The organism is Ruegeria sp. C2 (assembly GCF_056537765.1).
In genome coordinates this window covers 1637657-1694634 of record NZ_JBQFRZ010000001.1, presented here as the reverse complement: position 1 = coordinate 1694634, position 56978 = coordinate 1637657, and the positions used below count along the sequence as shown (strand labels likewise).

54 protein-coding genes and 1 riboswitch (2 of these 55 running past the window's edge) are annotated in these 56978 nt (G+C 58.5%); of the genes, 37 read left to right on the top strand and 17 right to left on the bottom strand.

What is annotated here, in order from left to right:
- From miaB to cmk, 10 genes are all read left to right on the top strand, one after another.
- On the top strand, positions 1 to 441 hold the end of the coding sequence (miaB, locus tag ACR0IV_RS08565; RefSeq protein ID WP_480657034.1) for a tRNA (N6-isopentenyl adenosine(37)-C2)-methylthiotransferase MiaB. Its footprint begins 879 nt before the window's first position; 441 of the gene's 1320 nt are visible here — the last part of the coding sequence; the start codon falls outside the window, past its left edge; it ends in the stop codon at positions 439 to 441.
- A gap of 172 nt (positions 442 to 613) precedes the next feature.
- A complete protein-coding gene (locus tag ACR0IV_RS08560) occupies positions 614 to 1369 on the top strand; it encodes an outer membrane protein (protein ID WP_480733782.1) in 756 nt (251 codons plus the stop codon).
- Between the two features lie 147 nt (positions 1370 to 1516).
- The gene (locus ACR0IV_RS08555) at positions 1517 to 2539 is read left to right on the top strand and encodes a PhoH family protein (RefSeq protein ID WP_480469064.1); all 1023 of its coding nucleotides are present in this window, start codon (positions 1517 to 1519) and stop codon (positions 2537 to 2539) included.
- A gap of 39 nt (positions 2540 to 2578) precedes the next feature.
- On the top strand, positions 2579 to 3073 hold the full coding sequence (gene ybeY / locus ACR0IV_RS08550; protein ID WP_480657036.1) for an rRNA maturation RNase YbeY: 495 nt from the start codon (positions 2579 to 2581) through the stop codon (positions 3071 to 3073).
- Positions 3074 to 3109: 36 nt separating this feature from the next.
- Entirely contained in the window at positions 3110 to 3994 is an 885-nt protein-coding gene (locus ACR0IV_RS08545; protein WP_480657037.1) for a hemolysin family protein, read from the top strand.
- On the top strand, positions 3991 to 5517 hold the full coding sequence (lnt, locus tag ACR0IV_RS08540; protein ID WP_480657038.1) for an apolipoprotein N-acyltransferase: 1527 nt from the start codon (positions 3991 to 3993) through the stop codon (positions 5515 to 5517). Before ACR0IV_RS08545 ends, lnt begins: the two co-directional genes overlap by 4 nt.
- Before the next feature lie 21 nt (positions 5518 to 5538).
- Positions 5539 to 5587, top strand: a riboswitch (SAM-SAH riboswitch).
- A 5-nt stretch (positions 5588 to 5592) separates the two neighbouring features.
- A complete protein-coding gene (metK, locus tag ACR0IV_RS08535) occupies positions 5593 to 6774 on the top strand; it encodes a methionine adenosyltransferase (protein ID WP_480657039.1) in 1182 nt (393 codons plus the stop codon).
- A 122-nt stretch (positions 6775 to 6896) separates the two neighbouring features.
- Positions 6897 to 7607, top strand: a complete 711-nt coding sequence (trmB, locus tag ACR0IV_RS08530; protein WP_480657040.1) for a tRNA (guanosine(46)-N7)-methyltransferase TrmB — start codon at positions 6897 to 6899, stop codon at positions 7605 to 7607.
- A 68-nt stretch (positions 7608 to 7675) separates the two neighbouring features.
- Positions 7676 to 9022 carry a 3-phosphoshikimate 1-carboxyvinyltransferase gene (gene aroA, locus ACR0IV_RS08525; RefSeq protein ID WP_480657041.1) on the top strand — a complete coding sequence of 449 codons (1347 nt, stop codon included), beginning with the start codon at positions 7676 to 7678 and terminating at the stop codon, positions 9020 to 9022.
- Positions 9019 to 9633, top strand: a complete 615-nt coding sequence (gene cmk, locus ACR0IV_RS08520; protein ID WP_480657042.1) for a (d)CMP kinase — start codon at positions 9019 to 9021, stop codon at positions 9631 to 9633. The genes aroA and cmk overlap by 4 nt, the downstream gene beginning before the upstream one ends.
- A 24-nt stretch (positions 9634 to 9657) precedes the next feature.
- On the opposite strand, the gene ACR0IV_RS08515 is transcribed toward cmk, so the two are convergent.
- Entirely contained in the window at positions 9658 to 10134 is a 477-nt protein-coding gene (locus ACR0IV_RS08515) for a YHS domain-containing (seleno)protein (RefSeq protein ID WP_480469072.1), read from the bottom strand.
- A gap of 219 nt (positions 10135 to 10353) precedes the next feature.
- Between ACR0IV_RS08515 and ACR0IV_RS08510 the strand changes: the two genes are divergently transcribed.
- From ACR0IV_RS08510 to ACR0IV_RS08470, 9 genes are all read left to right on the top strand, one after another.
- The gene (locus tag ACR0IV_RS08510; protein WP_480657043.1) at positions 10354 to 10890 is read left to right on the top strand and encodes a hypothetical protein; all 537 of its coding nucleotides are present in this window, start codon (positions 10354 to 10356) and stop codon (positions 10888 to 10890) included.
- Positions 10891 to 11173: 283 nt separating this feature from the next.
- Positions 11174 to 12856: a tryptophan halogenase family protein gene (locus ACR0IV_RS08505; protein WP_480469074.1), complete on the top strand. Its 1683-nt coding sequence runs from the start codon at positions 11174 to 11176 to the stop codon at positions 12854 to 12856.
- Positions 12857 to 13057: 201 nt separating this feature from the next.
- Positions 13058 to 13348: a DUF6525 family protein gene (locus tag ACR0IV_RS08500; RefSeq protein ID WP_480469075.1), complete on the top strand. Its 291-nt coding sequence runs from the start codon at positions 13058 to 13060 to the stop codon at positions 13346 to 13348.
- A 266-nt stretch (positions 13349 to 13614) separates the two neighbouring features.
- Entirely contained in the window at positions 13615 to 15291 is a 1677-nt protein-coding gene (gene rpsA, locus ACR0IV_RS08495; RefSeq protein WP_039532111.1) for a 30S ribosomal protein S1, read from the top strand.
- A gap of 271 nt (positions 15292 to 15562) precedes the next feature.
- Positions 15563 to 15847, top strand: coding sequence for an integration host factor subunit beta (gene ihfB, locus ACR0IV_RS08490; protein ID WP_008758048.1), 285 nt, complete (start codon positions 15563 to 15565; stop codon positions 15845 to 15847).
- A 6-nt stretch (positions 15848 to 15853) separates the two neighbouring features.
- The gene (locus ACR0IV_RS08485) at positions 15854 to 16204 is read left to right on the top strand and encodes a lipopolysaccharide assembly protein LapA domain-containing protein (protein WP_480658539.1); all 351 of its coding nucleotides are present in this window, start codon (positions 15854 to 15856) and stop codon (positions 16202 to 16204) included.
- A gap of 9 nt (positions 16205 to 16213) precedes the next feature.
- On the top strand, positions 16214 to 16858 hold the full coding sequence (locus tag ACR0IV_RS08480; protein WP_480657044.1) for a phosphoribosylanthranilate isomerase: 645 nt from the start codon (positions 16214 to 16216) through the stop codon (positions 16856 to 16858).
- 89 nt (positions 16859 to 16947) lie between these two features.
- On the top strand, positions 16948 to 18195 hold the full coding sequence (gene trpB / locus ACR0IV_RS08475) for a tryptophan synthase subunit beta (RefSeq protein WP_480657045.1): 1248 nt from the start codon (positions 16948 to 16950) through the stop codon (positions 18193 to 18195).
- A gap of 44 nt (positions 18196 to 18239) precedes the next feature.
- Entirely contained in the window at positions 18240 to 18872 is a 633-nt protein-coding gene (locus tag ACR0IV_RS08470) for a class I SAM-dependent methyltransferase (protein WP_480657046.1), read from the top strand.
- Here ACR0IV_RS08470 and ACR0IV_RS08465 read toward each other — a convergent pair.
- From ACR0IV_RS08465 to ACR0IV_RS08435, 7 genes are all read right to left on the bottom strand, one after another.
- Complete coding sequence (locus ACR0IV_RS08465; protein ID WP_480469079.1) at positions 18869 to 19243, bottom strand: DUF2237 family protein; 375 nt, start codon at positions 19241 to 19243, stop codon at positions 18869 to 18871. The genes ACR0IV_RS08470 and ACR0IV_RS08465 overlap by 4 nt on opposite strands.
- Positions 19244 to 19252: 9 nt before the next feature.
- Positions 19253 to 20416 carry a serine hydrolase domain-containing protein gene (locus ACR0IV_RS08460; protein ID WP_480657047.1) on the bottom strand — a complete coding sequence of 388 codons (1164 nt, stop codon included), beginning with the start codon at positions 20414 to 20416 and terminating at the stop codon, positions 19253 to 19255.
- A gap of 82 nt (positions 20417 to 20498) precedes the next feature.
- Positions 20499 to 21179, bottom strand: coding sequence for an aminoacyl-tRNA hydrolase (pth, locus tag ACR0IV_RS08455; RefSeq protein WP_480657048.1), 681 nt, complete (start codon positions 21177 to 21179; stop codon positions 20499 to 20501).
- 136 nt (positions 21180 to 21315) lie between these two features.
- Entirely contained in the window at positions 21316 to 21969 is a 654-nt protein-coding gene (locus ACR0IV_RS08450) for a 50S ribosomal protein L25/general stress protein Ctc (protein ID WP_480657049.1), read from the bottom strand.
- 255 nt (positions 21970 to 22224) lie between these two features.
- The gene (locus ACR0IV_RS08445) at positions 22225 to 23391 is read right to left on the bottom strand and encodes an alpha-hydroxy acid oxidase (protein ID WP_480469083.1); all 1167 of its coding nucleotides are present in this window, start codon (positions 23389 to 23391) and stop codon (positions 22225 to 22227) included.
- 172 nt (positions 23392 to 23563) lie between these two features.
- Positions 23564 to 24355, bottom strand: coding sequence for a tryptophan synthase subunit alpha (gene trpA / locus ACR0IV_RS08440; RefSeq protein WP_480657050.1), 792 nt, complete (start codon positions 24353 to 24355; stop codon positions 23564 to 23566).
- Positions 24356 to 24425: 70 nt separating this feature from the next.
- Positions 24426 to 24911 carry an acyloxyacyl hydrolase gene (locus ACR0IV_RS08435; RefSeq protein ID WP_480657051.1) on the bottom strand — a complete coding sequence of 162 codons (486 nt, stop codon included), beginning with the start codon at positions 24909 to 24911 and terminating at the stop codon, positions 24426 to 24428.
- 199 nt (positions 24912 to 25110) lie between these two features.
- Here ACR0IV_RS08435 and ychF point away from each other — a divergent pair, with 199 nt between their 5' ends.
- The 6 genes from ychF to ACR0IV_RS08405 all read left to right on the top strand — a co-directional run bounded on the left by ychF (position 25111) and on the right by ACR0IV_RS08405 (position 33889).
- Positions 25111 to 26208, top strand: coding sequence for a redox-regulated ATPase YchF (gene ychF / locus ACR0IV_RS08430; protein WP_480657052.1), 1098 nt, complete (start codon positions 25111 to 25113; stop codon positions 26206 to 26208).
- Positions 26209 to 26276: 68 nt separating this feature from the next.
- The gene (locus tag ACR0IV_RS08425; protein ID WP_480469087.1) at positions 26277 to 26711 is read left to right on the top strand and encodes an ester cyclase; all 435 of its coding nucleotides are present in this window, start codon (positions 26277 to 26279) and stop codon (positions 26709 to 26711) included.
- 163 nt (positions 26712 to 26874) lie between these two features.
- Positions 26875 to 27756, top strand: coding sequence for a LysR family transcriptional regulator (locus tag ACR0IV_RS08420; RefSeq protein ID WP_480657053.1), 882 nt, complete (start codon positions 26875 to 26877; stop codon positions 27754 to 27756).
- Between the two features lie 85 nt (positions 27757 to 27841).
- Positions 27842 to 29545 carry an NAD(P)H-dependent oxidoreductase subunit E gene (locus tag ACR0IV_RS08415; protein ID WP_480657054.1) on the top strand — a complete coding sequence of 568 codons (1704 nt, stop codon included), beginning with the start codon at positions 27842 to 27844 and terminating at the stop codon, positions 29543 to 29545.
- 14 nt (positions 29546 to 29559) lie between these two features.
- Complete coding sequence (gene fdhF, locus ACR0IV_RS08410; RefSeq protein ID WP_480657055.1) at positions 29560 to 32343, top strand: formate dehydrogenase subunit alpha; 2784 nt, start codon at positions 29560 to 29562, stop codon at positions 32341 to 32343.
- Between the two features lie 583 nt (positions 32344 to 32926).
- Complete coding sequence (locus ACR0IV_RS08405) at positions 32927 to 33889, top strand: porin (RefSeq protein ID WP_480657056.1); 963 nt, start codon at positions 32927 to 32929, stop codon at positions 33887 to 33889.
- Between the two features lie 51 nt (positions 33890 to 33940).
- On the opposite strand, the gene ACR0IV_RS08400 is transcribed toward ACR0IV_RS08405, so the two are convergent.
- The 3 genes from ACR0IV_RS08400 to ACR0IV_RS08390 all read right to left on the bottom strand — a co-directional run bounded on the left by ACR0IV_RS08400 (position 33941) and on the right by ACR0IV_RS08390 (position 41186).
- On the bottom strand, positions 33941 to 38023 hold the full coding sequence (locus ACR0IV_RS08400; protein WP_480657057.1) for a translocation/assembly module TamB domain-containing protein: 4083 nt from the start codon (positions 38021 to 38023) through the stop codon (positions 33941 to 33943).
- Positions 38023 to 39828, bottom strand: coding sequence for an autotransporter assembly complex protein TamA (locus ACR0IV_RS08395; RefSeq protein ID WP_480657058.1), 1806 nt, complete (start codon positions 39826 to 39828; stop codon positions 38023 to 38025). The genes ACR0IV_RS08400 and ACR0IV_RS08395 overlap by 1 nt, the downstream gene beginning before the upstream one ends.
- A gap of 134 nt (positions 39829 to 39962) precedes the next feature.
- A complete protein-coding gene (locus tag ACR0IV_RS08390; protein WP_480657059.1) occupies positions 39963 to 41186 on the bottom strand; it encodes a urate hydroxylase PuuD in 1224 nt (407 codons plus the stop codon).
- 96 nt (positions 41187 to 41282) lie between these two features.
- On the opposite strand from ACR0IV_RS08390, the gene ACR0IV_RS08385 reads away from it, so the two are divergent.
- The gene (locus ACR0IV_RS08385) at positions 41283 to 42203 is read left to right on the top strand and encodes a LysR family transcriptional regulator (RefSeq protein WP_480657060.1); all 921 of its coding nucleotides are present in this window, start codon (positions 41283 to 41285) and stop codon (positions 42201 to 42203) included.
- Positions 42204 to 42409: 206 nt separating this feature from the next.
- On the opposite strand, the gene uraH is transcribed toward ACR0IV_RS08385, so the two are convergent.
- Complete coding sequence (uraH, locus tag ACR0IV_RS08380; RefSeq protein WP_480657061.1) at positions 42410 to 42766, bottom strand: hydroxyisourate hydrolase; 357 nt, start codon at positions 42764 to 42766, stop codon at positions 42410 to 42412.
- Positions 42767 to 42932: 166 nt separating this feature from the next.
- Between uraH and puuE the strand changes: the two genes are divergently transcribed.
- The gene (gene puuE, locus ACR0IV_RS08375; protein ID WP_480657062.1) at positions 42933 to 44351 is read left to right on the top strand and encodes an allantoinase PuuE; all 1419 of its coding nucleotides are present in this window, start codon (positions 42933 to 42935) and stop codon (positions 44349 to 44351) included.
- Entirely contained in the window at positions 44348 to 44833 is a 486-nt protein-coding gene (locus ACR0IV_RS08370; RefSeq protein WP_480657063.1) for an ureidoglycolate lyase, read from the top strand. The genes puuE and ACR0IV_RS08370 overlap by 4 nt, the downstream gene beginning before the upstream one ends.
- Positions 44834 to 44923: 90 nt before the next feature.
- Here the strand turns inward: ACR0IV_RS08370 and ACR0IV_RS08365 are convergent, their stop codons facing one another.
- The 3 genes from ACR0IV_RS08365 to ACR0IV_RS08355 all read right to left on the bottom strand — a co-directional run bounded on the left by ACR0IV_RS08365 (position 44924) and on the right by ACR0IV_RS08355 (position 47224).
- Positions 44924 to 45910: a type I glyceraldehyde-3-phosphate dehydrogenase gene (locus tag ACR0IV_RS08365; protein WP_480657064.1), complete on the bottom strand. Its 987-nt coding sequence runs from the start codon at positions 45908 to 45910 to the stop codon at positions 44924 to 44926.
- A 55-nt stretch (positions 45911 to 45965) separates the two neighbouring features.
- Entirely contained in the window at positions 45966 to 46289 is a 324-nt protein-coding gene (locus ACR0IV_RS08360) for a hypothetical protein (protein WP_480657065.1), read from the bottom strand.
- A gap of 101 nt (positions 46290 to 46390) precedes the next feature.
- Entirely contained in the window at positions 46391 to 47224 is an 834-nt protein-coding gene (locus ACR0IV_RS08355; protein WP_480469100.1) for a bifunctional allantoicase/(S)-ureidoglycine aminohydrolase, read from the bottom strand.
- Between the two features lie 174 nt (positions 47225 to 47398).
- On the opposite strand from ACR0IV_RS08355, the gene ACR0IV_RS08350 reads away from it, so the two are divergent.
- Entirely contained in the window at positions 47399 to 47755 is a 357-nt protein-coding gene (locus ACR0IV_RS08350) for a hypothetical protein (protein ID WP_480469101.1), read from the top strand.
- Positions 47756 to 47758: 3 nt separating this feature from the next.
- Here ACR0IV_RS08350 and ACR0IV_RS08345 read toward each other — a convergent pair whose 3' ends face one another.
- On the bottom strand, positions 47759 to 48694 hold the full coding sequence (locus ACR0IV_RS08345) for a 2-hydroxyacid dehydrogenase (protein WP_480657066.1): 936 nt from the start codon (positions 48692 to 48694) through the stop codon (positions 47759 to 47761).
- Between the two features lie 126 nt (positions 48695 to 48820).
- Here ACR0IV_RS08345 and ACR0IV_RS08340 point away from each other — a divergent pair, with 126 nt between their 5' ends.
- From ACR0IV_RS08340 to ACR0IV_RS08325, 4 genes are all read left to right on the top strand, one after another.
- Complete coding sequence (locus tag ACR0IV_RS08340) at positions 48821 to 50056, top strand: acyl-CoA dehydrogenase family protein (RefSeq protein WP_480657067.1); 1236 nt, start codon at positions 48821 to 48823, stop codon at positions 50054 to 50056.
- Positions 50057 to 50071: 15 nt separating this feature from the next.
- Positions 50072 to 50872, top strand: a complete 801-nt coding sequence (locus ACR0IV_RS08335) for a thioesterase family protein (protein WP_480657069.1) — start codon at positions 50072 to 50074, stop codon at positions 50870 to 50872.
- A 70-nt stretch (positions 50873 to 50942) separates the two neighbouring features.
- Positions 50943 to 51590 (top strand): DUF1007 family protein, encoded by a 648-nt coding sequence (locus ACR0IV_RS08330; RefSeq protein WP_480657070.1) that lies wholly within the window; start codon positions 50943 to 50945, stop codon positions 51588 to 51590.
- Entirely contained in the window at positions 51575 to 52513 is a 939-nt protein-coding gene (locus ACR0IV_RS08325) for a nickel/cobalt transporter (protein ID WP_480657071.1), read from the top strand. The genes ACR0IV_RS08330 and ACR0IV_RS08325 overlap by 16 nt, the downstream gene beginning before the upstream one ends.
- A 2-nt stretch (positions 52514 to 52515) precedes the next feature.
- Here ACR0IV_RS08325 and truA read toward each other — a convergent pair whose 3' ends face one another.
- Entirely contained in the window at positions 52516 to 53283 is a 768-nt protein-coding gene (truA, locus tag ACR0IV_RS08320; protein WP_480657072.1) for a tRNA pseudouridine(38-40) synthase TruA, read from the bottom strand.
- Between the two features lie 107 nt (positions 53284 to 53390).
- Here truA and ACR0IV_RS08315 point away from each other — a divergent pair, with 107 nt between their 5' ends.
- The 4 genes in view from ACR0IV_RS08315 to ACR0IV_RS08300 are tightly spaced (at most 54 nt apart) and all read left to right on the top strand, a layout consistent with a single transcriptional unit that may run on beyond the window.
- On the top strand, positions 53391 to 54806 hold the full coding sequence (locus tag ACR0IV_RS08315) for a YcjX family GTP-binding protein (protein WP_480657073.1): 1416 nt from the start codon (positions 53391 to 53393) through the stop codon (positions 54804 to 54806).
- The gene (locus ACR0IV_RS08310; RefSeq protein ID WP_480657074.1) at positions 54803 to 55258 is read left to right on the top strand and encodes an N-acetyltransferase family protein; all 456 of its coding nucleotides are present in this window, start codon (positions 54803 to 54805) and stop codon (positions 55256 to 55258) included. The genes ACR0IV_RS08315 and ACR0IV_RS08310 overlap by 4 nt, the downstream gene beginning before the upstream one ends.
- Positions 55251 to 56240 (top strand): YcjF family protein, encoded by a 990-nt coding sequence (locus tag ACR0IV_RS08305; protein ID WP_480657075.1) that lies wholly within the window; start codon positions 55251 to 55253, stop codon positions 56238 to 56240. Before ACR0IV_RS08310 ends, ACR0IV_RS08305 begins: the two co-directional genes overlap by 8 nt.
- 54 nt (positions 56241 to 56294) lie before the next feature.
- Positions 56295 to 56978: the 5' portion of a VIT1/CCC1 transporter family protein gene (locus ACR0IV_RS08300; RefSeq protein WP_480469111.1), read on the top strand. The gene runs 27 nt beyond the window's last position; the window shows 684 of its 711 coding nt (coding positions 1–684); it begins with the start codon at positions 56295 to 56297; its stop codon lies off the right edge, out of view.

Here is a 56978-nt window from a genome sequence, read left to right as displayed (position 1 = left end):
ATCCGCGAGGCGCGCCCCGATATTCTGATGTCGGGTGACTTTATTGTTGGTTTCCCCGAAGAGACTGAGGAGGATTTTCAGGCGACGCTGGATTTGGTGGAAGCGGTTAAATACGGTTATGCCTATTCGTTCAAGTATTCGACTCGGCCCGGTACACCTGCGGCAGAACGGCCACAGGTCGATGCTGAACTGGCCGACGACCGCCTGCAACGTCTGCAGGCAATGATCACACGTCATCAACGCGAGATTCAGGACGCGATGGTAGGTCGTAGTGTCAGCGTTCTGTTTGAGAAGCCGGGACGCCAACCGGGCCAGATGGTTGGGAAATCCGAATATCTACACGCGGTCCACGTCGCGAATGCAGATGTGGAAAGTGGCGATTTGCGTCGGGTAAGAATCACCGCTTCTGGCGCGAATTCACTGGCCGGAGAGCTGGTTTAGGCCGTCGTATCTGCGTCATAGGGGAAAAATTCAGTGGAATTTAACCCTTGATTTATTAATCGCAGTCATGTTCCGAGAAAGACCAGATTTCACAGGGATAGGACTCTGGGTGTTTTAATCTGTGCGGGTTGAATGAAACCCTGTCGCGGTGGAGGTATGAGTGGTGAGCCGGATGCGTTTCCCAAGATCAGGACCATTTCGGATTTTGATGTCGGTCGCCGTGATGTTCGGCTGTGCCGCGCCTTCGTTGGCGGGTGATGCGACTGGGGGCGTGGAAGAACCGGAAGTGGTTTCGGCAAACCGTTTTGCACGGGACGTCAGCGCGTTCTATTTGGGTGTGAGCGGTGGTCGAGCCTCCGGCGGCTCAGACGAATTCGGCCTGAGGGTCAATGGCGCAACCCTGTTTGGCCTCGGAGAGTTGAACCCCAGTGGAAATTTCGGCGGCTTCCGCGGCGGTTGGCGTGGTGTTCTGCCTGCCTGGGGTGGGCGAGATTACGTCTATGGTATCGAGCTTGGATACGACTACGGAACGCTGGATGACAGCACAACAGCCACGATCGGAGGGGCGGTCGTCTCGGGCAGGTCGGCAATCTCGGATGTATTTTCGGTGCGGTTGAAAAACGGCCTGACCAATCGCAGCGGCAGTGTCTTATATTTTGCGACACTGGGGTACGTGCGGGGCGACATAACCACATCGACCTCTATATCCGATCCCGGCGGGTCATCGCGGTTTGAAGATGTCGACCGGCGTCAGGGGTTTTCGGCAAGTCTGGGCGCGGAGCACAAGCTGAACGAAAACTGGTCGATCACGGGTGAGATCGAATACCTTCAGTTCGATTCGAAAACCGTCGATCTTGGCCCGACGTTCTCCACCAAATCCACACCCAGCTATCGCGGTTTGCGGTTTGGGTTGAACTACACCTTCTGATCAGTCGGAAAGATCAGTTGCAGCGCTTAGGCTTGCCGTACAAATCGACGGTTTTACCATCGGTCCTGCAAAAATTGAATCTGCGGCTTGCGTCTACCTCAGAATGTTGTCTACGCTCAGGTTGAAACGCCAAGACAGGAGAACGGATTGGCCATCGGTGCCCTGACCCCACCGCAAGATGACATGCCCCAGCGTGAGGCGCTTGTTGAATTTCCAGATAACAGATTACTGATCGATCTTTGTGGTGAATATGACCGCAACCTGACTGATATCGAACAAAAGCTCTCGGTCCAGATCGTTCGGCGCGGCAATCAACTGGTCGTGCTTGGTGACGAAGATTCGCAAAAGCAGGCGATCGAAGTTTTGCAATCGCTCTATACGCGCCTCGAAGGCGGGCGCGATGTCGAAGCCGCAGATGTAGATCGCGAGCTGCGCATGGGTAACTCTGAGGCCGGAACTGGCACCCGGGATGGCGATCAGCTTGAGATGTTCAAGGGCGGCACCGTCGAGATCAAGACCCGCAAGAAACTGGTTGAGCCACGCACCGACGCCCAGAAAGCCTATGTGCAGTCGCTGTTCAACAATGAGCTGGCCTTTGGCATTGGCCCAGCCGGAACCGGCAAGACCTATTTGGCCGTAGCTGTTGGTGTTTCTATGTTCATCGGCGGCCATGTGGACCGGATCATCCTCAGCCGACCGGCGGTCGAGGCGGGGGAAAAGCTGGGTTATCTGCCAGGCGACATGAAGGATAAGGTCGATCCTTATATGCAGCCGCTTTATGATGCGCTGAACGACTTCCTTCCGGGTAAGCAGCTGGCCAAACTGATCGAGGAAAAACGGATCGAGATTGCGCCGCTGGCCTTCATGCGCGGGCGCACGTTGGCGAATGCCTTTGTTGTCCTGGATGAGGCGCAGAACGCTACCACGATGCAGATGAAGATGTTCCTGACCCGTTTGGGTGAGGGCAGTCGGATGGTGATCACTGGCGACCGGTCTCAGGTTGATCTGCCGCGCGGGGTGCAGTCGGGTTTGGCGGATGCCGAGCGGCTGTTGAAGACGATCCCGAATATCAGCTTCAACTATTTCACCTCGAAGGATGTCGTACGCCACCCGCTTGTCGCCGCCATCATCGAAGCGTATGAGGCCGACGCGGGCCGCGAAACCGGATAACCTTCGGGCCCAACGATGTCTGGGCCCGGGATCACTGGTATGAATCTGGAAATCACTCTCGAAGATGGGCGTTGGCTCGGTCTGGACGAGCTGGCGATGCGTGCAATCGTGGCCACCTTGGATCATTGCGATTTGGATGCCGACCTGTGTGAGGTCAGCTTGTTGGGCTGTGACGATCAACGAATCTCGGAACTGAATGCTGAGTTTCGGGAAAAGCCCACGCCGACCAATGTACTCAGCTGGCCTGCGGAAGATCTGGCCGCCGACCGGGCCGGTGATCCGCCGCCGCCGCCGCAACCGGATTTCACCGGTGAAATAGCGCTGGGCGACATAGCGATCTCATACGATACCTGCGCGTGCGAGGCTGCAGAAGCAGGTAAAGATATGGACGATCACGTCGTCCATTTGATCGTTCACGGAACATTGCATTTGCTGGGTTACGACCACATTCGTGACCTCGACGCCACTTTGATGGAGGCGGTCGAGGTCGAGATACTTGGCAAACTGGGTATAGATAACCCATATAATGTATGACAGGGGCAGCTTTGCCCAATCATTTGGAACAGGATAATGGGCGATACAGACGGCAGTTCTAGGGCGGCGCAGAGCGCGCAATCTCAGAACAGCGGCAATGATAGCGACGAAAAAGGCGGACTGTTGTCACGCATCTTCGACGCTTTTTCTTCACAGGGTGATGAGGCGGATCAGGCAAACGGTGCCGAGGTCAGCATCCAACAACCCAGGGGCATGATCAACCTGCGCAGGATGCGGGTGGAAGATGTTGCAATCCCGACCGCTGAGATTATCTCGGTCCCCTCGACAACCCCAAAGGATGAGTTGGCGCAGATATTCCGCGACAGCGGCTTGTCCCGAATCCCGGTCTATGAGGGAACGCTCGATACGCCGCTGGGATTTGTTCATCTGAAGGATTTCGCACTGACGCATGGGTTCAACGGCAATTCAACCGAGTTCGATCTGAAGTCGATGCTCAGGACATTGCTGTTTGTGCCCCCATCGATGCCGATTGGTGTACTTCTGACCAAAATGCAGACCGAAAGGCGTCACATGGCGTTGGTCATTGATGAATACGGAGGGGTCGACGGTCTGCTGACCATCGAAGATCTGATCGAGCAGGTCGTAGGTGAGATCGCCGACGAACATGATGCTGATGAAGATCAGTTGTGGATCCAGGAAAAACCGGGTTGCTACGTGGTGCAGGCCCGTGTCCCGCTCGAAGACTTCGAGGCCGAGATCGGTCGCTCTCTGACCAGCCACGAAGACGTGGATGAGGAGGAGATCGATACGCTGGGCGGCCTGGTCTTCATGCTGTCTGGTCGGGTGCCTACGCGCGGCGAAGTTGTATGCCATCCCGAAGGCCCCGAGTTCGAAGTGCTTGACGCAGACCCGCGCCGTATCAAGCGTTTGCGGGTCATGCTGCCGGATAGTGCTGTATGAATCCTGCTCGCCGGTGGCCTATGTGGTTGCGGACTGCGTTGGCAGCCGTGCTTGGGGCTATCGGGGCCTTGGGTCTTGCTCCGTTGGGGTACTGGTTGGCTACGCTTCTGGCTTTGCTGCTGATCGCACCGCTTTATCTAACCTGCGAGACACCCCGCCGCGCCGCCGCGCTGGGGTGGGCTTTTGGGACCGGGTATTTTGCTCATGCCCTCAGCTGGATTGTCGAGCCGTTTCAGGTTGATGCAGAACGACACGCCTGGATGGCGCCGTTTGCTCTGTTGTTGATGTCCGCCGGTCTCGCCCTGTTCTGGGGTGCGGCTTTCGGCGTTGCAAAGCGGATCGGAGGACGACCCGCCGCGCAAGCAGCCCTATTGGCCGTAGCACTATCCCTCGCCGAGTTTGGGCGTGGGTATTTGCTGACGGGGTTTCCGTGGGCGGGCATTGCCCAGATTTGGGTGGATACACCGGTTGCCCAGCTGCTTTCGCTTATGGGGCCTTATGGCGTTGGTGCATTGACACTGCTGGCGACGCTTCTGTTGGGTGCTGCGCTGTTCAACGATCGCTCGCCGCGCGGGCTGATGATACCCGTCGTCATAATCACTGGATTTGTTGCAGTGACTATCGCTTATGCTTCGACGCGACCCTCTGTCGAACAATCCGGATATATTGTCCGATTGGTCCAGCCCAACGCGCCGCAGCATCAGAAGTGGGACCCGGCATACGCCCCGTTGTTCTTCGCGCGTCAGCTCGAATTTACGGTAGCGGAGCCCAGGCCTGATCTGATCGTCTGGCCTGAAACTTCAGTACCCGCCTGGCTGGGCAGCGCGCAGCCTCATCTGTCCGCGATTGCCGATGCCGCCCAAGGCACGCCGGTCTTTTTGGGTATCCAAAGGGCTGAAGGGCAGCGGATCTACAATTCGATGATCTACCTGAACGCCGAGGGTCAGCAGCAAGGGCTTTATGACAAGCACCATCTCGCTCCGTTTGGCGAATATGTCCCGTTCGGCAATCTGATGGCTCGCTTTGGTATACACGGGATGGCTGCAACTACGGGCAACGGGTTCAGTGCTGGACCGGGTGCTGCGTTGATGGAGGCTGGCCCTCTGGGCAAGGCGTTGCCGTTGATATGCTACGAGGCAGTGTTTACACAGGATGTCTTGTCCGCACCGGGACGCGCGGATTTTCTGCTCCAGATCACCAATGATGCTTGGTTCGGGACGTGGTCCGGCCCCTATCAGCATCTGGCTCAGGCGCGGATGCGCGCGATAGAGCAGGGGCTGCCGATGATGCGCGCCGCCAATACCGGAATATCGGCGATGATCGACCCATTAGGGAGGATCACCGCATCTCTGCCTTTGGAGCAGGCGGGTTTCATTGATGCTGAATTGCCGCTGCCCCATCGCGCCACCGTCTATTCCTGGATCGGAGACAATCCGATCCTTTTGGCATTACTGGCGCTGTTCGTGCTGCTCTGGCACCACAACCGTCGCGGTCGTGACCAATTACCGATTGACCCTGCCTGACAGTGCGCGTATTCGGTCGGTCGCTCGTCACAACGGCTTCCTGGCGTGACGGAGAAATCTTAATGGAGCACTTTCATGTCCCGACAAAACTACACTTTTACTTCGGAGTCTGTATCCGAAGGGCATCCGGACAAGGTCTGTGACCGTATCTCGGACGCCGTACTTGACGCGTTTCTGCGTGAAGAACCCGAAGCCCGCGTCGCGTGCGAGACCTTTGCCACGACCGACCGCGTGGTCATCGGTGGTGAGGTTGGCCTGTCGGATCAGGAAAAACTCCACGATTATATGGCGCATATTGATGACATCGCGCGCGCCTGCATCAAGGATATCGGATACGAGCAGGACAAGTTTCACCACGAAACCGTCGAGGTGACAAACCTGTTGCACGAACAATCCGCCCATATCGCGCAGGGCGTGGACGCGTCGGATAACAAGGACGAGGGCGCTGGCGATCAAGGCATCATGTTTGGCTATGCCACAACTGAAACGCCCGCATTGATGCCTGCGCCGATCCAGTATTCGCACGCGATCCTGCGCCGTCTGGCTGAGGTACGTAAGAACGGTACCGAACCAGCGCTGGGCCCTGATGCCAAATCGCAGCTCTCGGTGGTCTATCGTGATGGCAAGCCGGTCGGCGTCAGCTCGATCGTGTTGTCGACACAGCATCTTGATGCTGCGCTGACCTCGGATGACATCCGCGCCATTGTTGAGCCCTATATCCGCGAAACCCTGCCCGAAGGCTGGCTGAGCAACGAAACCGATTGGCACGTCAACCCTACGGGAAAATTCGTTATTGGTGGTCCTGATGGGGATGCTGGTCTGACCGGACGTAAGATTATCGTCGACACCTACGGCGGGGCAGCTCCGCACGGTGGTGGTGCGTTCTCGGGGAAAGATCCAACCAAGGTCGATCGCTCAGCCGCTTATGCCGCGCGCTATCTGGCCAAGAATGTCGTGGCCGCTGGCATGGCCGAACGCTGCACGATCCAGCTGAGCTATGCGATCGGCGTCTCCAAACCGCTGTCGATCTATGCGGACACACATGGCACCGGTCAGATCGCTGACGCCGTGATCGAAAAGGCAGTGGGCCAGGTCATGGACCTGACACCGCGCGGGATTCGCGAACATCTGCAGCTGAACAAACCGATCTATCAGCGCACCGCAGCTTATGGTCATTTCGGTCGTGAGCCGGATGCTGACGGTGGCTTCAGCTGGGAACGCACTGATCTGACTGCAGCGCTGAAGTCTGCTGTCTGATCGACTGCTAAATTGTGCGCCCTGACGGGCGCGCTTTGCATTCTCTTCGAAATTACCGCACGAGCGTGGAGGTTGCCCTCCACCTCTTGCCACATCGCGCGCACCACAGTATGGCGACCGCCATGAGCACGCAGACCCCACAACGCCCGCGCAGAAACTTTTACGGTCGCTTCAAGGGCAAAACCCTGAAGCCCAGCCAAAAGACCTATCTGAACGAGGATCTTGCTGCGCTGTCCCCCGGTGCTATCGACTGGGATAGCAATCCCGAACGAAACCCGCTGGATCTTGACGCGCTGTTTGGTGGCAAACCGGTCTGGCTTGAAGTCGGCTTTGGCGGCGGCGAGCATCTTGTTCATCAGGCGCAAAGCAACCCCGATATCGGGATCATCGGGGCCGAGCCCTATATCAACGGCGTTGCCATGCTGCTGGGCAAGATCCGTCAGGCGGGTGTCGAAAACCTGGCCGTGCATCCTGGCGATGCGCGTGACCTGTTCGACGTGCTGCCTGAGGCCAGTATCTCGCGTGCGTTTCTACTCTACCCTGATCCCTGGCCCAAGAAGCGACATCACCGACGCCGTTTCGTAACCCCAGAACATCTCGAACCTCTGGCGTGGGTTCTGAAGCCCGGCTCGATCTTTCGCGTTGCAACCGATATTCCGGATTACGTCCGCCAGACCTTGGAAGAGGTGCCGCGCGCCGGGTTCGAATGGCTGGCCGAGCGCCCGGCGGATTGGCGTGAGCCGTGGGATGACTGGATTTCTACCCGCTATGAACAGAAAGCCCTGCGTGAGGGGCGCACGCCTCATTACCTGACCTTCCGCCGCAAAGGCTGATTGCTGCTGGACCATCGGCCCTCAATTCGCTAATCCGCCTTGAACTGATAGCGAAAACAGGAGCCCCCATGTCCGGACACGGCACGCCCATCCCGATGACGTCGCACCCCTGCGGCCCGCTGACCGGCACGGCAGAGGTGCCCGGGGACAAGTCGATCTCGCACCGGTCGCTGATCCTGGGCGCGATGGCCGTGGGTGAGACCCGGATTTCGGGCCTGCTAGAAGGTGAGGATGTTCTGGACACCGCCAAAGCCATGCGCGCCTTTGGGGCCGAGGTGACGGATCACGGCGGTGGTGAATGGACGGTGCACGGCGTGGGTGTCGGTGGGTTTGCCGAGCCGGATCAGGTCATTGATTGCGGCAACTCCGGCACCGGTGTGCGGTTGATCATGGGCGCGATGGCGACGTGCCCGATCACGGCAACGTTCACCGGTGATGCCAGCCTGAACAAACGCCCGATGGCGCGGGTCACCGATCCGCTTGCGTTGTTTGGGACGCAGTCCGTTGGCCGGTCTGGTGGGCGCTTGCCGATGACGCTCGTTGGCGCGGCGGATCCCACTCCGGTACGATATGAAGTTCCAGTTCCATCGGCGCAGGTGAAATCGGCGGTGTTACTGGCTGGTCTTAATGCGCCCGGCAAGACCGTGGTAGTTGAGAAAGAGGCGACCCGCGATCACTCGGAACGCATGCTGGCCGGGTTTGGTGCTGAGATCACTGTCGAAGATACGGACGAGGGGCGGGTTATCACTCTAACAGGCCGGCCAGAGCTGAAACCCCAGGTCATCGCCGTGCCGCGCGATCCGTCCAGTGCGGCATTTCCAGTTTGCGCCGCGCTGATCACACCGGGCTCGGATGTGCTAGTTCCCGGCATCGGCCTGAACCCGACGCGCGCGGGCCTGTTCACCACGTTGCGCGAAATGGGTGCCGACCTGACCTATGAAAACGAGCGGGAAGAGGGTGGCGAACCTGTTGCCGACCTACGGGCGAAATACTCTCCGAACATGAAGGGGATTGAGGTGCCGCCGGAACGTGCGGCCTCGATGATCGACGAATATCCGGTGTTGTCTGTCGTGGCCGCGAATGCCACCGGAACCACCATGATGGGTGGCGTCAAAGAGCTGCGCGTAAAGGAAAGCGACCGGATCGACGCCATGGCCAAAGGTCTGCGCGCCAATGGTGTAACCGTGGAAGAGGGCGAAGACTGGTGGTCGGTCGAAGGCCTGGGCATCGGCAACGTTCCCGGCGGCGGCACCTGCGAAAGCTTTCTGGATCACCGCATCGCCATGTCCTTCATGGTGATGGGTATGGGTGCCAAAGCTCCGGTTTCGGTAGATGATGGCGGCCCCATCGCGACCTCTTTCCCGATCTTCGAGCCATTGATGGCTGCGCTGGGGGGCAGGGTCGAACGCACATGAGCTTTACCGTCGCAATCGACGGCCCGGCGGCGGCGGGGAAAGGGACCATCTCGAAAGGTGTGGCCGCGCATTTCGGTTTCGCACATCTGGATACGGGTCTTTTGTACCGTGCTGTTGGTCGGCGCACTCTCGAAGGTACAGACCCGGTCGAAGCAGCGCAGGCCCTGACGGCGGAAGAACTTGGGCAGGGTGATCTGCGCACGGCCGAGATCGCGCAGGCTGCGTCCAAAGTGGCTGTGATCCCCGAGGTCCGTGCTGCATTGGTGGACTTCCAACGCAGCTTTGCACGTCGCGCCGGAGGCGCTGTGCTGGATGGGCGCGATATCGGCACGGTGATTTGCTCCGAAGCCGAGGTGAAGCTGTTCGTTACCGCCAGCGCCGAAGTTCGGGCCGAGCGCCGGTATCGTGAGCTCATCGCCAAGGGATCGGATGTGAAGCCAGAGCAAGTTCTGGCCGATGTGCGCGAACGCGATGCGCGGGATGCCGAGCGCAGCACTGCGCCGATGAAACCAGCCGAAGATGCCATTCTACTGGATACTTCTGAGCTAAGCATTGACGAAGCGTTGGCGCAGGCCATTTCGCTCATCGCAGAAAAAATGCCCGCGGCGTAGCTTCGCCACGGGCACCAACAAGGTTTACAGTTCGCCGACCGCGATGCTCTTGATGTTGGCCCACTGGTCGTCCGCGGTTTTTGCGGTGCCAGTGACGTCCTTCAGGAACGCGGTGCGGGTTTCGGCATTCAGGAACAGGTACAGCTTGCCGTCCGCAACCAGGTATTGATCCGGGTCACCATCGAACTTCTTGCCTACGGACACACCGAACGAGCAGTAGCCGCCATGCTGAGGCAGATAGGCCGCGGGATTGGCCTCGAACGCTTCGCGGTTTTCCGAGCTGGTGAAATAGTAGGACGCGCCGTCATAGGTGGCAGAGTGGGTGGCAAAACCTTCAACCGGGTTGCCGTTGGTGACGAGCGCAACCAGATCGACACCATGTGCGGCCAGGGGGGCGCCAGCCGCTGAGATGCCTTTTGAGACGTTGATTTCATCCGCCGCAAAAACCGGAGCCGTCAAGGCCAGTGTTACAGCAAGTGCAGTGAGAAACTGAGATTTCATGGCAGTAGTCCTTTCTGTTTTCAGATCGGGGTCAGTGTGCGCCTCGACCGATGTGACAAGGTTAGGAGGATCTGATCGGACGTTTAATCGCAGATAGGCCGCGAAACATTGCAGATCATTCGAATGGCTGGATTTTCCGTAAATACTGTTCACACAGCTTTGTTTAGCCAGTCGTCGTCTTGCCGCCTAAAGTCAGAGGGCAATCGCAGGAGTGGCCTCATGATCCGACTAGCATTGATTTTGTTCTTCGTCGCGGGCGGGCTTGCCGCACAAGAGGCTGAGGCCCCGACGCCAGAGGCTGAACCTCCGATGACTTACGAGCGTCTGGGCAAGATCATCTTCGCGCTCGATCCTGAGGCGCGACCGGTTGGACCAGGGTTTGAGATGACGGTCTCGGACGTAACAGTGCTTGTCGTCACGGATACCAATGCGGATCGGATGCGGGCGATGGTTGCGATTGGCCGGGCCGCGGATTTATCGCCTAAAGATCTGCAACGCGTGATGCAGGCGAATTTCGACAGTACGCTGGATGCACGGTACGCCATTGCCAACGGCACCTTATGGGCTGCGTATATCCACCCATTGTCTCCATTGCAAAGGGATCAACTGATCTCAGGGTTGGCCCAGACTGTGAATATCGCCAAGACATACGGCACCCTGTATTCCGGGGGAGCGGCGGAGTTCGGCGGGGGCGACAGTCATGATTTGCAGCGCGATCTGATCGAAGACCTTCTGAAGAAGGGCGAGGAGATCTGAGATCGGCAGAGTTCTGCATATGCGCCGATATCATAAGGGCTTGTTGATGTGGGAGCGCGGCGCGGCAGGCTTTGATGCTTCTCGCTCTGGCACCGCCTCGGTCTTGCGGCTGTTTCAGCACGGATCAAAGAAGCCACAGTGGCACTCTCACCAAAAGTCTTAACCCTAGCTGGATGCGGGAAAGCTGTTATAGTTTCCGATACGCCAAGAGGGAAAGCTGCAAAAAAGCTCAAAAAAAGGGCAGCAGCTAAATAATCCCTCAAGCCAACAGGGACAGAATAATATGAATAATCGTTTGCGTAAGATCACCATAGTAGGTGGTGGCACGGCTGGTTGGATGACCGCGCTGATACTTGAGATGGTGCTTTCCCGCACGTCGGGACCCAAAGATCGCCCGCGCATATGCCTGATCGAAAGCCCCAATATCTCTACAGTCGGAGTCGGCGAGGCCACGGTGCCACGAATGCCGGTCACTCTGCGCCAGGCCGGCATTTCCGAGCGGGACTTTTTCCGCGAAACCAACGCGTCGTTCAAGCTGGGAGTGAAGTTTTGCAACTGGAACAACGATGCCAAGGGCAATCGCATCGATTATGTGAACCCGTTTGCGCATGGCCAGATGATAGAGGGGTTAGAGGCCGCTGAGTATTTCCTGCGCTTTGGAAATGGCGATCGGGATTTTACACAGTCCATCGCGCCGCATGATGATCTGGCACGTCTGTGCAAGGGCGCGCGGCCTTTGGGTGCCCCGGAGTTCGAGCAGCGGTTCGGCTATGCCTATCATCTGGACGCTGTGAAGTTTGCGGGCATGCTGACCAAGGTCTGTACCAATCGCGGCGTTGAGCACATTCAGGATGAGGTGCAAGCGGTTGAGCTGGATGAGCAGGGTAACGTCAGCCATCTGATGCTGGAGCGGAAGGGCCGTCACGATATCGAGATGGTGGTCGATTGCACCGGATTCCGGGGGTTGATCATCAACCAAGCTCTGGGCGAGCCGTTTATGGATTATTCGGAATATCTGCCGAATGATCGCGCCATGGCCTTGCAGGTCGAGCATCCTGATCCGGAAAAGATCGAAAGCGTCACACGGTCTACGGCACTTGGCGCAGGCTGGACATGGCGGGTGCCGCTCTACAACCGTGTCGGCACGGGCTATGTGTTTTCATCCGCGCATCGCACGGACGATCAGGCGGCAGATGAGTATCTTGAATGGCTGGGGGACAGTGGTAAGGGCCTGACGCCGCGTGTAATCCCGATGCGTGTCGGGCGTGTGCGCAATGCATGGGTCAAGAACTGTGTGGCGATCGGTCTGTCCGGAGGTTTCATCGAGCCATTGGAGAGCACCGCGATCCATATGATTGACCATGCAATTCGCTGGTTCGCCGAGCATTTGCCCACTCAGGACATAGAGCCGTCGCTCAGAGACAGATACAACCGCCAGATGGATAAGCTCTATAATGAAGTTCTGGAGTTCATTTGTCTGCATTATCGGTTGGGCAATCGTACGGATGACCAATATTGGATCGACGCGCGTACCGAGATGAAGTTGCCGGATCGTTTGGCCGAGAATCTTGATTTGTGGCAGTACCGTTTGCCGATGGAACACGATATCGAGTTCGCGACCCTGTTTGACCATCGCGTCTATCAAACGGTTCTTTTGGGCAAGCGGGTCTATGATACAGGCTATGGACCCGACATTCGTGATCGTCTGCGACCGCTGAAAAAGCCGATCTGGTTCCAGGGAATGAAAACCGCAAAGGCGCATCTTGCGCAGGTTCTAAAAAGGATGCCAGATCACAAGACTCTGCTGCGCGACATCCGGGGAGAGCTGGATCGACCGGCCTTTAAAAAGGCAGCAGCAAAGCCGACGGTGGCGATGCCGGGTGCGAAACCTGCACCTTTGGTGGTCCAGAACATGCCGAACCTCGCCGAAATCCAAAGCGGTCAGAAAGATCTGCAACTGTTCTAAAGACCTTTGCTCTTGGTACAGAGCGTATCTTGAGAAACGCTTCGAGGCCGTGAGTTGAGCCCCTGCCTTCGCGATGACCGTCGCGGAGGCGTTAGTTTTTGCGCGTATGATGACTATCAGTAAAAGTGGGGGACTATTTTGCCCTGGCGACTGTTCAATCTACATTGTGCTTGATGGATGAATATGTAATATCATTACAATATGAGAAAATCGAGAATTGAACAGCGTCCATCTGCTAAGACTCGTAACCTTCGTAGTGATCTGAAGCGCCGTCGGCGTCGGGGTTCGCCGATGCAGACCTATGATGTTCTGCCGCAAGCGCTGCGACAGTGGTTGGCGCAGGCTTGTCTGCCATGGAGCCCGACCTCGGCCCTGAAAATCTGGCGGCAGACAGGTGGCGACAGTGACCCCGCGACCGCGATTGCTCGACTGAACGCAGTCGAGCTTGCAATGCTGCAACGGGATACGAGGGTCTGGGTTCAAAAAGGCTAAGTGCACAACGGTGGCGATATCTGGCCGGGCCTTGGAAATATGGGCTTTGCCCTTGCGCTGGTAGTGAAATCCGCCTATACGCGCGCTGTCGATACAAGGGCGGTCAACGTCCGGATGACGTTTCTGAGCAGGGCCGGGAAACCTCGGCCCTTTGTGTTTGTTTGCTCAGGGGCGCACCGGGTCACGCCTGAAGGCACCATGAAACAAGACCGGCGGAGACAACCGCTCGGCCAGCAAAAACGTACTGTAAAGGAAAATGACGCCACATGGCTAACGCATCCATGGAGGAATTCGAAGCCCTCCTGAATGAAAGCTTCGAAATGGACACACCCGAAGAGGGTTCTGTTGTCAAAGGCAAGGTTCTGGCGATCGAAGCCGGCCAAGCCATCATCGACGTAGGCTACAAAATGGAAGGCCGCGTTGATCTGAAAGAATTCGCAAATCCCGGCGAAGCCCCTGAAATCGCTGTTGGTGACGAGGTCGAAGTATACCTGCGCGCTGCAGAAAACGCCCGTGGCGAAGCTGTCATCTCGCGCGAGATGGCCCGCCGTGAAGAGGCATGGGACCGTCTGGAAAAAGCATATGCCGACGACCAGCGCGTCGAAGGTGCAATCTTTGGTCGTGTCAAAGGTGGCTTCACCGTCGATCTGGGTGGCGCAGTTGCGTTCCTGCCCGGCTCGCAGGTTGACGTGCGCCCCGTGCGCGATGCTGGCCCGCTGATGGGTCTGAAGCAGCCGTTCCAGATTCTGAAAATGGACCGCCGTCGTGGCAACATCGTTGTGTCGCGTCGCGCAATCCTGGAAGAATCGCGTGCCGAACAGCGTGCCGAAGTCATCGGCAACCTGTCCGAAGGTCAGACCGTCGAGGGTGTTGTCAAGAACATCACCGAATACGGCGCGTTTGTTGATCTGGGCGGCGTTGACGGCCTGCTGCACGTCACCGACATGGCATGGCGCCGTGTGAACCACCCGTCCGAGATCCTGACGATCGGCGAAACCATCAAGGTTCAGGTCATCAAGATCAACAAAGAGACCCACCGCATCAGCCTGGGCATGAAGCAGCTGCAGGAAGATCCGTGGGATCTGGTTGCTGCCAAGTACCCGCTGGGCTCGGTTCATCAGGGTCGCGTCACCAACATCACCGACTACGGCGCATTCGTCGAGCTGGAAGCCGGTGTCGAAGGTCTGGTGCACGTGTCCGAGATGTCCTGGACCAAGAAAAACGTCCACCCCGGCAAGATCGTTTCGACCAGCCAGGAAGTCGACGTCATGGTTCTGGAAATCGACGGCGCCAAGCGTCGCGTGTCTCTGGGCCTGAAGCAGACTCAGCGCAACCCGTGGGAAGTGTTTGCAGAAACGCACCCCGAGGGCACCGAGGTCGAAGGCGAAGTCAAAAACATCACCGAATTCGGTCTGTTCATTGGCCTCGAAGGCGACATCGACGGCATGGTTCACCTGTCAGACCTGTCCTGGGACGAGCGTGGCGAGGATGCGATCCAGAACTACCGCAAAGGCGACATGGTTTCGGCCGTTGTCTCGGAAGTTGACGTCGAAAAAGAGCGCATCTCGCTGTCGATCAAAGCCTTGGGCGGTGACAAGTTCGCCGAAGCCGTGGGCGGCGTGAAGCGTGGCTCGGTCATCACTGTCGAAGTCACCGCGATCGAAGATGGCGGCATTGAGGTCGAGTACGAAGGCATGAAGTCGTTCATCCGTCGTTCGGACCTGAGCCGTGACCGTGCCGAACAGCGCCCCGAGCGTTTCTCGGTCGGTGATAAGGTCGACGTTCGCGTCACCAACGTTGACAGCAAGACCCGTCGTCTGGGCCTGTCGATCAAGGCACGCGAGATCGCCGAAGAGAAAGAGGCCGTGGAACAGTATGGTTCTTCCGACTCGGGTGCATCGCTGGGCGATATCCTGGGTGCGGCGCTGAAGTCCGGCGACTAAACCTCAGGCTTCAACCCAAGCCGATATTCCGGCCCCGCATGCCAGTGCGGGGCCGTTTTTGTTGCGAATCAACATCTTCCAAATAACCGGCATAATTCGCCAATCATTCGCGCTTGAAGTGTAGAAATCAGCCCCACGGGCAAAATTTCGCGTGAGTTTGCCGCAAAATGCCGCCTTTGCTGGCAGAGTATCCGTTCCCCCGATCCGGGTTTTTTCCTATACTGTCAGAACAGTAGGCTTGTCACATCGTCCGCCTGGGAGGGTATTGCGAATGATCCGTTCAGAATTGATTCAGAAAATTGCCGACGAAAACCCGCATCTCTATCAACGCGACGTCGAGCGGATCGTGAACACCGTCTTTGAAGAAGTCACCGACGCGATGTCGCGTGGTGACCGTGTCGAGCTGCGCGGCTTTGGCGCGTTTTCGGTGAAGAAGCGTGATGCGCGCGTAGGTCGTAACCCGCGCACCGGCGAGACCGTACAGGTCGAAGAAAAATGTGTTCCGTTTTTTAAAACGGGCAAGTTGCTAAGGGACCGTTTGAACGGTAAAGCCTAAGCCATGATGCGCTACATTCGTTACGCCTTTTTGGCTGCCTTGGGAATTATTCTGGTTTCTGTCTCGCTGGCCAACCGCCAGATTGTTGAACTGAAACTGATGCCGGACGCTCTGTCCGAATTGCTGGGGTTCAACCTGACCACATCCCTGCCGCTGTTTCTGGTGGTGCTGGGCGGCGTTGTGGCCGGTCTGGTTATTGGCTTCCTCTGGGAATGGCTGCGCGAGCACAAGCACCGCAAAGACGCGACCGTCAAGAAAGGCGAAGTGCGCAAGCTTGAGCGCGAGGTCAAAAAGCTCAAGAAAAAGCAGAATGAAGGTCAGGATGACGTTCTGGCTCTGCTGGATGAGGCAAGCTGAGGCCCCACCATGCCTTCTGATATTCGTGTCAAAATATGCGGCCTGACCGCCCCTGATCACGTGCGCGCCGCTGTAGATGCCGGTGCGGGCTATTTGGGGTTTAACTTTTTCCCGAAATCACCCCGGTATGTCGCACCTACCGAGGTTGCCGCTTTGACGTCTGAAGTTCCCGCAGGGGTGGCGAGTGTGGCGCTGGTGGTGAACGCATCGGATGAACTTTTGGATAGCATTACGCAATCTGCGCCGTTCGATATGCTCCAATTACACGGCAGTGAGAGCCTTGAGCGTGTTCAGGAGATCAAGCAGCGCTATGGATTGCCGGTGATGAAGGTCATCGGTGTGGCCGAGGCCGAGGATCTGGCCAAAATCGATACCTATAGCGAAGTGGCCGATCAGCTCTTGATCGATGCCAAAGCTCCAAAAACCGCTGTGTTGCCGGGCGGAAACGGTTTGGCGTTTGATTGGCGCCTGTTGGCAGGGCGAAAATACTGGCGCAAGCCGTGGATGCTTGCCGGTGGGTTGACCCCTGACAATGTGGCCGAAGCGATTCGAATGACCGGAGCGCGTCAGGTAGACGTAGCGTCTGGGGTTGAAAGTGCTCCGGGGGTCAAGGACGCGGGGCTGATCCGCGCCTTCATCGAAGCGGCCAGCTGATCCCATTGCCGCACCACGTGCTTACGTTTTGCGATGGCAAATCCTAGCGCTACCTCCTATGAACATCAGGTACGACGAGGGAGATATCCATGGCTAACGATCTATTTAATTCCTTCATGTCCGGCCCGGATGAGCAGGGTCGCTTCGGCATCTTTGGCGGGCGCTTTGTCAGCGAAACGCTGATGCCGCTGATCCTGTCGCTGGAAGAGGAATACGACAAAGCCAAGGACGACCCAACTTTCTGGGCCGAAATGGATGATCTGTGGGCCAACTACGTCGGTCGCCCCTCGCCGCTGTATTTCGCAGAACGCCTGACCGAACATCTGGGTGGCGCGAAAATCTATCTGAAGCGGGATGAGCTGAACCACACCGGTGCGCATAAGATCAATAACGTGTTGGGCCAGATCATTCTGGCACGCCGTATGGGCAAGACCCGGATCATTGCGGAAACCGGGGCAGGGCAGCACGGCGTTGCCACTGCAACGGTCTGCGCCAAATTCGGTCTGAAATGCATCGTTTATATGGGTGCCCATGACGTACAGCGTCAGGCCCCGAATGTGTTCCGCATGCGTCTGCTGGGGGCTGAAGTGATACCAGTGACCTCGGGCCGTGGCACGCTGAAAGATGCCATGAACGATGCGCTGCGCGATTGGGTGACCAATGTGCGCGACACCTTCTATTGCATCGGTACCGTGGCTGGCCCGCACCCGTACCCGGCTATGGTTCGCGATTTCCAGTCAATCATCGGCAAGGAAGCCAAAGAGCAGATGATGAAAGCCGAGGGCCGTCTGCCCGATACCATCATCGCCGCCATCGGTGGTGGCTCGAACGCGATGGGGCTGTTCTACCCGTTCCTTGACGACAAGGATGTGAACATCATCGGCGTCGAGGCCGGTGGTAAGGGCGTGAACGAGAAGATGGAGCACTGCGCCTCGCTGACCGGCGGTCGACCGGGCGTGCTGCACGGCAACCGTACCTATCTGCTGCAGGACGATGACGGGCAGATTTTGGAAGGCTATTCGATTTCGGCTGGCCTCGATTATCCTGGTATTGGACCGGAACATTCCTGGTTGCATGAAATTGGCCGCGCGAACTATGTCTCGATCACCGACAAAGAGGCGCTTGAGGCGTTCCAGCTGTGCTGCGCGACTGAGGGCATCATCCCAGCGCTGGAACCCTGCCATGCGCTGGCGCATGTGATGAAGATCGCGCCCGAGCTGCCAAAGGATCACCTGATCTGCATGAACATGTGCGGGCGCGGTGACAAGGATGTGCAGACCGTGGCGAAATATCTGAACTTCGATATGTCGGATACTGAGGGGCGTACAGCTGACTGACCCTAGGGCTATGCGTTCCGATTGAATTGTGTCAGGTTGCGCCCATGCGCAACCCGTCCCATTCCATAAGGTCTGAGCAGCTCGATCAGAAATACGATGCTGCTGCGCCCGGATGGGCGGACAAGATGCGGTTGCTTGGCTATTTCGACGCCTACCTCGGATTTCTTTCGTCTGATCCCTCGGCGTACTACGGGCATAATGTCCTCGACGTTGGGTGTGGAACGGGTGCCTTTGCTGAGGCGCGCGCGGTGGTTCAGACGAACGGTTTGGTGACCCTGCTGGAACCGTCAGAGAAAATGCTGGGTCAGGCCAAAAGCGCGTTGGCCAGACGCGGTATAGATGCGGCGATAGACAACTCTCGGCTGGAAGATTTCAAAGCGACGCAGCCCTTTGACTGCATCATGGCTGCACATGTATTGGAGCATTGTCCGAACCCGATCGATGCCTTGCGCCGTATGCGTGATCTGGCTGCCGCGGGCGCGGAGTTGTGGTTGGTCGTAAGCAAACCGCATTGGTGCAATGCAATCATATGGTTGCAGTGGCGACATCGGACATATCGACCAGAGGCGGTGGCAGATATGCTGGCGCGCTCAGGCTGGGAATTGTTGGCTGAACACAGTTTCCCCACCGGACCCCCATCGCGCACGTCCCGCGGGTATCGGGCAAGAGCGATCTAGTCTTCGACCCGTTTGGTTTTCAGAACGTCCAGCGGCACGATATCCAAGGCACTTTGGTGCGTCGCCTCAAGATGTACCATCGGGGCGCAACCCTCATCGTAGGCCTGAAGAAAACGGCCCGCACAGAGGCACCAGCTGTCCCCCGGCTTGAGGCCCGGGAAATCGAACTCAGGGCGTGGGGTGCTCAGGTCATTGCCGACATATTTGGAGAAGGCCAGAAACTCGGCCGTCATCACCGCGCAGACCGTATGGCTGCCCTGATCTTCGGGGCAGGTGTTGCAGGCCCCATCGCGGAAGAACCCGGTCAGAGGGTCGCGCGAACAGAGTGCCAGCACGCCACCCAGGACATTAATGCTGTCTTGCTTTTGCATGCCGCCACCTTACAGGCTTTCCGCGAGCTTGCGGAACATTTCGACATTCTGCGCGCTGACGCCCGGTTCGCGGAATTTGCGATCGGCACCAGTTGTGACGATCAGCACGCCGCGCGGTTGGTCGAAATACAGGTATTGCCCATAGACACCGCGCGCCATGAACTCTCCTTCATGCGCACCAACAGGTATCCACCATTGGTAGCCGTATCCGATCTTGCCCGGTTCAGTGGGGGCGCTGGGCCATGTTGAATCACTGATCCATCCGGCTGGAATCACCTGTTGCCCATCGCGCGCGCCGTTCTGCAAAATCAGCTGCCCGAAACGTGCAAAGTCCTTTGTCGTGAAGTTCAGCCCGCCCAGCACAAAGGCCACACCCGCGCCGTCGGTGATGTAATACCCATCCCGTTCAAGCCCAAGCGGTTGGATGATTTTCTCGGTCAACAGGTCCGCCACGCTGCGCCCGGTTGCGCCGCGAATGACCATCCCGATGACATGGGTGTCGATCGATACATATTGCCAGGTCTCGCCTGGTGTGGCGAAGCTGTCTTGCAAAGAGGCGGCGAAATCATCCAGCTCTCCGCCCAGTGCCACAACGCGGCCCATCCTGTTAATGTCTGAATTGTAGTCCAGATAATCCTCGTCAAAGGTCACGCCGCTGGCCATGTTCAATACATTGCGGATCGTGGCGGCCTCATAGGCGCTGCCCTTTAGCTCGGGGGCATATTGCACAACGGGATCATCCAGCGATGTAATCGCGCCTTCCTCCATCAGGATACCGAACAAGGCCGACAGATAGCTCTTTGCGACCGACCATGAGATCCTGCGGTCCTCAGGCCCAGTATCCAGATAGTACTCCTCAAACCTGATCTCACTATTCTGCATCACGAGCAGCGAGGTCACGGCGCGTTCCTCAATCCACTGATCTGTGCCTGCGGGCAGGTCGAAGCCGGGACCATAGGGCAGCTCCCATGTCGGACCGGTGCCGCGTGGCAGGTCGACGGTCAGGAAGGCCTTATCCATATTTGAGAAGTTGTGGATGATTTTGTCTTCGGAAAACAAAGAGTTCACCGCCATTAACCGCTGAATCTCTTCGCGTTTCCAGACCCCGACAACAACCGCTGCCAGCACCAGCATCAAAACGATGCGCAGTACCCACTTCAACAGTGTTCTCATATGTCCTCTCCCAAACGGCTGCCGTATTGGAGCGTGCCGAATGTCGATCCGCAATTACGACGTTGCGGCAACAGCCAAAGATCTATCTGAATTTATCAAGCAGCTTTTGCATGGCCGAGCGGTCATCAACCTCGGGTTCTGGCGCAGGTTTGGAGGCTGCTTTCGCCTTCTCGGCAGGGGTTTTTGAAGACCTCGGCGGGGCGGTGCGTAGCGCGACCGCGTTCATGAACTTTCCGCCATCTCCATCGGCTAAGTATCCCGCACCATCCGATACTCCACGCAACACGTCGTCCAGCCAGTCTGCATCGGCCTTGGCGAAGTCCCCCAGAACGTAGGGCGAGACCATCTCTTTCCGCCCCGGATGCCCAATCCCCAGCCGAACCCGGTCGTAGGCCGGGCTGATGTGTTCGTGGATTGAGCGCAATCCGTTGTGACCGGCATGGCCTCCGCCCGCCTTGACGCGCACCTTTCCGGGCGCAAGATCCAGCTCGTCGTGAAAGACGGTCACGTCGGTCGAATCTAGCTTGTAGAACCGCATCGCCACGCCCACGGACTGGCCGGAACGATTCATAAATGTCTGGGGTTTGATCAACAGAACCTTTTCGTGACCGAGCCGCCCCTCGGCAATCTCGGCCTGGAACTTGGATTTCCACGGGCCGAAACCGTGATCTTCAGCGATCCGATCCACGGCCATAAAGCCGATATTGTGCCGGTTCCGGGCATATTTTGATCCGGGGTTTCCCAATCCGACAAACAGTTTCATGGGCTCGTCCTTGTTCGCTGAAACCAGTGCAGCAGGTTGATGGCACGGAATGCCCCCGGTTTTCCAGCCCGGGCGACAAAAGAAAACGGGGCCCGATAGAGGCCCCGTTTCAAACTCCGGTATGTTCCGACCGGGTTTATTCCTCGGCTTCTTCCTGGCCGACGACTTCAACCTCGTCTGCGGCCACTTCTTCGCCTTCCTCTTCATCGTCGGTCGACAGGCCTGTCGGTGCCGAGATGTTGGCGATCACGAAGTCACGGTCGATGGTCGGCTTGGTGCCCGTGGGCAGGTCAACCGATGAGATGGTGACAACATCATTAATGTTCAGACCGGTCAGATCAACGGTGATCTTCTCGGGAATGTCACCAGCGGTGCACATCAGTTCGACTTCCGGACGGACAACGGTCAGAACGCCGCCCTTCTTGATGCCGGGGGCTGCTTCTTCGTTGACGAACTCAACAGGAATGAACAGCGCGATCTTGGTGGTCCGACGCAGGCGCATCAGGTCCAGGTGGGTCGGCAGATCTTTGACGACGTCACGCTGAACGTCGCGGCAGATGACGCGAACGTCTTCGTGGCCTTCAACCTTCAGGTTCCACAGGGTCGACTTGAACCGGCCCGCTTTCAGGCGCTTGAACAGGACGTTGAACGGGATTTGGATCGGCAGCGGCTCTTTGTCGCCACCAAAAACAATGCCCGGAACCATGCCGTCGCGGCGTGCCTGACGAGCGGCGCCCTTGCCTGTCCCCGTCCGTTCCAGAGCTACGAGATCAGGAATCTCTCCAGCCATGATAATTCTCCAATGTTAGGGCGGGCATCCTCCAAGGCTGTATGCCCGCGTGAAGCCGCGTCCTTAGCTTGATTCACCCAGTTTGGAAAGGGCTTTTTGGTCAGCAGGGAATTTTGCGAGGCTCTGCCTCGCGCTCCGGGATATTTATAGCCAGATGAAGAACGGATCCCCTGCTTCATCTGGCTATAAATATCTCGGGGGAGACGCCCGAAGGGCGGCGGGGGCAGAGCCCCCATCCTTGATTGCGGCTGCAAATCAATCCTGCCAGCGACCGCCAAAATCCTCGGGTATCAGAAGATTATGACGCCCCAGATCAGCCACGTTGCGTTCGCCGCAGAGCGCCATTGTCGTGTCCAGCTCTTTCTGGATCACTTCCAGAGCGGTCGTCACGCCTTTCTGGCCCATCGCCCCCAGACCGTAGACAAAGGCGCGGCCAATGAAAGTGCCCTTGGCGCCAAGCGCCAGCGCTTTCAGCACATCCTGACCCGAGCGGATGCCGCTGTCGAGATGCACCTCGACGTCGCCGCCGACCGCGTCCATGATCTCAGGCAAAACTCGGATCGAGCTGAGTGCGCCATCCAGCTGTCGCCCCCCGTGGTTCGAAACCACGATTGCATCCGCACCCAGCTTGGCGGCCATTTTGGCATCTTCCGCATCCAGAATGCCTTTGAGGATCACTTTGCCGCCCCATTGCTCCATCAACTTCTCGACCTTACCCCAGTCGAGGCTGGGGTCGAACTGCTCTGCCGTCCACGTGCCCAGTGATCTGGTGTCGGTTACGTTGTCGACATGACCGACGATGTTGCCGAATTCTCGCCGCTTGGCGCCGAGCATCTCGATACCCCAAGCCCATTTTGTCATCAGGTTGGCAATGGTTTTGGGGGTTAGCTTCGGCGGGGCGGAGAGGCCGTTTTTCAGGTCTTTGTGCCGTTGACCCAGGATCTGCAGGTCGAGCGTGATGACAAGGGCTGAACATTTTGCGTCTTTGGCCCGCTGGATCAGTCGACCGACATAGTCCTGATCCTTCATGGTATAGAGCTGGAACCAGAATGGTGCCGAGGTGTTTTCGGCGACATCCTCGATCGAGTTGATCGACATTGTCGAAAGCGTAAACGGAACACCAAAAGCTTCGGCAGCTTTGGCCGCTTTGATCTCACCATCGGCGTGCTGCATCCCGGTCAGGCCCACAGGTGCCAACGCGACCGGCATCGACACATCCTGCCCAATCATCTGCGATGCTGTCGAGCGTCCGGTCATGTCGACTGCAACCCGCTGCCGCAGGCGAATGTCTTCGAAATCCGAGCTGTTCTCGCGGAAAGTCTGCTCAGTCCAGCTGCCGCTTTCGGCATAATCATAAAACATACGTGGAACGCGACGTTCGTAGATTCGTTTGAGGTCTTCGATATTGGTGATCACGGGCATGACATCAGGCCTTTGCAGGATTGGTTAAGTTTCTTTACCAATTCTTGAAGCCCTGTGCAACATCGCGTGAATGCGGTGGGTTGCCGCGCTGATCACGAGGTCCAATGACAAAGCCCCAGCCGACAGGATGTCCGCTGGGGCTTGTAGAAAAAGTTGTAACTCAGAAGGTCAGTCAGGCTGAATGCGCGCCGTCTGCCAGAGACTTGACGAAATCAAGGACCTCAGCCGCCGGTTTGCCCGCGCCAATCTGGCTGACAATGGCCGAACCAACCACTGCTCCATCGGCGACACTGGCGATTGCGCGCGACTTTTCGGGCGTGTTGATGCCAAAGCCGACAATGACGGGCAGGTCGGTCTTGGCCTTGATCCGTGACACTTCGGGGCCGACATCGGTCGCCTGAGCCTCGGCAGCGCCGGTGATGCCCGTGATCGAGACGTAGTAGACGAAACCAGATGTGTTCTGCAAAACGCGTGGCAAACGTTTGTCGTCTGTGGTTGGCGTTGCCAGTCGAATGAAGTTCAGACCCGCGGCCTGTGCTGGGAGGCACAGTTCCTCGTCTTCCTCAGGCGGCAGATCGACTACGATCAGTCCATCTATTCCAGCGGCTTTGGCGTCTTCCAAAAAGGCGTCGACGCCCCGGCTGTAGATCGGGTTGTAATACCCCATCAGCACGATCGGGGTTGTATCATCCGTTTCGCGAAATGCACGCGCGAGATCCAGCGTACGCTGCAGGGTCATACCACCATCGAGCGCGCGCTGACCCGCGGCCTGAATGGTTGGCCCATCTGCCATCGGGTCGGTAAACGGCAACCCCAGCTCGATCACATCAACTCCTGCACCGGGCAAACCCTTGACCACCTCAAGCGACGTTTCATAGTCCGGATCACCGGCCATGATATAGGCAACAAAGGCCTTCTTCCCTTCGGCTTTCAAAGCGGCGAATTTGGCGTCGATACGGGTCATCGGAATTCCTTGCACACGAGGTTTGGACCTGATGTGCAGAAACTTGATCCGAAAATCAATCCCGGTTGCCTCAGAACGCGTAATGATATCTCAGGAACACCGAGTTCACGCCCGGGTTATCTTCCTGGGTGCTGGCGTTCGAGATATGCGTGATTGCCAGGGACACCTTGTTGCCGCTGTCGAGCGTATACCCCAAACCCAGCAGGCTGCGGATCTGGAAGCTACCACCCAGATCGTTTGCTGCGTTTGATTCATTATAGTAGCCTGGGAAGACGCTTCCTTCGACGAACCAGCGATCTGCAAAACTATAGAGCCCGACCAAACCGGCACCCAGATGCGTGTCACCATCGGTATCGACTGTCAGGGCAGCCCCCCATGTGGCGCTGAACCGGGTTGCCTCGTGAAATGGGCGGTGCTGATATTCCAGCGAGAATATTGCCTGATCGTCACCCGAGCCAGCCGAGTAATCCGCATATCCTGCGCCAAAGATAACAGATTGTGCCTGAGCTGCACCTGCTGCAGCCAGTGTAAATGCCAATACAAGAAGGGATTTCATCTTCACCACTATGTCCGTCGTTTTCTGATTACTTTTATTGGTGACTGTAAGTGCGTGATTTCAATACGCGCAAGAACACAATGCGATCTCGGTTTCGTGATGTGGCAGAATGGACTCGGCGCAAGACAGGCGCCCATGCCTTGCGCATTGTCGCTGACCTGCATAGAAGCAGCGCGCAACCGGTATGCAGGAGGCCGTGATGGGCTTTAAAATGGGAATTGTGGGTCTGCCAAATGTGGGCAAGTCGACCTTGTTCAACGCGTTGACCAAAACCGCAGCCGCGCAGGCGGCGAATTTCCCCTTCTGCACCATTGAACCCAATGTGGGCGATGTAGCCGTTCCTGATGACCGGCTGGACAAATTGGCGGCGATTGCATCATCCAAGCAGATCATTCCCACGCGGATGACATTTGTGGATATCGCCGGTCTGGTGAAGGGGGCCTCGAAAGGCGAGGGTCTGGGCAACCAGTTTCTGGCGAATATCCGTGAGACTGACGCCATTGCCCATGTGCTGCGTTGTTTCGAAGATGGCGACGTGACTCATGTCGATGGCCGCGTCGATCCGGTGGCCGATGCCGACACGATTGAGACCGAGCTGATGCTGGCCGATCTGGAAAGCATCGAAAAGCGCCGCGCCAATCTGGTGCGCAAGCTGAAAGGCAACGACAAAGAGGCGCAGCAGCAGGACCGCCTGTTGGCCGAGGCACAGGAAATGCTGGAAAGCGGCAAGCCTGCGCGTCTGGTCGAGGTGTCAGACGAAGACGTCAAGGCGTGGAAGACGCTGCAACTGCTGACCACAAAACCGGTGCTCTACGTCTGCAACGTGTCCGAGGAAGAAGCCGCCGAGGGCAACGAATATTCGGCTAAGGTTGCCGAGATGGCAGCGGAGCAGGGCAACTCTCATGTCATCATCAGTGCCAAGATCGAAGAAGAGATCAGCCTGCTGGAAGACGACGAAGCGCAGATGTTCCTTGAGGAGATGGGTCTGGAAGAACCCGGTCTCGACCGCCTGATCCGCGCGGGCTACGACCTGCTGAAACTGGAAACCTATTTCACCGTCGGCCCGAAAGAGGCCCGTGCCTGGACCATCCGCACCGGAACCGCCGCGCCGCAGGCGGCAGGTGTGATCCATGGCGATTTCGAAAAGGGTTTCATCCGCGCCGAGACCATCGCCTATGACGACTACATCGCCGCGAATGGTGAGCAGGGAGCGAAAGAAGCGGGCAAGATGCGGGCCGAGGGCAAGGGCTACATCGTCAAGGACGGTGATGTGATGCACTTCCTCTTCAATACCTGAAGCGGTGCAATTGCTTCGAGAAATGTGCTATCTGCAACGGAGTTTTTTCTAAACTTGGTTGGGTTGGGATGGAAAACGCAACTCTCGAAGCAAACAAGGCCGTTGTGAAGAGATATATCGACGAAATACAAAACGGTCATTCGCTCGACGCTATTTACGACATTTTCGCGGAAGACTTCGTCGATCACACATCGAGCGGGGGAGGTGCGTTTGTCGGCGGCATTGAAGGTCTAAAAAATGGATATGCAACTTTCTTGCAGGCGTTCCCCGATTTACATGCAACTGTAGAAATGATGATCGCCGAGGGCGATAACGTTGTCGCGTACAAGACGCTTACGGGAACGCATACGGCTGAGTGGTTGGGCGTTCCTGCGACCGGGCACCCGGTAAAGTTCAAGATTATCAGTATCTATAAAATCAAAGACGGAAAGCTCTCCGAATTTTGGGGATTGCAGGACGAGAATACGCTCAGGCAGCAATTGGCAAACACTCCAACTGGTTAGTCAAAGCACGCGCACTATAGCCCTAAAATGCTATCTGTGTTTGAAATCCAAGCGCCGGGTTTCAGTAACATAATCAGGACGCTAAGAAGAATAGATGCGGGCTTACTTTTTTCCGTCCGATACGCTGTAGTGTTGGGCCGACCCGTAACCCGAGAAAAGATAGATGATTGAAATCCGTGACCTACAACTCCTCAGCGCCTTGGCGCGGCATCGGCATTTTGCCAAGGCGGCGGAAGAATGCGGAATTTCTCAGCCTGCGTTTTCAATGCGCATCCGCAATCTTGAGGATCGTCTGGGCGTCTCCATCGTCCGTCGCGCCAACCGGTTTCAGGGCCTGACTGAAGAGGGCGAGATGATCGTGCAGCGTGCGCGGCGTATCCTTGACGATACCAAGGCCCTGGAGCAGCAGGTGCTTGCCTCGAAGGGTGAAATTACAGGTACATTGATCTTGGGCGTGATTCCGACGGCGATCGCCTTCACTGGCCGGTTGATAAAGCGCCTGCAGTTGGCGCATCCGCGTATTCTCTCTCGAATCGAAACCATGTCCGCGACAGCGATCCAGCACCGGTTAGATGAAGGCAGTCTGGATGCGGGCATTACATATGGCGACAGTATCGGCACAGATTTGAGGCAGGTGCAGCCGCTCTATGAGGAAACTTATGTTTTGTTGGTTCCATCGCATATGACGGATGAAACCGACCCGATCCCGTGGGCGCGGGTTGCCGAGTTTCCCATCAGCCTGTTGGAGCCGCAGATGCAGAACCGACGTATTCTGGATCGCATTTTTGCCGAGCAGGGCCTGCATCCCCATGTGGTTGCGGAAACCAGCGGTTTTACCGCCTCGATGGTGATGGCGCGCGAGGGGTTGGCGGCTACCGTGGTTCCTCGGGTGTTGGTCCGCGCGCTGGGCGATTTGAAGGGGACAAAAGTGCTGCCTTTGGTCGATCCTGTTGTCAGCAAACCGATTTGTCTCGCGACCCTGACCCGTGACCCTGAACTGCCAACGGTCGAGGCTTTGCGTGCCGTGGTGACGTCTTTGCGGTGATAAGCTGTCGTTATCGTGCGATTACGATAAGCGATTTGACGATATGCTATTCTGATGAGACACGGAGCCCCAATCGGAGGGCATCATGGCACCATTAGATACCAAGCCATCAGGCGCACCCAAGGGCGTCTGGAAGTCAGGTAAAGGCAAGGGGCGGCACACGCCCAAAGGCCGTCAATTCTCGGACGAGGCACAGGCAGAAATCCATCGCCTGCTGGGCGACCGCCCGCGACGTCGCGACCTGCTGATCGAATTCCTGCATTTGATTCAGGACGAACACGGCCACATCAGCGCCGACCACATCGCAGCACTTGCGGTTGAGATGCGCATCGGTCAGGCCGAGATCTATGAGACCGCCACCTTCTATGCCCATTTCGACGTCGTGAAAGAAGGCGAGACGCCTCCTCCTGCGCTGACGATCCGCGTCTGTGATTCTCTGTCCTGTGAGATGGCTGGTGCCCAACAGTTGCAGAAAGCTCTGGAAGACGGTCTGGACCCGGCTGAGGTGCGCATTGTCCGCGCGCCCTGCATGGGCCGATGCGACACGGCTCCGGTGCTTGAGATCGGTCACAACCATATCGATCATGCGACCCCCGAAAAGGTGCAGGCCGCAATTGCTGCCGATGACACCCACGCTCATCTGCCCGACTACGAAACCTTCGCGGCCTATGAGGCCGAAGGCGGCTACGCCAAACTGAAAGAGCTGCGCGAGGGCGGCGATTGGGAGAAGGTGCAGGAAGACGTCCTGTCCTCGGGCCTGCGCGGTCTGGGCGGTGCGGGCTTCCCGTCCGGCAAGAAATGGGGCTTTGTTCGCATGAATGAAGGTCCGCGCTATCTGGCCGTGAACGGCGATGAGGGCGAGCCCGGCACGTTCAAGGACCGTTACTATCTGGAGCGCACACCGCACGTTTTCCTTGAAGGCATGCTGATCGCGGCTTGGGCGGTCGAGGCCGAGACCTGCTTTATCTACATGCGTGACGAATATCCGGCGGTTCTGGAGATTCTGCGTCGGGAGATTGCTGCGCTGGAGCAGGCCGGGATTGTTGAGCCCGGTCACATCGATCTACGCCGGGGTGCTGGTGCTTACATCTGTGGTGAAGAGTCCGCGATGATCGAGTCGATCGAAGGCAAGAAGGGCCTGCCGCGCCATCGTCCTCCGTTCGTGGCGCAGGTTGGGGTCTTTAACCGCCCGACCTTGGTGCACAATGTTGAGACGCTCTATTGGGTCACCAAAGTGTGCCGCGAGGGGCCGGAATGCCTCAACAGCACCGAAAAGAATGGCCGCAAAGGTCTGCGCAGTTATTCGGTCTCGGGCCGAGTGGCCAAGCCGGGGGTCTACCTGCTGCCTGCGGGGTCAACCATTCTGGATGTGATCGAAGCTGCTGGAGGCATGGCCGAAGGTCATGTGTTCAAAGCGTATCAGCCGGGCGGCCCGTCCTCGGGCCTGCTGCCCGCATCGATTGACGATGTGCCGCTGGACTTCGACACCTTGCAGCCGCTGGGCACCTTCATCGGCTCAGCCGCCGTGGTGGTTCTGTCCGATCAGGACACCGCGCGGGATGCGGCGCTGAACATGCTACGGTTTTTCGAGGATGAAAGCTGCGGCCAGTGCACGCCCTGCCGTGCTGGCTGCGAGAAGGCGGTTAAGCTGATGCAAGCCGATAAGTGGGACACCGATCTGCTGGAAGATCTGTGCCAGGTCATGGGCGACGCCTCGATCTGTGGTCTGGGGCAGGCTGCTCCGAATCCGATCCGCCTTGTCATGAAACATTTCGCTGACGAAATCTGAAGGGAGACAGAGCCATGCTAGATGCAAGCCCAACCAAGACCGTCACCTTCAACCTGAACGGCGAAGATGTCACCGTGCCCGAAGGCTGGACCATCTGGGAAGCCGCCAAAGGGCAGGGATTCACCATCCCGCACCTGTGTCACAAGCCGCAACCGGGCTATAAACCCGACGGCAACTGCCGCGCCTGTATGGTCGAGGTGGAAGGTGAACGTACTCTGGTCGCCTCGTGCATCCGGCCTGCGGCCGAGGGGATGGTCGTTAAGACCGACACCGACCGCGCCGAAAAATCGCGCGCCATGGTCATGGAACTGCTGGTTGCTGACCAGCCCGAGGAAGCGCACGACACCTCCAGCCACTTCTGGGACATGGCCAAGCTGAACGATGTCAGTGAAAGCCGTTTCCCGGCGAAAGAGGCCGAGAAAATCCCGCTTCTGGATGACAGCCACGTTGCGATGCGTGTCAATCTGGATGCCTGCATCAACTGCAACCTCTGCGTCCGCGCCTGCCGTGACGTGCAGGTGAATGACGTAATCGGTATGGCCGGTCGCGGTCACACTGCGCAGGTGGTGTTCGACCAGAACGATCCGATGGGCGCCTCGACCTGCGTGGCCTGTGGTGAATGCGTTCAGGCCTGTCCGACAGGAGCGCTGATGCCCGCTACGGTGTTGGATGACCAGCAACAGGGCGACAGCAAAGACTACGATTCCGAGACCGAAAGCGTCTGCCCGTTCTGCGGGGTTGGCTGCAAGGTCTCGCTGAAGGTCAAAGACGGTAAAGTCAAATATGTCGAGGGCATCAACGGTCCCGCCAACGAAGGCCGCCTCTGCGTCAAAGGTCGCTTCGGCTTTGACTATATCCACCACCCGCACCGTCTGACCAAACCACTGATCCGGCGCGAAGACGCGCCTGAAAAGGGACTGAACGTCGACCCATCGAACCTGTCGACCCATTTCCGCGAAGCGACATGGGAAGAGGCGATGGATCTGGCCGCCTCCAAGCTGAAAGCCCTGCGCGACGAAGATCCGCGCAACGTTGCAGGCTTTGGCTCGGCCAAGTGTACCAACGAAGAGGCCTATCTGTTCCAGAAGTTCATCCGTCAGGGCTTCAAACACAACAATGTCGACCACTGCACCCGTCTGTGCCACGCGTCGTCTGTGGCGGCTCTGATCGAGAACGTTGGATCGGGTGCCGTGACCGCGACTTTCAACGAGATCGAAAACGCGGATGTGGCGATCATCATCGGGGCCAACCCGATTGAAAACCACCCCGTTGCGGCCACCTACTTCAAGCAGTTCACCAAACGCGGCGGCAAGCTGATCGTTATGGACCCGCGCGGTGTTGGGATGCGCAAGTTTGCAGATGAAATGCTGCAATTCCGCCCGGGAGCGGATGTCTCGATGCTCAACGCGATCATGAATGTGATCGTCGAAGAGGAGCTGTATGACAGCCAGTATATCCATCGCTGGACCGAAAACTGGGAGGCAGAGAAAGAGCACCTGCGCCAGTTCACGCCCGAGGCGATGGCGCCGATCTGCGGTATCGAACCGGATCAGCTGCGCCGTGTTGCGCGCACCTTTGCGCAGGCCAAGGCTGGTCTGATTTTCTGGGGTATGGGCGTCAGCCAGCATATTCATGGCACGGATAACTCGCGCTGCCTGATCAGCCTTGCGTTGATGACCGGTAACGTCGGCAAACCCGGTGCGGGTCTGCACCCGCTGCGTGGTCAGAATAACGTGCAAGGTGCGTCAGACGCGGGCCTGATCCCGATGTTCCTGCCGGATTACAAAACGGTCACGGACGACAGCATCCGGGCGCAGTTTACGGATGTCTGGGGCTCGGACGATTTCTCGAACGAGAAGGGACTGACCGTTACCGAGATCATCGACCAGGCCTATGCAGGCAACATCAAGGGCATGTACGTCATGGGTGAAAACCCGGCGATGTCCGACCCTGATGTGGGCCACGCGCGCGAGGCTCTGGCCAAGCTGGAGCTGATGATCGTGCAGGATATCTTCCTGACGGAAACGGCGAACTATGCCGACATCATCCTGCCCGCCTCGGCGTTGTATGAGAAGAACGGCACCGTATCGAACACCAACCGTCAGGTCCAGCGTGTGCGCCCGGCCGTCGCACCTCCGGGTGAGGCGCGCGAGGATTGGCGGATCACCGTCGAGCTGGCGCAGCGCATCGGATTGAACTGGGATTACACCGATGTGTCTCAGGTCTTTGCCGAGATGAAGCTGACCATGGAGTCGCTGAACAACATCACCTGGGAACGGCTTGAGAGCGAGACGATCACATACCCGTCTCTCAGCGAAACCGATCCAGGGCAATCCATCGTGTTTGGCGACGGGTTCCCCCGCGCGGATGGTAAGGCCAGATTCACACCGGCCAGCATCATCCCGCCGGATGAGGCCCCGGATGAAGACTATCCGATGATCGCCACCACCGGACGTCAGCTGGAGCATTGGCACACAGGTTCGATGACTCGACGTGCAACCGTTCTAGACGCGGTGGAACCCGAGGCGAACTGCTCGATGAACCCGCGCACGCTCAAACTGATGGGGATTGAGCCGGGTGAAACGATCCGCCTGACTACCCGTCGCGGTTCGATTGAGATCATGGTGCGCGCGGACCGGGCGATTGCCGAGGATATGGTGTTCATCCCGTTTGCATATGTCGAGGCGGCGGCGAATATCCTGACCAACTCGGCCATCGATCCTTATGGCAAGATCCCCGAGTTCAAGTTCTCGGCAGTCCGGATTGAAAAGATCGAAGACGCCATCGCCGCGGAATAGCGGAAGCAGGGATTTGACATAATTTTGGGGCGGCTCTGAACAAGGCCGCCCTTTTTTTGTTTCACCATCGAAACCCGCGATAAAGATGTTGAATTTGCTGGCTGCCGACGTTCGATTGCCCAGTGCAATCGCTCATGAGAACGGACGGGTTCATCGGAAAAAACGGGCCATTAATCACTCAATGTAACGTTTCAATGGTTGGTAAGACACACGATAATGTTATGCCGAAATCTGTGACTTTCAGGCCGCGTCGAAGGCTGAGAAACAAAAGGTATTTTGCGATTATGACGCAATCGAAAGAATGGGATTTGATAAGTGATATCGTGCGAACCCTAAAGTAATTACTAAATCTATTCAAAGTGTTAAAACTGTTCTGCGGTCGGGTTTTTGGACCCGTCTTGCGACCTGATTGCCAACTTTTTTGTGGGTTGATCTTCGTCGGACTCCTCCGATCCAGAGGAGCAGGTATCGTGCGGTCTTTCCAGAAATGATCCGGGCGTATTGCAGGTCAATCGGTTTTGACCGATGAGGACCCGTGCCAGCTTTTGCAGCAAGCTCATTCATTCAAATTACGGAACACGACATGAAACATGTTCTCTTCGCTTCTGCGGCGCTGTTTGCGACCGCAAACGTCGCCGTGGCTGACGTAAAGTTCAGTGGTTTTGCCCGCTTTGGTATCGGCTATCAGGAAGATCGCTCAGCTGATGAAAATGTTGACGACACCATTTTGGTTTCGCGCTTCCGCCTGAATCTCGATGGGGATGCGGAAACCGACACAGGCATCAGATTCTCGGCACGAGTTCGTCTTCAGGCGGACGAAAGCAGCAGCACTGGTGAGGCTAATCAGGCCGGGCTGAACGGCGCGCGGTTCTCTGTCATCTATGGCGGCCTGCGCATTGATGCTGGCAACGTTGCAGGCTCCTTTGACAACTCGGACCTCTATTTCGGGAATGAGCCGGGTCTGGAAGAATTTTTGGGTCAGTATTCGGGGGTCGATTATGAGTTCCTTGAATATTCATCGACCGGAGCAGGTTCGAACGCCGTATTCTTCCAGTACCATATTGATGATTTTTCCTTCACCGGGTCCTATGATTCCGATAGCGAAGAAGGTGCAGATCGTTGGGATGTCAGCGGTATTTACGCCATAGACAACATTTCAGCCACGCTGATCTACGGTAAGACCGATGGTGTAAACGGAGAGAGCAGCCAGAACCTTGTCGTTCTGGCTTTGGGTGCCGATTTTGGCGATTTCAGCGGCACCCTGCTTGTCGGTCGTGACGGTGATACGCCTGACAATGATTTTGGCGAAGAAACTGATGGTACGACCTATGGTCTGTCACTGGCCTATAACATTGGCGCAGCGACCACTTTGACTGCGGCATATGGCGATGGTTCTGCCGAAGGCGATACGCAGCAGTATGGCGTTGGTATTATCCATGATCTGGGTGGTGGTGCCTCGCTGCGCGGCGCTGTTGGGCGCGAAAAAGTTGGCCGTGAAGGTGACGGCCAGGTGCTTGCCGATTTTGGTGTTCGCTTCAATTTCTGAGCCGTTTCGAAGCCAAGGAGGGGGTTGCCCATAGGGTAACTCCCTTTTTTCCTAGTAGTCGCGTTCGAAAAAGATACCCAGTCCGGTCTCGCCACGCCCGTCTACTGTGCCCCGAACCGTGAAGCTGTCGGTGACATCCAGATTCAGATTCACTTCGGTATCACCCTCGGTGTTGACGGTGAAATCGGTATAAAGGTTATCGCTGAGATAGGCACCGGCGCCCAGACGACCGGCGCCGCCTTCGGTCGCGCCAATATCGATCGTATCTACCCCGGTTGCATCGCGCACGCCTTTGGTGGCATCCCCGCCCGCGCCGCTGAGTTGTGCCAGAGAGGCCGCCATCTGCGCAATCACGAACGGCGAAAGCTCTGAGAAACGGTTGCCGAACAGCAGCATCGCCAACGCCTCTTCAGTGGGACGTTCAGGGTCCGAGAATACATCGATTTCTGGTGCATCCAACGGACCTTCTATCTCGATGGTCGCGGTGCCATCGGATGTGCTGGTTGAGGATTCGAATTCGATATAGGGCGTCAGGTCACCCTGCAGCGTGACCACACCCTTGGTTAATGCCAGACGGCGGCCCAGTATGTCGATGTTGCCCCGGATCAGCTCGATCTGACCGGAGGGAACGACCGCTGTCGTCGTGCCGCCGATCTGAATGCGCCCGCCCAGTTCCGCGTTAACGCCACGGCCCCGCACAAAGACCGCCTTCGGGGCGAGCAGAGCGATATCCAGCGCGATGCGGGAGTTGCTCTTTTCAGCATCCTCGCGTTCTACCAGATTGGCGCGCTCTCGGGTAACGAAGCTAGCCTGGCTTTCGTTGAGATGTTCGATTGACGGGATCGGGGCGGCACCAACCGCGCCGGACGCCGCGGCAAGGTTGATGTTTGTCTCGCCGAAATTGATCTGTCCGGCGACCGAGCTGTTGCCCGCTAGTGCCCCTGTCATCGCAATCTGGCCGTTCAGCGTGGTTTCGAACAGCAGCTTGTCGGTCAGAACCAGATTGTTGATTGCCGTGGTGATCTGCGCGTTGAACGGTGGCGTCAGGTCGACCGGGCCTCTGACCGTAAAGCCGCCTCCGGCGCGCACGCCGCCTTGCAGGTCGATTGCGGCACGGCTCTGCCCGAGCGTGACTGCGCCGCTGATACCGGTGATTGTCTGACCAACTTCCGGCAGCGCCATTGATGTGCCCGATGTTGAGATCGTTCCACTGAGCGCGCCAAGCGATGGCGCTCCGTTCAGGGCGAGGTCGAATTGCGCAGTGCCCTGCAAACTGTTCGGGGTGATAAAGGTATTGGCGATGCCAATATTGACGCCGCCCCGCATTTTCAGATCGGCGGTACCGCTGGTTTCATCAAACGTGCCGGTGACCGTGCTGTTGATCTGTGCCGGACCTTCTGCCCTGGCATCGATAACCCATTTGCCCGCATCGCGTTGGGCCTTGCCCGTCGCAGAGATGGTGCCGGGGAAATCCGGTGCAAACCGTTCAATCCGATTGAGTCGGGCATCAAAATCCAGATCGGCCGAGCCATTGGTATCGAAATCTCCCGACAGGCTGGCATATGAACTCTCTGGCCCCAAAAGCCGCGCGGTCCCTTCCAGCCCAGACGCCGTGGGGGCAACATTACCTTCTAACCGCAACGGACCCGACAGGGTGGGCGAGAGACGGGCCATATCGTCCAGCGCTGCTGAAAAGGTCAAGCCGCCAGCCGAGCGATCCAGTTGACCCGAGGCGTTTGCGGTCAGCGCTGTGCCATTCAGGCGGAAGGTGCGAATGTTCAGCCCTTGATCGTCATTCACGGCATCCACGTTGAGCGTGGTCCGACCCTGAACAAGGTTGTCAACCACATCCATCCCGGTGCCGATGTCATCGGCCGTTACGTTGCCTTTCACGTCGAAGGTCCTGGATCCTTGAGCACCCTTTCCTGAGAGGTCGGCATTGACCGATCCAGCCAATTCACGCCCCGCGAGGCCGGAAAACAGTGACAGATCAGGCACATCTACCTTGGCTGAGCCATCTACAGCGAAGTCTCCCGTGGGGTCGTCAATCGTTGCTGAGACCTGCGCTGTCAGAGCTTTGCCGTTCACTGTGGCATCGCGAATGACGATCTGGTCCCCCGAACGCGCACCATCTAAGCTGATCGTGATGCGGCCCGTTAGCAAGGGATCGATATCGCTCATCCCGGTCTGGATATCGGTGCCGATCACGCTGGCCTGGCCGTCAAACTCAAGCGTCTGAACGGTACCTTTGCCGTCCAGCCGTGCCTGAACAGTTCCGGCCAATTCGCGTTTGGCCAGACCAGAGAAGACCGAAAGATCAGGCGCATTTACGCTGGCCTGACCGTCGATAGTGACATTGCCATCAGGTGTTGTGACAGTGCCGCTAGCCTGAGCGGTCAGTGCGTCGCCGTCGATGCTGAACGCTCGGATGGTGACGCCATCGGACCCACGCTTGGCATCCAGTGTGATCTCGGTCTCGCCCGTGATCACCGGATCGATATCATCACGACCTGTCGACAGATCACGTCCGTTGACGACCACCGTGCCGTCAAAGCTGCGTTCGAGCGGTGAGCCCTTGCCCTGCACCCGAACCGAAGCCTCGCCACCCAGCTGAAGCTGTGCCAGATCGGAAAACCGTGACAGATCGGCGGCCTGCAGCGTTGCAGCGCCGTCGACCTGCAATCCTGTTGCAAGCCCGCTGATCAACGCATCTGCGCCGAGCGTATAGTCGCTGCCTACCAGCTCGAACCCGGAAAGCTGCAGGGACTGATCGCTGCCGTAGTCAAATTGTCCGTCCAGTGTGACCTGATCCCCAACGGCTTTGTTGAGCGCCGGATCGGCGAGGTCGATACCGTTCAGGGCCGCCTGCAGATCGCCCTCGACCGACAGCCCGTCGGTCTGATCCAGCGTGCCTTGGCCAGAGATCCGAGCATCGTCCAGTTTCAGATTAGGCGTTGTGACCGCGTTCGTGGTCAGGCTCAAATCCCAGAGGTTGCCGTTCTCGGCGTTAAACAGGGCCGAGATCTGTGCCGCTCCGATTGAGGTGTCGCCACCACTGATCGGCAGCACGACACTGTCTCCTTCCGGCGGCGTTATCCGGCCTTGCAACGCGGCCAGTTCCAGTGTGCCTCCTGCCCCAAGGCTGAGCTGGCTTTTCAATTCCAGTGCCTGCGACGTGATTTCGATATCCGAGATATCCAGCGCGCCGTCCGGATGTGTCCGCCCATCCACGAACAGCTTGGTATCGGTGCCAAAGAATGTGTCCATCTCTTCGGCCAGAAACGGGGTCAGATCGCCGCCCAGATCGGCAGTGAAGGCGATGCCGTCCGCCGCCGTGCCGCCCTCGACAGCGCTACGCAGCCGAACCTGTCCGGTGACCCGCAACTGCTGATCGCTGCTGAGACCGATATCAGCGGTGAAGTCACTGACAGGGCCTGACCCTTTCGCGGTCAACTCGATTGGCGGCGTGTCGGGAACTCCTAGCGCGGTGGCAATCAACCCGCCCGATGCCTCGGCAACGGTCAGGTCAAGGTCTATCTGGCGGCTTGAGTTATCGAACCCGGCAGTCAGATCGATAGTGTCACCTGCTCGGTCCAGCCGGTCGATGTCGAGCGTAGTATCCAGGGCACCATCGGCCAGCGAAAGGTTCCCGTTGACCTGCAATTCGGCGGCAACACCGATCAGCGGTTCACCCAGCGACAGATCATCGATACGAAGCTCTCCGATCTCTATCGAGACGGGCAGTTCGGGCAATTGGAACGGCTGTGTTTCGGCAGAGGGAGGGGGCGCATCCTTGGTCGTCGTTCCAGGCGCGCGCGCGATGTCAATCTCTTGCGCTGTCAGCGCATTGACTGAAAAACGGCCCCGCAGCAGCCCCAGCCGGTTCCAGTCCAACTCGGCATTTTTGATGGTCAGCCAGACGCCTTGATCATCGGCAACCGTGATCTCCTGGATGGTCGCGCGCGAACTCAGCGCGCCTTGCAACCCGATCACGCGGACATTCTGATCGTCGCCGGACAGGGTGTCCTGCAGGAAGCGTTCGATCATGCTGCCACCTTCGTCCTGCGCGGCCACAGGGGCAGGCACAGTGAAAGCCACCGAGCAGAGCAGCAGGGGATATGTCACACGACGCATCAAAAGGCCTGTCCGATCCCGAGGTAGAATTGCAGCCCGCTGCCGGTATCGCCCTGAACCGGTACTGCAAGGTCAAAACGCAGGGGACCAAAACCACCCAGATCATAGCGGATGCCAATCCCCGCGCCAGAGTGTTCCTGTGACCCGTTACCCACGAAGGATGAAGTGTCGACAACGCCATAGTCATAAAATCCGACCAGAGAGATGGCGTCGGTCACGCGTCCCCGTACCTCGGCAGACAGACCCAGAAAGGATCTGCCGCCCGCGACTTCATCGCCGATGGGGATGCCGAGGCTTTCAAACGGTTGCCCGCGTACGGTCCCCGCACCACCCGAGAAGAACAGGAAGTCCGGGGTCACGCCATCGGCAGGCGGCCCCAGAACCGAGCCCAGCTGGACACGCCCGGCCAGCACCAATCGCCCACCTGTGCCCAGATCATTATAGGCGCGCCCGTCAAAGAACATTCGCAGGCCCGAGTCCGAGCCCGAAAAGCCGACAAATGGCATGATCTGCGAATCCAGATAATAGCCGCGCGTAGCGCTGACCTTGCTGTCGCGCTCATCCCATTCCGACCGGAACGGGATGATGAAATACCTGAACTTTCGTCCATCCCCATAGGCGTCATCCGCATCCGACCATTGGAAGCCAGCTGATGCTTCGGCATAGAGCCGGTCCGAGAACGTGCGTCGCGCACCATAGGCAAGCGAAGCGACCGAGACGTTGTAGTTCTCGGTATTGCGACGCTCCAGCAGTGCGCTCCAGAAGGTATTGTCGTCGGGGCCCAGCCGGTCGGGCTGATCCAGACGCAGGCCAATACGTCCGTCGATATCCTCGGCCCCGCCGATATTGCGGATGGCGGCCTCGAACCGCAGACGCTCGGCCCGGCGAAACACGTTGCGATGGGTCCATGTGGCTGTCACATCGACCCCATCGCGCGAGGCGATCTCAGCCCCGAAGGTCAACCGGCGCGGCGGCAGGTCTTCGAATGTGGCATCGAAATCCAGGGTGCCATCGGGGTTTGGTGTCTCGCGTTCCTGTATCGATACAGTGCTGAACGTGCCTGTGCGGCGCAGCCGGGTCCCCACCTTTTGCACCTGTTGCGGAGAATACACCTCACCCGATGGGAAACCTGCGATATCTCTGATCGATTTGTGCCGGACTCGCGTATCGCCCTGAATGATCATCTTGCCGAATGTCAGACGCCGCCCCGGATCCAGATCAATTGTTGCATCCAGCCGGGCCTGCGCATGACGGGCAATCACTTTCTGATCTGCAACTTCTGCTTTGGCATGGCCTGCATCGCGCCAGCCTTGAACCCCCGCCGAGGCCGCCTGCTGAATAGCGCCGGTCGTTGCCAGTTTGCCGGTCGAAAAATCCTCGGGCAGAACCGTTTCGGGGGCCAGAGGTTGCACGACCGCTGTGCCGAACTTGAATTTCGGTCCAGATTGAACGGATATCGTGGCGCGGCCAAATTGCGTCGGCACGTTCAGCGAGTTGATCTTGGTTGCTTCTTGCCCGTCCAGTTTGATGCTGACCACAGGACTGAAATATCCTTCGTCATACATGATCTGCACGATGGTGCGATAATCCGATAGTGCCGCCGATAGAATCTCAAGCGAGGTATCCAGATCTCGTGAGTCTGCGTTGAAGACCGAAGACGTCTCCTCCAGTCGTTCAACAAGAGCTTTCGATGCGCCTGGTGCGGACAACGTTGTTTCCAGCGCAGAAGCAAGGGTGGGGGACAGGGCTACAAGCGTACTAAAAAACCAGCTTTTCAGAGCGCTGCGCGGTCTGCTCCCTGTCATTCTATGGCTCCAACTGCCCCAAGTCGAAATCACTACAGCCGCGAAATACATTACCGCAGCTTGTTGAGTTCTTGTTAGAGCATCTGAAGGCGCGCAGGGGAAGCACTAAACGCCAGAACCACAGGATTAATGGCTTATAGATCGGCGTTGCGGAACCAGCGAATGATCGCTTCGCGGTCCTCGGGTTCCATATAGGTCACATTGGCCGGAGGCATGGCATGGGTCACGCCCGATTGCAGATAGATCTGTTGTGCATTTCTGGCAATGTCCGCCTCGGTTTCCAGCAGAACGCCTTTCGGGGCCCATAGGATGCCTTCCCAAACCGGTTCGCGCGCGTGGCACATCGAGCAGCGGCCCAGCACAACGTCATGCGCCTCTTCAAACCCGTCCGCAGCAGCAAATTTCTGTTCATAGGGTGTGAGCGTTGCGGCCTCGGCCTCTTCCAGAGTTTGGTGCATCGGCGCGGTCGACAGCCACATGATGGCGATGAACAGCAGCGCGGTGACGGCCCAGGTCCAGGTGGGATTTCCGGCGCGGGCGTGGCGGGTGTTGAAGTAATGCCGGATGGTGACCCCCATCAGGAAAACCAGCGCAGCGATGATCCAGTTATATTCCGTCGCAAAGGCCAGCGGATAATGGTTCGACAGCATCAGGAACACGACTGGCAGGGTCAGATAGTTGTTATGGGTCGAACGCAGTTTGGCGATCTTACCGTATTTCGGATCCGGCGTGCGGCCATTCTTGAGATCATCCACCACGATGCGCTGGTTTGGCATGATGATAAAGAACACGTTGGCGGTCATGATCGTCGCAGTGAACGCGCCCAGATGCAGCATCATCGCGCGACCGGTGAAAATCTGGTTATACCCCCAGCCCATGGCAACCAGCAGGACGAACAGCAGAACCATCAGCAGCGTCGGTCGCTCACCCAGCCCGGATTTGCAAAGGAAATCATAGACCAGCCAACCAATAGTCAGTGACGCAGCCGAGATCAGAATACCTTGCCACAACGCCAGATCGGCCTTTTGGGCGTCGATCAGATAGAGCTCTCCACCCATCCAATAGACGATCATCAACAGCGCCGCACCGCTGAGCCAGGTCGCATAGCTTTCCCATTTGAACCACGTCAGATGCTCTGGCATCCGTTCCGGGGCCACTAGGTACTTCTGGATGTGATAGAAGCCGCCGCCATGTACCTGCCATTCTTCGCCATCCGCCGGGCCGGGGATGTTACGGTTCAGACCAAGGTCCAGCGCAATGAAGTAAAAGGATGATCCGATCCAGGCGATGGCGGTGATGACATGCAGCCAGCGCACACCAAAACCCATCCAATCCCAGAAAACGGCGAAGTCGTACATCGATTAGATCTCCGATAAGTTACCGCCACACTAGGCAAACGGGCTTTTCTTCGGTATTCCCGTATATTGTCAAACTGTATCAAAAAAAACGATAAGATGTCCTATCTCGACAATATTCGCACCTTCGTCAGAGTTTACGATCTGGGTAGCATGTCTGCCGCTGGGCGTGACCTACGGATTTCGCCAGCTGTGACCTCGGCGCGAATTTCTCAGTTGGAAGATCATCTCGGCGTGCGCCTGTTTCAGCGCACAACGCGCAACCTGTCTCCGACCGAGCAGGGCAAGGCTTTTTACCCCGGTGCCGTGGCGGTGCTGGATGCGGTGGACGAGGCCGAGGCGCAGGTTACCCATCTGACCGAAGCGCCACGCGGTTCGCTGTTCGTTGCCGCGCCTTTGGGTGTAGGGCGACGGTTGTTGGCACCCTATGTGCCTGATTTTCTGTCGGAATACCCGGAGATCGATGTCCGCTTGCGATTGACGGACCGATCGGTTGATCTGACGACCGAGGGGCTGGATCTGGCTTTTTTCATTGGTCAGCCCGAGGATAGCACCTTGCGCATTCGTAAGATCGCCGATTGCCAGCGCGTGCTCTGCGCGGCCCCCGAATATGTTGCACGACGAGGCATGCCAGCGACCGGTGCCGATTTGATCGCAGATAAGCATGAATGCCTGAATCTTCGCTTTCCCGGCGCGACAGAATTTCAGTGGATGCTGGAAACGCCTGACGGTCCGAAGCGGTTTGCAGTGTCCGGGCGTTTTGAATGCGATGACGGAGACGTCCTGACTGATTGGGCGCTGTCTGGACAGGGCATCGCCATGAAACCAGTGTTTGAAGTATCAGACCACCTGAAAGCGGGTAGTCTGGTGCCAGTAGCTGCCGAGACGCCGCCAGTCTCGGTTCAGATGGCGTGCCTTTATACCCATCGGCGCCATCAAGACCCCAAGGCCCGCCTTTTTATGGACTTCATGATCGAACGGATCGGCAAGGTGGTCCGTGCTGCGGAATATTCATCCTAGGAATGCTCCCGCCCCTGTTTGTGCCGTTCCGGCACCGCACAGCGTTGGGCCGGGCGCCACGGCAAAGCCGCGGCGCAGTTGCGCTTTGAATTGACGCGCGTACGTGCGGACACGTGCGAAGCCGCAGCGCGCCAGCATGGCGCGCTGCCTCGCCCAACGGGAGGCGACCCCGCAAGGGGGCGTCCGACGGGCGGGAGTGTTTGGGATTAGCTGCCGCGATAGGTGGAGTAGCCGTAAGGCGATAACAGCAGCGGCACATGGTAATGTGCGTCGGGGTCGGACATACCGAAGCGGATTGGCACCTGATCCAGAAACAGCGGATCATCGCCATCCTGACTGGTTGCACGCAAGTAGTCCCCGGCAAAGAAGATTAACTCGTAGGTGCCGGTTTCGAACACATCCTGTGGCAGGATCGGGCTGTTGGTGCGTCCGTCCTCGTTCGTTTCTGTCTCGGCGAGTTTGTGGCGCTCTTCGCCGGAAATCCGATAGAGCGTAATGCGCAGTCCCTCAGCCGGACAGCCGCGCGCCGTATCAAGAACATGGGTCGTCAGATAGCCTGCCACTCGCCTTCTCCTATGATTTGTCTTTCGGTTTGCCACAGTCTGGCGCAAAGTTCCAAACAGTGGAAATGCCGAAAGAACCGGAAACAGCGTTCGGATTGATTTGATAATCCCGCAAGACTTTCTGGGCTATGGCTGTTGGGAACAGAAAATGAAACTGGAATAGACCATGCAGCCGCCTCGATACCCAAGGGACATGATCGGATACGGAGCCACCCCGCCGGATGCCAAATGGCCGGGCGGAGCAAAGCTGGCGGTGCAGATTGTGCTGAATTATGAAGAAGGCGGCGAGAATTGTGTGCTGCACGGCGATGCCGCGTCCGAGGCCTTTCTGTCCGAGATTGTGGGTGCCGCGCAATGGCCGGGGCAGCGGCATTGGAATATGGAATCGATCTATGAATACGGTGCACGCGCCGGGTTCTGGCGGTTGCATCGGTTGATGCAGGACCTACCGATTACCGTTTATGGCGTCGCGACAGCTCTGGCGCGTTCGCCCGATCAGGTCGCCGCAATGAAATCCGCCGGGTGGGAGATCGCCAGCCATGGGCTGAAATGGGTCGAACATAAAGATATGCTCGAAGAAGACGAGCGGGCACAGATCGCTGAGGCCATCCGTCTGCACACCGAAGTGGTCGGAGAACGGCCGCGCGGTTGGTACACCGGGCGCTGTTCCGACAATACGGTCCGTCTGGTGGCGGAAGAGGGCGGCTTCGCTTATGTCGCAGACACTTATGCCGATGATTTGCCGTACTGGATGCAGACAGGTGGGCGTGATCAATTGATTGTGCCCTACACGCTGGATTGCAACGACATGCGCTTTGCCACGCCGCAGGGGTTCAACGCGGGCGAACAGTTCTACTCCTATCTCAAGGACAGCTTTGATGCTCTTTATGAAGAGGGTGAGGCCGGTGCGCCGAAGATGCTCTCGATTGGTTTGCACTGCCGCCTGATCGGACGCCCCGGACGGGTCGTGGCGCTGAAACGTTTTCTGGATTATGCGCACAGTTTCACGGATGTCTGGTTTGCCACGCGGCTGCAAATTGCCGAACACTGGGCCGAGACGCATCCACCCGTGCAGCACCCCAAACCGTCGCAGATGGATCGTGCCGCGTTTGTAACCGCTTTTGGGGGTATCTTTGAGCATTCGGCATGGATCGCCGAACGGGCCTATGATCTGGAGTTGGGACCAGCGCACGATACGGCTGGCGGGCTGCATAATGTGTTGGCGCGGATGTTTCGTTCAGCTTCCGAGGCGGAGCGCTTAGGCGTGCTAACCGCCCATCCGGATCTTGCAGGCAAGCTGGCGCAGGCCAAACGGCTGACACAGGAGAGCACATCCGAGCAGGCCTCGGCAGGGCTGGATGCGTTGACGGATGCCGAGCGTGCGCGCTTTACCGAACTGAACCAGCGCTACACCGGAAGGTTTGGGTTTCCGTTCATCATTGCGGTGCGGGATCATGACAAGGCCTCGATCCTGCAGGCCTTTGAACGGCGGATTGATCAGGATCGGGGCACGGAGTTTGCCGAAGCCTGCCGTCAGGTCGAACGTATCGCCGAGTTCCGCCTGCAAGACCTGTTGCCCTCATGACGCGCATCGTGGTTGAGCCGATCTCGGTTGAGGAATTTGCACCCTTTGGGGACCTCATTGAAGTGGCGGGGGAGCCGGACAAGATCATCAATCAAGGGCAATGCGGGCGGTATCATGACCGGGCATCGTTGGATTTTGCCGAGGGGCGCGCGGGCCTCAGTTTGTTTAATGCCAACCCGCGAGCGCTGCCCTATCGGCTGGAGATGGTTGAGCGGCATCCAAAGGGTAGTCAGGCCTTTATCCCGATGACGCATCAACCGTTTCTGGTGATTGTCGCCCCGGATGCGGGCGGACGACCGGGGCGTCCTCGGGCCTTTGTCACGCAGCCGGGGCAGGCGGTGAACTATCACCGCGGTGTCTGGCATGGTGTGCTGACGCCGCTGCATGGTCCGGGCCTGTTTGCGGTGGTGGACCGGATCGGTGATGGTGACAATCTGGAAGAGTTCTGGTTCGAGACACCTTACGACGTGGCCCAAGGCTGAGCCGGGATGCTCCCGCCCGGTCGGGGTGCATCGAAGATGCCCCAAGACCGGTTGGGCCGGGCAGCGCGCGGGCAAGCCCACCCGCTGCGGTCAGGCGCTGGTCATCAGGCAGGCCACATCCAGCATCCGCGCCGAGAATCCCCATTCATTGTCGTACCACCCGAACACGCGGACCTGATGCTCTCCGATCTGACGGGTTTCGGGACCTGCGAGGATCAGGGATTCGGCGCGCGCGCGCAGGTCGGATGAAACGAGGGGATGATCCGTCCAGCCAAGAACATCGGTCGCAGCAACCGCGTCTCGCAGCGCGTCGTTGAACTGCTTGGCGGTCATGCCGCGTTCGAGCGTTGCCACGAGATCAACGGCCGAGACGCTGGCAGTGGGAACCCGAACCGCGGCACCCGAGATGCGACCGGCCAGATGGGGCAGGACCACATCGATCAGATGCGTGGCACTGGAGGTCGTCGGGACCATCGACAGCGCGCCTGCGCGGGATCGCGCAAGGTCGCCGCGCGGGGCATCGACCATGGGCTGGCTGTTGGTATAGCAGTGGATCGTGGTCATATGGGCCGAGACCAACCCGCCCAGCGTATCAAGCAGTTTGACCAGCGGTGCGAGGCCGTTTGTGGTGCACGAGGCATTGGACACGATCCGCGCGTTACCAAGCTGATCCTCGTTCGCACCCAGAACCACCGTCACTTCGGCGGCGGGAGAGGGGCCGGAAATCAAGACTTTGCCAGCACCCGCGCTCAGCCCTCGACTGGCGACATCAGAGGTCCGTGCGATGCCGGTGCAATCCAGCATGACGTCTACGCCGGACAGATCTACGCGCGCCAGATCGGTGCTATGCGACATGGGAATGGCGCGCCCATCGACGATCAGCGTGGCGTCCTGATGTGTGACGGAGCCGGGGTAGGGTCCGAAGGTGCTGTCGTATTGAAACAGATAAGCGCAGGTCTCGATCGGCGCGATGTCGTTGATCAACACCAGCTCAATATCCGAATACTGCGGCAGGCTGAGGACCTGACGCAGAAGCGTGCGGCCAATGCGGCCGAATCCATTGATCGCTATTCTCATGGCCAAGCTATGGCAGGCGGATTATGCGACCTCAATGATTGGATTGTACCAATTTTCAGCTGCAGCTGACCTGCGAGAAGAACTGGCCAGAGATGTTCTGATACATGCTGGAAACAATAACCTTACAGCCCGTTGCCTGCTGAATGGCGGCAATCGCCTGGATCGTGCGCAAACGAGGTGGAGGGCCGAACGGGTTCAGATTGTTGTTGTCGCGCGTTGCGCGATAGACCACCGGCGCGTCCGCGACCTGCGTAACCGCCCAGGTGCGGCTCATGACGAAGACGGACTTGGTTTCTTCCTTGGCCACGACCGGAGCCGCGTTAAATGCCGTAAGACCAAGGGTGGCCGCCAATGCAATCATCGTTCCGCGCAGTAACATCGAACTATCTCCAGTGCTGAAAACTCATGTGATTTCATCAGATTCCAGCGATTCTGGGAACCCCTGTACGGCAATTTGACCATGAGGCGGTCAATCGCGGATCAGCGGGCAGGCATCGAAAGCGGCATGTGGCGGTTTACGTCCTTATAGAGCAGATAGCGGAACCGGCCCGGACCGCCAGCGTAACACGCTTGCGGGCAGAAGGCGCGCAGCCACATGTAATCGCCGGCCTCAACCTCAACCCAATCCTGATTCAACCGGTAGACGGCCTTGCCTTCAAGCACATAAAGCCCGTGTTCCATCACGTGGGTTTCGGCAAAGGGAATCACGCCGCCGGGCTCAAAGGTGACGATGTTGACATGCATGTCGTGGCGCAGGTCTTCGGGGTCGGCAAAGCGGGTGGTGGCCCAACGCCCCTCGGTTCCGGGCATCGGTGTAGGTGCGATGTCGCGCTCGTTGGTGATGATCGGGTCAGGGGCGGGCAGGCCGGGCACTGCCTGATAGGCTTTGCGTACCCAATGGAAGCGGGCAACCGTCTCGGACAAGTTGCGCAGCGTCCAATCGCTGCCGGGCGGGATATAAGCGTAGCCGCCGGTATCCAGTTCATGCGTTGATCCGCCGAGCGTCAGTGTCACGCGCCCTTCAACCACAAAGATCACCCCTTGTGCGTTCGGATCGGTTTCGGGCTGATCGCTGCCGCCATTGGGCTGAACTTCCATGATGTATTGCGAGAAGGTCTCGGCAAACCCGCTGAGCGGGCGGGACAGGACCCAAAGGCGCGTTCCTTCCCAAAATGGCAGAAAGCTGGTGACGATGTCGCGCATAGTGCCTTTGGGGATCACCGCATAAGCATCAGTAAACATGGCGCGATCGGTCAGAAGTTGCTCTTGCCCCGGATGCCCGCCGGTGGGCGCGTAATACTGTGGATGTGTCATCGAAAGCCTCTGCTGCGTCTTGCGTCACTATCTGCTGAATGCCGCACGCATCCTAGCGGCTGCCTTGCGATAGGTTTGTTCGGGATAATTTGAAGGTGGCAGGCTGGGGCTTGGCCGCGGTCGCTTGGCGGTATATCCTTGAGAGCAAATGTATTTCAGCTCAGAGAGACGCTCATGAAAGCCCGAATTTCTGTTGTATTGGCTGCCGCATTGGCCTTCGCCGCAGGCGGAGCCGTGCAGGCCAAATCAATTTCACGGATCATCGCCGAAATGGGGTTGAGCCCCGCCGATTTCGAAGTGGTGAGCGCCACATCGAACGGGTTGCTGAACGCGGGCACGCCTTCAGTCGGAGCAGAGAGGGCTTGGGTCAACGAAGACACAGGTTCAAACGGGACGGTTCGCATTCAAAGCGTACAAGGCAACTGCGTGGTTCTGCAGCATGTTGTCCAACCCGAGGGCACTGGCAATACGCGCGACATCAGAACCCGTCGGTGCAAGAGCGCAGATGGCAACTGGTTGCTGGCGCCGTAAGCTTCAGTAACCCAACTGCCGGTCGACCTCGTGCAGAAGTGCCGTGCCGGATTGCAGCCTGCGGAAATTCTCGGCCACATCCGACAGCGCATCGCCCAGATGCCAACCCGAGACGTGAGGTGTAATCGTCACGCCCGGATGCTGCCAGAGAGGGCTTTCCGCGGGCAGCGGCTCTTGTCGTGTGACATCTAGAACCGCGTGGGCGGGCGTGCCCTGATCCAAGGCGCTGATCAACGCTGCCTCGTCAATCAGATCTCCGCGACCCGCGTTCAACAGGTGACTGCCGGGCTTCATAGTGGCCAGCATACGCGCGTCGAACAGATTCACCGTTGCGGGCGTCGACGGCAGAATGGCGCAGACATGATCGCATTGGCCTAGCAGTTCAGGCAGGGCGTCATCGCCATGCAGGCATGTGACACCTTCGAACTGTTTGGGTGAGCGGCTCCACCCCATCACCTGAAACCCCACGGCGCGCAGCATATCGGCGGTTCGTCCGCCGATATGTCCCAGCCCCAAAACGCCGACCACGGTATCTGGCGTAAAGATCGGAGCTTGCGGAGCCCATTCAGCGCGCGCCTGCGCGGCTTCGTATTGCGCCATATGGCGCTGGGCACGCAGAATATAGGCCAGAAACCACTCGGCGATACCCTGTGCCGGAGCGTCGGGCTTCAGGCGCGTCACGCGGACATGATCGGGCAGGCTGGGATGGCCGACGATCGTCTCAACTCCCGCCCCGAGCTTTTGCACCAGTTTCAGATTGGGCAGCCGTTGGGGGAGGTCCGCTTTCAAGACCGAGACTGCGATCATCGTGATCTCATCTGCGTTCCCCATGGTTTCGGGGGTGCGTACATCCGTCTCCGGATCGTGCTTCTGGATTTCGCGCGCGATTTCTTCGTTGCTCAGCCAGCCCGAAAGGCCTGTATCCACCAACAACGCCATTTGCGCCGCTCCTTCATTCATTTTGTCCAAGTGACGTGCCGTCACTCAACTGGACAGCGCCCCAGCAGCTAAGCCATCCTCTTGGCAAAGGTAAAGGCCGGCGCGCCACCGGACGGAGGATTTTTCATGACCATGACATTCGGACTGCGCGAGGAAAACCGCGCCCTGCTGCAGCGTGTTGCCGACATGATCCGTGAGGAGGTCATGCCGCTGGAGGGGGAATACCAAGCCGAGATCAATAAAGGTGATCGCTGGCAATATACCGAGCGCCAGTCTGAGATACTCGAAGGGCTCAAGGCCAAGGCCAAGGCGGCGGGCCTGTGGAACTTCTGGTTGACCGACAGTGATAAGGGTTTTGGTCTCAGCACGGTTGAATATGCTTATTTTGCCGAGGAGATGGGCAAGACTCCATTGGGAGCCGAGGTGTTCAACTGCTCGGCCCCGGACACCGGGAACATGGAGGTTTTTGAACGCTACGGGTCCGACGCAATGAAAGAACAGTGGCTGAAGCCGTTGCTCGACGGGCAGATTCGGTCTGCCTATCTGATGACCGAGCCTGATGTGGCCTCATCAGATGCCACCAATATCTCGATGTCCTGCGTACGGGACGGGGAGGACTACGTTCTGAATGGCGAGAAATGGTGGTCTTCCGGGGCGGGTGATCCGCGCTGCAAAGTCTATATCGTCATGGTCAAAACGGGCGGAGACGATCTGCCTAAGCATCAGCGCCAGTCGATGATCGTGGTTCCAGCGGATGCTCCGGGGATAGAGGTGCTGCGCCCGATGGAGGTTTACGGTCACGACGACGCCCCCCATGGGCATATGCACATACGGTTCACGAATGTCCGGGTGCTGGCTGAAAACATACTGCTGGGTGAGGGGCGCGGGTTCGAGATCGCCCAAGGCCGGTTGGGGCCGGGCCGTATTCATCATTGCATGCGCGCCATCGGTCAGGCTGAGGCGGCGCTGGAACAGATGTGCAAGCGCGCGCTGCAGCGCGAGGCGTTCGGAAAGAAGCTGGCGCAATTGGGCGCAAACTACGACATCATTGCCGAATGCCGGATGGAGATCGAGATGGCGCGTCTGCTCTGTCTGAAGGCGGCGTGGTACATGGATCAGGGTGATGCGCGTGCAGCGGCCCCATGGATCAGTCAGATCAAGGTTGTGGCACCTAAAGTGGCGTTGAAGGTGATCGACGAGGCCGTGCAGATGTTCGGCGCACAGGGGATCAGTCAGGATACACCGTTGGCGAATGCCTGGACTCATGTGCGTACCCTGCGTCTGGCGGACGGTCCGGACGCAGTGCATCGCCGTCAGGTCGCGCGCGCCGAATTGAAGAAATATACGCAAGAGAAAGTCTGAGGCAACAGAACCACGATGGCATTGGATGTGTTGGGGCAAGCGTATTTCCATCAGAATGCGCAGGGTGTGTTTGTCGGCAATGATCCCGCGCGCGGGCCGTGGTCTGCGGATCACTGCCACGCGGGGCCTGTCAGCGGTCTGGTCGTGCGGGCGGCAGAAACCGAAGTGGGCCCTGACAAGATGCTGACCCGGCTGACGGTCGATCTGCTGCGTCCGCTGCCTTTGGCGGGCCTGAGGGTTGCCGCCGAGACCACGCGCCATACCAAGACGCTGGCGACCACGTGGGTTACGGTACATGACCTTGATGACACGCTTTGCGCCACGGCCACCACGATGCACATGATACGCAAAGATCTGGGGTCAGTGCCCAATGTCGACCTACCCGCGCCGCGGGTTGAGGATATGGTCGACGGGCCGTTCCCAATTGGTGAAATGCGGCATGATCTGCCGGGCTTCGCCCATCATTCCCAAATCGGTTATCCCGCAGGCGGCAATCAGGGGGCGGGGCCCAAAACCGTCTGGATGCGCACGCCTCCATTGCTGGACGGAGAAGAGCCGTCGCCTATTCAGGCCCTTTGTCCGCTGGCTGATTGCGGCAATGGTATCTCGTGGAACGCGCCCACGACCGAGATGGGGTTCATGAACACGGATCTAACGGTGCAAATACACAGAGAGCCTGTTTCGGATTGGCTGGCTTCAGAGTCGATCTCGCATTGGCAACCCTCTGGCATCGGCATGTCGCAGTCGGTGCTGTTTGATACGCAGGGGCCAGTCGGGACGGCGCTGCAGACATTGGTCCTGTTCCCGCCGGGCTAAGGCGGCGGGTTTCTGCACGATTTCGCGCAATCGGATTGCCGATGCCTGTCGTCTGGCCTATCTTTTTGCCATGCGTTGGCTTGCCCTCTCTCTGACCTGCTGCCTGCCGATTCCGGCCTTGGCTCACCCGCATGTCTTCATCGACACGGGGTTGGAATTTATTGTGGACGACGCAGGCAATCTGACCCATGTGCGCGTAACTTGGGCCTATGATGAGTTCTACTCGCTACTGGTTCTCGAGGAATACCGTTTGGATCAGGATGCAGATGGCGTCCTGACCGAAGCAGAAGAACAGCAACTGTCGGGTTTCGATGCGCAATGGGTCGATGGTTACAACGGCGATCTGGTCATCCGCATGGGCGAGACCGTCGTCCCGCTTTCTGGTCCGTTGGAGCCTCAGGCCACGACCGAGGATGCGCGCATCGTCACCACCCATCTGCGCGCGGTCGAAGGTGGGCCGGTTCCGGCAAACGCCTTGTCGATCAAAGCCTTCGATGAGAGCTTTTATACCGCATATGAAATGACCCGTCCCGTCACGGTCTCGGGCCCTACGACCTGTGAGGTCGAGCGGACCGACCCGGATATAGATGCAGAGCTGGCGCAGATGCAGGCATTCTTGCTGACGCTCGATACAAATTACGATCTGGAGGAAAATGATATCCCGCTGGTCGGCGAGAAATTCGCAACCGAGATCCGGCTTTCATGTCCAAATACCTGATCGTTCCCGTCGCCATCGCTTGCGGGGTGCTTGTGTGGTTCTGGGGCAGCGGCGGATTTGACCATCTCGCCGCCTGGGCCGCCGGAGAGCAGCGGGAATTCCAGAACCAGATCGCCCGCGCCCTGCGCGCGGCGCGCGCTGAACAGCCCGAGGCTGTCGCGACGCTGCTGACTGTCTGTTTTGCCTATGGGTTTTTCCATGCCATCGGGCCGGGCCACGGCAAGGTCCTTATCGGAGGTTATGGGCTGGGTCGTCGCTTGGCGTTCTGGCGGCTGTCCGCGATCAGCGTCCTTTCTAGCCTTGGGCAAGCCGTAACCGCCGTTGTGCTGGTCTATGCAGGGGTTCTGGTATTCCAGATGTCGCGCGAGTCGCTGGTGGGCACCACCGAACAAGTCATGGCACCGATCAGCTATGGCGCGATTGCTGTGATTGGCTTGTGGCTGGTCTTTCGCGCGCTTCGCAGTTTCGCGCGGCGTCACAAAAACCGAGCATCGCATATGCATGACCACGATCACCATGCGCATGATCATGACCACCACCATCACAATCATGAGGTCTGCTCGGATTGCGGCCACCGCCATGGTCCGACCGCGGAAGAGGTCGCTCAGGTCGGCAGCCTGCGTGAGGCGCTGGTTCTGATCGCAGGCATCGCCGCACGCCCCTGCACAGGCGCGTTGTTTGTGCTCATCCTGACATGGCAAATGGGTATCGCGATGGTTGGTATTGCAGGCGCGTTCGCCATGGCGCTAGGTACCGCAACTGTCACGACTCTGGTCGGGTGGACGTCCTTTGGGCTGCGCGGTGGATTGTTGGCCTCAGCCTCGGCCACGCGCTTTGCATCGGTGCTGGCCCCGACCATCGAACTGGTGGCAGGTCTTATCATCGCCGTGATTGCAAGCGGGCTTTTGATGCGCGCTTTGTAATCTTAGTCGAAAACCGGCTCAGGATACCCGACCCGTGCCAGATAGAGCCCCTGCGGGGGGCAAACCGGGCCACAAGCCGCACGATCAACCGCCTCCAGAGCATCGCACACATGCTCCGGCATCCATGCGCCGGCCCCCACACGCTCTAACGTGCCAACAAAGCTGCGTACCTGATTGTGCAGAAACGACCGGGCGCGGACGTGGAAATGGATTTCGGTGCCCGAGAAGCCTTCAACCTGCTCTACGCGCAGTTCATCCAGTGTTTTGACCGGGCTGGCTGCCTGACAGATGGAGGATCGGAAGGTAGTGAAGTCATGTCGTCCGATCAGCATATCCGCCCCGGCCTGCATCGCGGCGACGTCCAGAGAATGATTGATCTGCCAGACCTGCCCCCGATCATGGGTCGCAGGGGCACGGCGCATCAGGATGCGGAACAGATATTGCCGCTCAAGTGCCGAGAACCGCGCGTGCCAGTCATCATCGACCCGCGCGGCTTTAAGAATGGCGACAGGTTGCGGCTTGAGGTGATAGTTCAACGCCTCGGACAGGCGGAACGGATTCCAGTCCTTGGCCAGATCGCAATGGGCCACTTGCCCCAACGCGTGAACGCCCGCGTCAGTACGACCGGCGGCGGCGATGGTGTGGTCTCCGGGTTCGATCTGCGACAGGGCCTGTTCGATCGCCCCCTGAACTGAGGGCAGTTCTTTCTGCCGTTGCCATCCGGCGAACGGTTCCCCCTGGTATTCGACTTTTAACGCATATCTGGGCATGGGGCGCTGGTATCGCGCCTTGGGCGGGCGGGCAAGAGGGCGAAAGCTCTGGCATGTGCCGCGACCGCTACCTATCTTGGGCCAAACGATAATTGCGAGGCGACGGCTTGGTCATCTCATCATTGGCAGACAGCTTGGTACGCGGCGTCGAATCCGTGGGCGACCGCGTGTCTGAGGCATTCTTTGAGCCGGTCATCCGGTTGGGCGTCACGGGTTTGGCACGGTCGGGCAAGACGGTGTTCATCACATCTCTGGTGGCCAACCTGCTGGATCGAGGCCGCATGACCAGCCTTGTTGCGCAGCAGGAGGGGCGGATCACCGCCAGTTATCTGCAACCGCAACCCGACGATACCGTGCCCCGGTTTGATTTCGAATCCCACTTGGCCGCTCTGACCGGTCCCACTCCGCACTGGCCGGACAGCACCCGCGCCGTGTCCGAACTGCGCTTGTCGTTCAAAGTCCAGCCTGCGGGGTTGTTGTCAGGTCTGCAGGGGCCTCGCACGCTGCATCTGGACATCGTGGATTATCCCGGCGAATGGCTGCTGGATTTGGCCCTGCTGGACAAATCCTATGAGGCTTGGTCGCGGGATACGCTGGACCATATTTCGAACCGTCCACAGGCCGAGGCATTTCTGGCTAAGGCTCAGGCGGTCGACCCAATGGCCCCACATGATGAGCCGCAGGCCCAGGACCTTGCTCGCCGCTTCACAGCCTATCTGAACGCCGCGCGCGAGGCAGGGTTCTATGATTGCACTCCCGGTCGGTTCCTTCTGCCGGGGGACCTCGCTGGTTCCCCTGTGCTTACCTTCGCGCCTTTGTCGGTGTCGGAGGCGTCGCGCCGCCGGTCCCTGCATCGCGAGATGGAGCGGCGTTATGAGGCTTATAAATCGCAAGTGGTCAAACCTTTCTTCCGGGATCATTTTGCCCGGATCGACCGGCAGATCGTTCTGGTCGATGCGTTGGGCGCGATCCACAAAGGCCCGCAGGCGGTCGAGGATATGCGCCGCGCAATGGCCGATATCCTGTCGGCCTTCCGCCCCGGTCGCAACGCATGGCTGAACAAGCTGCTGCTGGGCAAGCGGGTCGAGCGTATCCTGTTTGCCGCCACCAAAGCCGATCACCTGCACCACCTGCAGCATCCGCGCCTGACCGCAATCATCGAAGCCCTGACCCGTGAGGCGCGTGATCGCGCCAGTTTTGCCGGGGCTGAGACGGCGGCGCTGTCGCTGGCCTCGCTCCGGACCACCACGGAAGAGATGCGCAGCCATAACGGCGTCGAACTTCCTTGCGTGCGCGGCACCTTGCTGGACAGCGGCAAGCAGGCGGCTTTTTATCCCGGTGATCTGCCAGAAGACCCGGCCCATCTACTGGGCCCTGCGCGCAACGGGGCTGAGGGTTGGTTGGACGAGGATTATGGTTACATGGCCTTTGCGCCCGCCCATCTGACCCTGAACCCTGGCGACGGACCCCCGCATATCCGGCTGGACCGAGCCGCGCAGTTTCTGATCGGAGATCGGCTGTGACCGCGATCCTCCGCCCTGCGCGCAGCACTGATGCCGGAACCACAGGCGCGATTCTGCATGGGTTCGCGCGCGAGAACGACTGGATGCCGGAATTGCATTCCGAGGCTGAAACCATCGCGTTTTGTGGCAAGATGATCGATCTCGGCTGGGTCACGGTGGCTGAAATGCGGGGGCAGGTGGTTGGATTTCTTGCGCTGAACGGGGATGAGGTGCAGTCATTCTATCTGGCAGCCCCGGCGCGCGGACAGGGGATCGGGCAGAAATTGCTGGATCACGCGAAAGCACAACACACAGAGCTCAATCTCTATGCGTTTCAGGCCAATCACCCCGCCTGCCGCTTCTATGAACGCAATGGATTTGCCGAGGTTTCACGCGGCGATGGGTCCGAGAATGACGAAAACCTACCCGACATCAAATATATCTGGAAACGCAAGGAGGTGACCGATGGCTAAAGGTCCGGTCCTGATCGATCTGGAAGACGATGCCCCGGCGGCTGACGTTTCAACCGCACCTCCGGTACCCGATATCACGCCGCCTCAGGGGCAGGCGATGCAAGCAGCTGTTCGGTTTGCGGCACGGAAACCTTCGGCCTTGGCGCGCTGGTTCTGGGGTTTGGCTCTTGCGGTCGTGGGGGCGGTGGTTTCGGTCGCGACTTGGGATTTCGCCATCTCGCTACTTGAGCGCGCGCCAATTCTGGGTTGGATCGTTACCGGCCTGATTGCCGCTCTGCTGCTGGTCGTGCTGATCATTGCGTTGCGTGAACTGGCTGCAATCAGCCGTCTGTCTCGCGTGGACGGGCTGCGCCGCGCTGCTGATACCGCATTGGCGGATGAAGACCTGTCGCAAGCTCGCGCCGTCACCAATCGCCTGATCACATTCTACAACGGACGCGACGAAACGCGCTGGGGTCGAGATCGCCTGAAGGAGCGGATGGGCGAACAATTCGATGCTGCAACCCTGCTGACCTTGGCCGAAGACGAGCTTCTGGCCCCGCTGGATGCTGCCGCCAGCCGCGAGGTCGAGGCCGCAGCCCGGCAGGTCGCGACCGTGACCGCTCTGGTTCCGCTTGCGCTGGCTGATGTCGCGACGGCGCTGGCAAGTTCATTGCGCATGATCCGGCGGATTGCGGAAATCTACGGCGGGCGCGCAGGTGCCTTGGGCAGTTGGCGCCTGACCCGCGCCGTATTCGTGCATCTGGTCGCAACCGGTGCAGTGGCGGTTGGGGATGATCTGCTGGAACCGATTTTGGGCGGTTCAGTCCTCAGCAAACTGTCCCGCCGGTTCGGCGAGGGGCTGGTCAATGGCGCGCTTACTGCCCGCGTGGGCGTTGCCACGATGGAGGTCTGCCGCCCGCTGCCTTTCTCGGCACGCCACAAACCCTCGACCCGCGGCATGATCAAACGCGCGCTCAGCGGGCTGTTTTCCAAGACTTGATCTGGCGCAAGGCCGTGTCTGGTGCCGTCCTGCATAAACAGGGCGGAGCCAGCCATGACCGACCACGGCCACAGTCAGCAAGAGATTTCCGAGCGGATTAACGCCCCTCCGGGGCGTGGGGTGCTGCGCGATGTGGTATATGGCGGCATCGATGGTTCGGTCACAACCTTCGCCATCGTTGCAGGTGTCGCAGGCGCGGGGTTATCGCCTTTTGTCATTGTTGCCCTCGGGCTGGCCAATGTGCTGGCGGATGGCTTTTCGATGGCGGCGGGGAATTATTCAGGAACCAAAGCCGAACTCGACAACATCTACCGGATCCGCGCGATTGAAGAACGGCATATCAAGCTTTATCCGGATGGAGAGCGCGACGAAGTAAGGGAAATCCTTGCACAAAAGGGCCTCTCGGGCAGCGTGCTGGACGAGGCGACGGATGAGATCACCTCCAACCATGACAACTGGATCAACCTGATGATTGAGGGCGAATATGGGTTGGGAAGCGTCGATCCACACCCTCTCAAAGCCGCGATGGCGACATTCTTTGCCTTTCTGGTCGCGGGGATGATCCCGCTGCTGCCGTTCCTTTTGTCGATCGCGAATGCATTCACCGTGTCGGCCTGGATGACGGCAGGTGTGTTCTTTGCCATCGGCGCGATGAAAAGCCGTTGGTCCCTTGCGCCGTGGTGGCGGTCAGGTGGTGAAACCCTGTTGATCGGAGGGGCTGCGGCGACCATCGCCTAT

Coding starts and splice junctions, on each gene's coding strand:
- ACR0IV_RS08560 (WP_480733782.1), top strand. CDS start 614: ATGCGTTTCCCAAGATCAGGACCATTTCGGATTTTGATGTCGGTCGCC.
- ybeY (WP_480657036.1), top strand. CDS start 2,579: ATGAATCTGGAAATCACTCTCGAAGATGGGCGTTGGCTCGGTCTGGAC.
- ACR0IV_RS08545 (WP_480657037.1), top strand. CDS start 3,110: ATGGGCGATACAGACGGCAGTTCTAGGGCGGCGCAGAGCGCGCAATCT.
- lnt (WP_480657038.1), top strand. CDS start 3,991: ATGAATCCTGCTCGCCGGTGGCCTATGTGGTTGCGGACTGCGTTGGCA.
- metK (WP_480657039.1), top strand. CDS start 5,593: ATGTCCCGACAAAACTACACTTTTACTTCGGAGTCTGTATCCGAAGGG.
- trmB (WP_480657040.1), top strand. CDS start 6,897: ATGAGCACGCAGACCCCACAACGCCCGCGCAGAAACTTTTACGGTCGC.
- aroA (WP_480657041.1), top strand. CDS start 7,676: ATGTCCGGACACGGCACGCCCATCCCGATGACGTCGCACCCCTGCGGC.
- cmk (WP_480657042.1), top strand. CDS start 9,019: ATGAGCTTTACCGTCGCAATCGACGGCCCGGCGGCGGCGGGGAAAGGG.
- ACR0IV_RS08515 (WP_480469072.1), bottom strand. CDS start 10,134: ATGAAATCTCAGTTTCTCACTGCACTTGCTGTAACACTGGCCTTGACG.
- ACR0IV_RS08510 (WP_480657043.1), top strand. CDS start 10,354: ATGATCCGACTAGCATTGATTTTGTTCTTCGTCGCGGGCGGGCTTGCC.
- ACR0IV_RS08505 (WP_480469074.1), top strand. CDS start 11,174: ATGAATAATCGTTTGCGTAAGATCACCATAGTAGGTGGTGGCACGGCT.
- ACR0IV_RS08500 (WP_480469075.1), top strand. CDS start 13,058: ATGAGAAAATCGAGAATTGAACAGCGTCCATCTGCTAAGACTCGTAAC.
- rpsA (WP_039532111.1), top strand. CDS start 13,615: ATGGCTAACGCATCCATGGAGGAATTCGAAGCCCTCCTGAATGAAAGC.
- ihfB (WP_008758048.1), top strand. CDS start 15,563: ATGATCCGTTCAGAATTGATTCAGAAAATTGCCGACGAAAACCCGCAT.
- ACR0IV_RS08485 (WP_480658539.1), top strand. CDS start 15,854: ATGCGCTACATTCGTTACGCCTTTTTGGCTGCCTTGGGAATTATTCTG.
- ACR0IV_RS08480 (WP_480657044.1), top strand. CDS start 16,214: ATGCCTTCTGATATTCGTGTCAAAATATGCGGCCTGACCGCCCCTGAT.
- trpB (WP_480657045.1), top strand. CDS start 16,948: ATGGCTAACGATCTATTTAATTCCTTCATGTCCGGCCCGGATGAGCAG.
- ACR0IV_RS08470 (WP_480657046.1), top strand. CDS start 18,240: ATGCGCAACCCGTCCCATTCCATAAGGTCTGAGCAGCTCGATCAGAAA.
- ACR0IV_RS08465 (WP_480469079.1), bottom strand. CDS start 19,243: ATGCAAAAGCAAGACAGCATTAATGTCCTGGGTGGCGTGCTGGCACTC.
- ACR0IV_RS08460 (WP_480657047.1), bottom strand. CDS start 20,416: ATGAGAACACTGTTGAAGTGGGTACTGCGCATCGTTTTGATGCTGGTG.
- pth (WP_480657048.1), bottom strand. CDS start 21,179: ATGAAACTGTTTGTCGGATTGGGAAACCCCGGATCAAAATATGCCCGG.
- ACR0IV_RS08450 (WP_480657049.1), bottom strand. CDS start 21,969: ATGGCTGGAGAGATTCCTGATCTCGTAGCTCTGGAACGGACGGGGACA.
- ACR0IV_RS08445 (WP_480469083.1), bottom strand. CDS start 23,391: ATGCCCGTGATCACCAATATCGAAGACCTCAAACGAATCTACGAACGT.
- trpA (WP_480657050.1), bottom strand. CDS start 24,355: ATGACCCGTATCGACGCCAAATTCGCCGCTTTGAAAGCCGAAGGGAAG.
- ACR0IV_RS08435 (WP_480657051.1), bottom strand. CDS start 24,911: ATGAAATCCCTTCTTGTATTGGCATTTACACTGGCTGCAGCAGGTGCA.
- ychF (WP_480657052.1), top strand. CDS start 25,111: ATGGGCTTTAAAATGGGAATTGTGGGTCTGCCAAATGTGGGCAAGTCG.
- ACR0IV_RS08425 (WP_480469087.1), top strand. CDS start 26,277: ATGGAAAACGCAACTCTCGAAGCAAACAAGGCCGTTGTGAAGAGATAT.
- ACR0IV_RS08420 (WP_480657053.1), top strand. CDS start 26,875: ATGATTGAAATCCGTGACCTACAACTCCTCAGCGCCTTGGCGCGGCAT.
- ACR0IV_RS08415 (WP_480657054.1), top strand. CDS start 27,842: ATGGCACCATTAGATACCAAGCCATCAGGCGCACCCAAGGGCGTCTGG.
- fdhF (WP_480657055.1), top strand. CDS start 29,560: ATGCTAGATGCAAGCCCAACCAAGACCGTCACCTTCAACCTGAACGGC.
- ACR0IV_RS08405 (WP_480657056.1), top strand. CDS start 32,927: ATGAAACATGTTCTCTTCGCTTCTGCGGCGCTGTTTGCGACCGCAAAC.
- ACR0IV_RS08400 (WP_480657057.1), bottom strand. CDS start 38,023: ATGCGTCGTGTGACATATCCCCTGCTGCTCTGCTCGGTGGCTTTCACT.
- ACR0IV_RS08395 (WP_480657058.1), bottom strand. CDS start 39,828: ATGACAGGGAGCAGACCGCGCAGCGCTCTGAAAAGCTGGTTTTTTAGT.
- ACR0IV_RS08390 (WP_480657059.1), bottom strand. CDS start 41,186: ATGTACGACTTCGCCGTTTTCTGGGATTGGATGGGTTTTGGTGTGCGC.
- ACR0IV_RS08385 (WP_480657060.1), top strand. CDS start 41,283: ATGTCCTATCTCGACAATATTCGCACCTTCGTCAGAGTTTACGATCTG.
- puuE (WP_480657062.1), top strand. CDS start 42,933: ATGCAGCCGCCTCGATACCCAAGGGACATGATCGGATACGGAGCCACC.
- ACR0IV_RS08370 (WP_480657063.1), top strand. CDS start 44,348: ATGACGCGCATCGTGGTTGAGCCGATCTCGGTTGAGGAATTTGCACCC.
- ACR0IV_RS08365 (WP_480657064.1), bottom strand. CDS start 45,910: ATGAGAATAGCGATCAATGGATTCGGCCGCATTGGCCGCACGCTTCTG.
- ACR0IV_RS08360 (WP_480657065.1), bottom strand. CDS start 46,289: ATGTTACTGCGCGGAACGATGATTGCATTGGCGGCCACCCTTGGTCTT.
- ACR0IV_RS08355 (WP_480469100.1), bottom strand. CDS start 47,224: ATGACACATCCACAGTATTACGCGCCCACCGGCGGGCATCCGGGGCAA.
- ACR0IV_RS08350 (WP_480469101.1), top strand. CDS start 47,399: ATGAAAGCCCGAATTTCTGTTGTATTGGCTGCCGCATTGGCCTTCGCC.
- ACR0IV_RS08345 (WP_480657066.1), bottom strand. CDS start 48,694: ATGGCGTTGTTGGTGGATACAGGCCTTTCGGGCTGGCTGAGCAACGAA.
- ACR0IV_RS08340 (WP_480657067.1), top strand. CDS start 48,821: ATGACCATGACATTCGGACTGCGCGAGGAAAACCGCGCCCTGCTGCAG.
- ACR0IV_RS08335 (WP_480657069.1), top strand. CDS start 50,072: ATGGCATTGGATGTGTTGGGGCAAGCGTATTTCCATCAGAATGCGCAG.
- ACR0IV_RS08330 (WP_480657070.1), top strand. CDS start 50,943: ATGCGTTGGCTTGCCCTCTCTCTGACCTGCTGCCTGCCGATTCCGGCC.
- ACR0IV_RS08325 (WP_480657071.1), top strand. CDS start 51,575: ATGTCCAAATACCTGATCGTTCCCGTCGCCATCGCTTGCGGGGTGCTT.
- truA (WP_480657072.1), bottom strand. CDS start 53,283: ATGCCCAGATATGCGTTAAAAGTCGAATACCAGGGGGAACCGTTCGCC.
- ACR0IV_RS08305 (WP_480657075.1), top strand. CDS start 55,251: ATGGCTAAAGGTCCGGTCCTGATCGATCTGGAAGACGATGCCCCGGCG.